Here is a 57671-nt window from a genome sequence, read left to right as displayed (position 1 = left end):
GGAACGCGCATTCCAAGAGAAGTTAGCCGGCCAAGCAATATCACCTCTAAGACAGTCAGGGACGACGTACCGCCCGTGTCTTGGGGCATGTAAGCTATGACTTCTCCACATTCTTTGGGGGAAAGATTAAGTCGATTTTGAAAATTAATTTGCCCTTCAGAGGGGATTAAGCCTGAAACAGCTTTAAGTAAGCTGGATTTTCCTGTGCCGTTTGATCCAAGTAATGCTGTGAATTCGCATGGGTACAGTGAAAATTTTATATCTTCTAAAACTTTCACCGTTCGATAACTTACGGTCATGTTTGAAATTGTAAGCATCACCAGTGACTCTTTTTGTGAGTAAGAATAAGGCCGAATAGAAATGGAACGCCGATAACAGCAGTGACAATACCAATGGGGACGACATAACCGGGGGATATTATTTTTGATACAATTGAGGCTCCAATCATGAGAAGTCCCCCAACAAGACCAGAGAGCGGCATTAAAATACGGTGGTCTTCGCCAACTATCATACGTGCAATGTGTGGTGCAACTAATCCAATGAAGCCGATAGTCCCGACAAAGGCAACTGCACCAGCTGTAAGGAGGGAAACAAGCAGAAAGATTTTAATTCGGAGGCGTTGTACATTTACCCCAATACTTCTAGCGCGTTCGTCGCCCATCCGTAACGCTGTGAGCTGCCAACTGTTTCGGGCAAGTATAACCATCGATAGAATAAGGATGCTGGATGATACTGAAACGGAGAACCAGGAAGCTTTGAGCATGCTTCCAAAAAGCCAAAAAACAATTTCCTGCAGAACTTCTGGAGAAGCCATATATTGAACAAGGGATTGCAGGGATTGAAATAGAAAAAGAGTGGCAATGCCTGCCAATATCATAATTTCGGCGGTTACTCCCCGAACATGTGCGAAACCATATACCAGCCCACAAGCTAGGCCTGCCATGATAAAAGCGGCTAAGGGGACAGTGAAACCAGGTATAAAGGGAAGCTCGAACCCTATTAAAATGGTTACTGCAGCACCAAAACCGGCAGCTGCTGAAAAGCCCAACGTATAAGGAGAGGCGAGAGGATTACCCAGTATTGTTTGCATTTGAACACCGGCGATACCCAGTGATGCGCCAACCACCAATGCCATCAAGGTCATGGGAAGGCGGATGGAGTGTACAATGACGTAAACGGTAGGATCAGCTTGAGATTGTGGGGAAACCAGAGCACTTAAAACGTCAAAAGCATTTAAAAAGGCGGGACCGACAAGAATATCGGTAACTAAAAGAGCGAACAAAGCAAAGATAGCGATTAATAAGCAAAACAAACGTTTGTTAACTAAGCGGGTATAGGTTGTGTCAAAAGAGTTTTGGGTTTGCTGTTCAGATATGTTTGACGACACGGCGGTTCTCCTTATCCAGCTAAATGGAATTGCCAGATCAAATCCCCCCAGAAATCATTATTAAGGCAAGGTTATTGCAATGATTTATCTTCCAGACATTACGGTCTGAATTTTATTTTCCGGGGGGAACAGATTTATTTTTCTAGTTTGATCATGAAGACACCATCAGCTTCGATCGGGAGGTATTTTTCGTAAAACTTACGATGATTTTCTACTGGATCAATATCCAAAAATGCTTCAGGGTGAAGCACCTTGGCGATGTATTGCAAGAAGGTAAAGTCATAGAGAGTACGTGCCCCGCCGTGATAGAGGGCATGGACGTCACCTTTTTTAACACCTTCAAAACCATTCCAACCTGCGCGTTCAACATACGGCTGTAAACGAGATCGTGTGAGTTCTGGTTTAGCATCAAAACCCATAAGAACAGCTTTGTCTCTGCCAACCCAGTCAGAACCTGCAATGAAGATCGCTTGGGGATTTGAGGCAACCACAAACTCAGGATTTAGGGGGCCCCAACTTTCAATTTTCCCGTCGCCGATATTGTTTCCACCAGCAAGGCCGATAACACTTGCCCACATGGTTTTGGAGTATGTATTGCCGTATTCTTGAGGCCCCTTGCTACCAAGCTCAACATAAACCCGCTTAGGATCTCCGCCAGCCTTTTTTACACGATCAAGAACATCTTGAACGGCGGTTGCATATTCGGTCGCAAGTCGCTCTGCACGTTCTTCTTGGCCAATAATTGTACCAAGAATACGGGTAGAGGCTACATGTTTTTCGACAGTTTGTGCATTGTAATCGACAACAACAACAGGAATGCCAGCTTCTTGTAACTTATCAATACTGTTTCCAAGTGAACGATATTGCCAGGCTGCTAAAATCGCAACATCAGGTCTTACAGCAATGGCGGTTTCTACAGAAAAGGTTCCAGAATCAACTTCGCCGACATCAATAAGGGTTTCAAGTTTTGGATCGATTTTTAAATATTTTTTCCACTGTGAATTACGCCATCCTTCCCAAGTCGCTCTAGAAATGGCAACAACATTTTCGTAACCAACTTTCCCACTAATGGCATAAAAATCTTCAAAATAAAATCCAAGGAGTATTCTTTTTGCTCCCTTGGGAACTTCGACGGTGCGCCCTTCGGTATCTGTTATTGTTATCATCTCAGCTTTAGCATGTGCGAGGCCCACGGAAAGCGAAAGGCTCATGGCAAATGCCATAAAACCAGTAATCAATTTACGGTACATATTTATATCCTTTGAACAGCATAAGCTCTGATATTCAGAGTTGATTTATTTATGACATTTTGCTGTTGAAAGGAGGCGCGCGAATATGGGAGAACCGTTGAAGATCTGGAATGGTTGCAGTATCTGAACTGATGTACCATTTGAGCGGCGAAGCCACTTGTTGTCGGTAAAGACTATTGATCTGTGGTGATGTTGGAAGGACTGTTTTTGCAAACCCAACACACCACTTGCATGGTACATCTGTCTCCGACGAGGGATCGTTTGGTGAGCTATCCTGTGTAAGGTTTACCAGCTTCAGCCCAGTTGGTGTACAGATAATAACCTGTGTAATTTGAGAGCTTTGAACCTGGCTGTCTATGTTCAATGCGCTGACGGGGGTAACAATACCTGTCATAAGTAGCTGAGCGATCAACCAGAATAATACCGGCATCAATCTTAGATCACTATATGTACTCAATGGTTTAAACACAGGTTTAGTATTCCATCACCGCCATTTGAATGGCAATCTATATGTTGTTTATAAATCCCGTCAGGAATTGAGGGTGATATTAAGGACATCTTTTTTACTTGCAAGTGCTTATGACTGCTATGACATAATGTCGCAAACTTCCAACTGCGTTTATGGATAATTATTTATCTGTAAAATCAAGCCGCAGATTTTAAGCGGCTTTGGGAAAGGTATTCATTCAACATAACTTTTAGGTCGTCGTATTCAATTTTTAAGTCCGTACTTGAAATCGACAACGGAGTACCGGTCATTTTGTAATTCACTCCTGATATACTTCGCTGTAAAAAGTTACCCTTGTCGATGTAACTTTTGGGATCATTTATGTGGATGAGGATGCACTTGGTGCCCTTTTTTTCATATTCTCCAAATTCTGTGATTTCGGACCAAAGGATAACGTTCGCATTATAATTAATACCTTCATCCGTTATGATAAGACCCGGCTTGTTCGAAAATAATCGCGCAAGAGCTACCAGACCGCAAAGGCCAAAGAACATCATCCCAAAGAACCCTATTCCTTGAAGGACCAAGAGTTCCTGAGCGCTTCTGTCGCTGGAAACTTGCTCGTGTTGCATGAAGATGCCTATAACGACAAAGATCACAGACCCAAGTAACATTAAGAAGAGGCTTATTTTACTGCGCGGAATTTTAATGATTTCAGGTTGTGTCATATCTTCCCCATAATACTCAAAAAAACATAGCAGTTTCCCGCTAGCCATATGTTTTAAATTGCTTTTTACTCACTTGTAAGGGGAAGGATAGTGTCGTGTTTACAGCCTAAATACAATCTGGAATTGAAATATTTTTATAGCCCGTGTGGTCTGGATTACGGTTAAGGCTGATTTTTGAGATGGTAATCTTGTAGGAGTGGCAGTAAATCTTGGTGAGTGATGTTTAAGGCGTGCGCTGAAATTTTTATGGGCGTGCTTTGTGGACTGGGGTTAAGCCAGTTTAACAATCGTATCAAGATCGTGCATTTCTGTGCATAATATTGAGGGTTTTTGACGTCGATCAGTATGATTTTTGACATACGAAGTGATGTTTTCTGGATCGCTGTAATTTCGCACCAGGGTATAAAGCCAAAGTTTACCCCGTTTGAATTTACGATCAGCCCATCATCGTTAATAATTAAGCCGGGAATGGAGGTCAGCAACATCTTAAACCCGACAAATCCGCATCCGATTGCCGAGGTCAAGCAAGCCAGTGCAATGGCAAGAGCAAAGTATTGTTGAGGATTGGTTAGTTCACTCAAAGAACGTTCAAAGAGCTTAAGTCCCAATGTCGTAAAGACAACGGCCCCAACGATTAAGAGTATTGCCGTTACCTTGCTGAAATAAATTACCTTTTCCCCACTTTGGGTCATGTCTAGGCCTTTAACTCTGTGAAATATCGATAAGCTTAATCGAGATAATTTATAAATACTCAAATTTATAAGGAGGGTGCAGTGGGTAGCGAAAAAGGGCAATGTAAAATTACGATTACAAGCTCGCTTTTAGGTAAATAAACAAAATAACTTGACATGATACCAAAAGGTACTATTTTAAATGATACCAAATGGTATTATGTTTAAGGTTCACTATGACATCGTATGTACAAGAATCATTTAAAGCTTTAGCAGATCCAACACGGCGGATGATCCTGACCCACTTAAGTAAAGGAGACATGACCATTGGGGAGGTAACGGATCGTTTTGATATGACCCGTGCTGCGATAAAAAAACACCTAACCATTCTCGAAGAAGGGCAGTTGATAACCGTTCAGACCCAAGGTCGTGAACGGGTTAATCGATTAAAGCCTGAAGGGATGCAAACCGTTTGTGAATGGATCGGGTTCTTCGACCAATTCTGGGATGATCGTCTGGGCGCCTTGAAGGCGGCTGTTGAAGGGGATCAGGCAAACATAGATAAATTACTTAAGGGAAAGAGTTCATCACATGAGTAAATCAACGATCAACAAAACTGTTTTTTTCAATGCAACACGCGAGACTGTTTGGGCTTATTTGACCGAAAAAGACAAACTCGGGATGTGGTTTCACCCTCCAAAAAAGAATTTAACCGAAGGCGAAGCCTATGAGTTGATGCGCACATACGATGATGGACAGAAGAAAAAGGTGTGTTGGGGCACGGTGTTGGAAATGAACCCACATGAAAAAATGGTGTGGACCTTTACCGTAAGCCCGCTCAATGGATCTTTAACAACTGTGACATGGACATTGGAAGAAGTTCTGTGTGGTACAAGACTTACTCTCAAACACGAAGGTATTGAAGCCGCCGCAGGAGAAGCCGCCATGGGCATGCTAACAGCGCTCGATGCCGGGTGGGATGAGCATTTCGATAACTGGAGGAAGGCAATAGCTTAGGGCAGTTTAGCCGATAATGCTTAATGCAAGGATGCCTGCCAAGACGATATAGAGGGTAATTATGGATTTAATAAACCAGAGGGTCCCACCGGAAATTTTATGGGAGACTTTAGGTGAACTTGGCAAGGTAACCTCCTGTAACGGCAAAATAGAAACGCTTAATCAAACGATATAAAAATTTTACTTAGGGATGAACGGTATCGGGCGAGCAACAACAGGATAATAATGGGGTGTTCGTTAAAAATAAGATAATTGTTGTGACAAAAATGGGAACGTTAATAGTTTTTTTATTTCGAGTTATGGCAAATCGCTCCTTTGGTCATGTTTGGAACTGCTTGAATTCAGATCTGTGTGTAATTTGAACATCCCAGATTTTGTTTGTTTCAGCCATGGATGCTGTTTTTGATAAACTGATACCAGAAGCTTTATGTTTTGGGTTCAGAGATCGCTTTTCTTTTGTTGAGGAACTCTATCAAGTTTGCACCAATGTAATAGATAATAAAAATAACCAAACCCCCGAGGATCAATACACCTATAGAACCAATGGCCGCAGGAAGTCCCCAATATCCGGCAATAGCGGCAATGATCAAAAGGCCGAGAATACTGCCACCCCGTTCAAACAAACGAAGTGCGCCCAGGACAGAATTTGACCCCAGGTGTTTAAGTTCATCTTCGGCGAGTTTCATCGTAAGTTCTACCTGAGGACCACGGAGCAGGCCATGGCCAAACCCGGTACTTGCTGCTGCCAATAACATTGTTAACTGCGCGGGGAGAACTGCCGCAACCAAAAGTCCTACTGCGGTGATGAGCGATCCAACAACGGCAATGGAACTTTCCCCGACGTTTCGTTTAGAAAGCCAACCAAGCAGGGTTCCCGATAACATAATCATCAGAAAATATACCATTAGCATACGCCCAATATCAGCCGCAGAAGCATTGAGGGCATCAAGCTGCAAGGAAAAGAGGTAAGATATAAATACCTGATCCATCAGGCTTTGCGGGACGGCAAGCCCCATACACACGGCAAAAAACTTAGGGTTCTTTACGGCAGAGATTATGGATTTAAGTCTGAGTGGTGCTTCATCTTTGGTACCGACGTTTAAACCTGGTGGGATCATACGTGCAAGTAAAATGGCAGAGATAACAACGAGAAAGGCACTAAACAAAAAGGCTATAGAGGTTCCAAAGCGGTCAGCGAGAACACCCCCGAGAGCGGTTCCTGCAAAAATTCCTGCAAAAAGGGCAACCGAGAACTGGCCAAGAGATTTTGTTCGTTCGCCCCGTGGTTCAAAATCAATCACATAGTCCTGACAAGCGAGGACCGCAAAGGCATAGCCAACACCGCCGAGGGAGCGCCAGAAGATAATTTCCAAAACGTTGGTCGCATAAAACATTCCAAAGTTTGACAGGAAAATAAAGACTAAAGCCCCGAGGATCATCTTTTTGTGTCCCCACTTTCCCGTTAAGGACCGTGCAAAGGGAGCAGCACAGAGATAAGCGATGAGATAGCCCGCGATTGGTAAGGAAATCACGATAGATGGATCAATCCAGGTCAGCGGATTTTCAGCCGCGCGTGTGAAAAGCGGGAAAAAAGAAAGCGCAAGTTCATCAGCTGCAGCGAACATAAAAAGAGCTAATCTAAGGTCGTTTTTGTAGGGATAAGTCAGGGTGAAGGGGCCCTTAGTACTTAGGTTGTACTTTTCTGCGAAATTGGCGAGGTCTTGTTTGAGGGAGAATTTATCTTTTGTCCTTTCCAAATAATCTGATAGACGGACGTATCTTTTGTGAAGATCATGAACTCTGTTAGATAAGCGGGTGATCAAAAATTCGGTAAAGTTACCCTTGCGAGGAATAATACCGCTTGAAAAATTACCTTTTGCCTGCATTTGAGACAGTTGTTTCAGTCGGTTGAGAGGCGAGTTGAGTGACATTGTCATAACCAAAATTATGACTTCGTATGCAAATAATAAAACCACCATAATCACAACTGCGAGATCAAGGGCGACCTCTCTGAATTGTTTGGCAATGTAATTTAAATCTGGCCGAATGATAATGTAGCCAACTTCTTCGTTGTTCAGTGAAACAGGATAGAACGGGACTTTTCTCGCCCCTTGAAAGCTTGTTGAGAGCGAATGCTGCCAATCTCCGGCTGTGAAGATAAACTTACCTGTTGCTACGCCAAAGAAGGATATTTCAGGGAAATGCGAAAGAATGTCGTTAAAATAGCTCTGATGTCCAACCATGTCTTCGAGCGGAATTCCCGCAGATACGTCTCGTTGTATGTTTTCTGTCGCAATTTGGGCAATAAGATCTGTACGTTTTGCCATTTCTGGGTCAAATGAACTATTTATGGAGGTATAGGTGATCATACCAAGAGAGAGTGTGGCGACGATAATTATGCCAATAATCCACGGGTAAATTTTGCGTTCGTACAGGGTTCCCAGTCTGATATCCAGTAAGGGACTCATAACAATTTGCGTTGGGAATGAAAGCGTATTCTCCTGGTCCTGAGAACAAGTGGTTTCCCATTCTTTGAGTCGGTTATTAATCTGGTCAAAGTTTTGATCTGCGGTATTGAGATAATCAAATAATTCAAGAAAACGCGGGTGAATATTTTGGTCCGCCGCAGTATCGGGGACTTGATATACATTGGGATTTTGGCTTCGGTTCTCATACCATATTTTCAATAGCTCTCCGGCTTTAATCGCCTCGGAAAGCCGAATGCGGATAACAACAAAACCGATTAAGGAAAATAACACGAGCAAACTAAGAGTAGAAATAGCAACGGTTTCAATGATGTTATTAACTGTCGTATTAAAGCCATTTTTCCTATAAATGGCAACAATGCCTCCGACAGGTTTATTTTTAGTATTTAAGAGGCTGACATAACTGTAAAAGTGAGTATCAGTTTCGGTGTCCCATGTTCCATTTGGGCCCATGTCTTGCTGGGGGATTTCTTCTTTAGAATGGCGTGAGGGGAGGGTTTTATCGGTGCTGTGAACCACAATTCCACGAGCATTAAAAACATGAATTGTTTCTATGTCGGGATCAAGCGCTTTTGCCCGATCAAGAATATTATTGGCATTAGGTATTTCTGATAAAGGCTTTTCAAGGTCGGGAGTTGTTGAAAAGGAAACTTCTACCGATTGGACAACGACGGATAGGCGTTGCCGAACGAGATCAGATAATACTGCATTGTGCTGTAAGACTGATAATATCGCCAACACGGATAACACGATCATCAAGAGCGCTACAAATGCGCACCAATTCCGCCATAATAGGTACAAGATTGAGCCTCCCCGCCTGACTCTTGTTTATATATTTTGTCGAACCGTATCAGGGTCGTACAGCTAAAGATAGAATTTTTTATTTTGCGCTTTAAAGTATTTGAAACTTAGAGCTTGATTGCATCCGGTGTGTTAATAGGCACACTATACCCGAACTCTATTTTGGATCTGGTCCTGAATTCGACAAGGTTATTGTAATGCTTGTTCCCATACCGACTTTACTTTCGAGTGAGAGTTTGCCGCCATGTAAATCAATTAGAGATTTGACGATGGGCAGTCCCAGACCAGACCCTTTATGGTCAGCCTTTAGAGGATCAATAATCTGTCCCCAGGGTTTCATCACTTTATCCAGATCCTTCGGCTCAATACCTACGCCCGTATCTGAAATAATTATCTGAGTATTATCGCGTACAGCAGATACGCTAACTGTTACCTGACCGCCTGGTGGGGTGAACTTAATAGCATTGGACATAACGTTTAAAATAATCTGATCAAAGGCGCGTTGGTCTGCGATAATTGATGGTAAGTTATCTTGTAAATTGATCGTTAGTTTCACCTCTGATTTTTCTGCAAGAGGATCAACGGTTCGAATATTATCCAAAATTGCTTTTTGGGTATCCAGTTGGTCAAAGTTGAGCTCCAGCTTTCCGGCTTCTATTTTAGAGAGATCCAATAAATCATTGATCAACCCAAGAAGGTGCAGGCCGCTGTTAAGAATGTCGGCGCCGTATTCTGCATACACAGCTGCTTTGTTGGGGCCGAGCATCTGATCTTTGATCATGGTTGAAAAACCGATAATTGCATTGAGCGGAGTTCGGAGTTCATGGCTCATCGCGGCAAGGAAATCAGATTTTGATCTATTGGCTAATTCTGCGACTTCCTTGGCTTTGCGGAGTTCTTCCACAGATTGTTTCCGTTTGGTGATATCTGTGACGACATTAATGACTCCGCCGTTAGGGGTTGGCGTTGTGTGGACCTCCAAAACTTTGCCATGAGTCGTTATGCGCTCCCAGCTTTGGGGTTCAACCAATACCGGTAGCTTCTTAAGCCAGGCTTTCGATAATTCTTCAGGGTCTCCAGGTCCAAAGTCTCCACGTTTGGCCTGATACAGGTTTTCCGTTTGGATAGAGTCTCCGATTTTTAACAGGTCATCTGGAAGACCATATAGCTCGGAATATTGGGCATTGAAAAAGACATTGTTCCTGTTCACATCGACATATCTTATTCCGCCGGGTATGTTGTCGAGGACGGCCCTGAGTTGAGCCTCTTTTTCAATCATATGTTCTTCGGCACGTTTTCTCGTCGTAATATCTATATAACTACAGATTTGGCCACCGCCAGGCATGGGATTGCGTCTTGCCTCTATGATGCGACCGTCGGTAAAGCACAATTCGACTGTTTCTTTACGGCCTTCTACAAAGCTGTCCAGACGATTTTGGATGAGGTTATCGACATCAAAATCATTATCAAGGTCTCGGTTAACTAAGCATAGTTCAACATCATATCTTATTATTTCAGCATAATCTTGACCAACACGTCGGAAGCGGTCGGGCAGATTAAAAATTTCAAAGTATCGGTCATTCCAGATCAGCATTTGTCCTTGAGCATCATAGACCACAAGACCGCCTCTTAAGTTTGAGAGCGTAAGTTCTAATAGTTCCGATTTTTCAGATAATTCTTGGGTTCTATTTTTAACCTGAACTTCAAGCTCTTCATAATAACGTTCCTGAATATCCAGCATCTTGTTGAAGGCGGTAGTGACAACCCCGATTTCGTCGTCACTAGACCACTCCACTCTTTGCCCAGCGGGTTTTTCTGATGATTGGCGGATAAGAGCCAACATGCGTTGTAAGGGGGTGCCGACAAATTTGCGATGTACATATATATTTGTAAAAATCAGAACAAAGGCAAAAAGCGTGGCTAAAGATATCACGGTCGCAACCCGGTGATAGGTGGTGGCGAGTAGGTTTTCGTCTGTGAAATTGATGACCAGTGTACCGATAACTCTGGGCTGTTGCTCCATTTCAGGGGTGTAAATTATTTGTTGTTGCGTTGTTAAAGCAGGAGTTCTTTCCTGATTAGTTTTGCCGATTGTTGCGAAGGGGATACCTTCGTCATCATAAACAATAGCACTGACAAAATCCTCATCAATGCTCATTGCACCAAGAATTGAGGCGGTTCGCTCTATGTCAACATTCCATAAGGGCTCTGCAACAATAACGATAAACGTTTTTGTTACTCGCTCTAATTTTTTCTCAAGGCTACCTTTTTCATCGACAAAGAGTGATACTTCAATAGCGGTCACAAAAATGGTCCCCAGAAGTAAAAAAGCAGGAACCGTGATGGTTAACAACTTCATCTGCAGGCGCGACAAGCCGTATCTGGAGATCAACTGTTTCAACATCTATACGGATTACTCACCATTTTTGTAATACCTAATCGTCGTTTTCCAGTTAGTATCCTCTGTCATTTTTAGAGTTATTTGATCGAGAAAATCACGGATGTCTTTACGCTCATTAGTGATTAGGATTTTACGATTGTAGGTACTGTGAGGTGTTGTGGCGATGAATAGGCTATCTGAGAGATCTAGTTCAGAAAAAAAATAATTGGCTGCTGATGTGGGCATAACGGTGACATCGATCAAACCATTTATCAGCTTTTGAATGTTTGAAAGGTGCCTGTCCGAATCAATACGTACTGTGTTTTCTGTCTGAGATATAAAATCATCTATTTCTACGTAATGATGGCCACGCACACCCCCAAATTTGAGGCCAGTAAAGGATTTCGGTCCATCATAATTTATTTTATTGTTCTGGCGGGAGATCACAACATTTTCTCCGGGAATTAAAGTCTTCTCGGTCCAAAGGTATTTTGTTTCCTTCAAATCGTTAAGCCAAATGGGGTCGACCCAAGGTACGACGAAGGTTCTGGCGCTTGTAATTAAGGTATCTACTCGAGGACGAGACATTGTTCTTACTTGAAATTTGTATCGACCATTTGATTTTTCAGTGAGGTAGGTTGCAAGATCGTAAGTCAGACCATGATTTGTACTGGTCACAAACGGCACGTGCGAATGATAGGTAATAAGAGGAATGATTTCAGTCACCTGGGCGAGGGCGTTCGTAAAAATAGCCGAGATGATCACAAGACCTAAATTTATCATAACGGTTACATTTATGATAACAGTTACAAGGATACTTAGTGCTTTCCTCATAATACAACCAGTTAAACTGTTTCCCCAATTAAGACACTGAAATGCCTTTTAGTCCATCGCCTCTCTAGGGCGAGTGGTTTAGGTTATTATATAGCAGAAAGTCCTACTGTCGGGTTAAAACGGTATTTTATTCCTGTTGACGATGGGTTTTTATTCTTTTTTGATGTATCAAAAGCGGATATGCCAAATAGAGGAATTTTTTGTGCCGTTAAAGAACTACTCATTGATCAAAGGAAAAGCTTCTAATCTTGCGATCGATGAGGATGACAGTCCTCATTTGGAAATCAGGATAGAGGCTGCCGGTGTTAGTTATCGTGTCGCGCTTAATGTGCGTTCTAGTGTTCCTCCGAATGACTTGCTCTACCGTAAACAAGATCCCTTCTTTCATCCTCTTTTAGATGAATTTTCGGCCCTTCCGGAAGGAAAATTGAATATAGGCCAAAGCTTTTCAAAGTTGGCTCTTGATTATGTCAGGGGTAATTTTGTGCAACGTGAAGCGATGAAAATTGCACCTTTTCAACGGTTAGGACCAGATAATGATCTGCGGGATTATCTAGAACCAATTATTAGGCAAGGTATGGCCGATCAACGTACCACTTTTTATGCCTTTGGTGAAGCGTGGGGGCCAGAAGAGGGAGAGGTTGATAAGTACTTTGGGTTTGTGCCGGCCAATGGTATTCATGATATTCATATGAACCAAGGATCTCCCGGGCGGTTTAAGGTAACCAATAGTCCTAATCAGGATGGGGCTCTTTTCATCCATTTTGGTGCGGCAGATCGTTGGGCAGCCATCTTTCTGGCTTTTCAAAGTCAGGATTGGCACACGGATATTCATACCGGACATCCTATGAAAACGCGGGTAATTGAACCTCGTAACATTGATCCACTCAAACCCGGTATCGCGATTGTCGCTGCTTTGATTAATCCGGCTGGTGAGGATGATGGCCAAGAAAGCGTGACGCTTTTGAACCGGACCGATGTTGAGCAAAACTTAAAGGGGTGGCGATTAATGGACCGTGATGAACGCATACAACCCTTGCATGGACGGGTCGGGGCCGGCGATACAATTCGAATTCATTTATCAGCAGGGCCAGATAACCCTCATCTTCGTAACAAAGGGGGCGTGATTAAATTGGTTACGCCTGATGGGGTTATCGCCCATGCTATAGGATACAAAAAGCACGAAGCTGCTCGAGAAGGCTGGACAACTATTTTTTGAACAGTTTGCTAACGGGCTTTTAGGTTGGATTTAAATGATCTTTATACCACCAACCCAACGTTTGGTTTGCGTTAAGTGCAAATAATTAAGGTCGCCCTTGAGAACGCTTCTTCCTGTATTTGTAAGTGAAATTTTACGTTCTGGCCAAGGGGTGTCTGGGGCGATTTTCCCATAAGTAATCAAAGGTTTTTTTGCTTTTACAAGTTCATTAAGTATCGACCAGAACATTAGATCGCCAAGAAATGGAAGGGGTTCTCTTTCCCGCATAAGTATAGAGAAAAGCTTTCCACTTTTTATGGTGCCTTTTTCGTAAAGTATTTCGAGTGTAATCTGTTGAGTGAGGCTGAGGCCAGTTTCAGCGTCAGGTAGTTCTTGTAAGTGACGGCTGAGCGCCAGTACCATTGGTGGGATCTCTGGTGTTCCCTTGGCTATTATTGTTTCTAGGTTGGTGGCTGTACCTTGTCGAAGGGCATTCCAGACCGTTTTGCCCAGAGAAATCTGTGCTTTTGAAAGCGGCGCCCGCTGATTTTCCCACAACCAAACCAACATTTCCGGTGCGAGTTGACCAAGTCCGGTGAAATCAGGAACACCGGGAACATGATCAACACAGATTAACTCTATCGGTAATGATGAAGAAAGCCCTGCAATATGGTTTAAAAGATAGGCGAGGATAAGCTGGTCATAACTGTCATGTTCAAACCACAAAACCACTTTGTCGTATGCTGTAAGTGTCTCAAGTTTATCATAGGCCTGCTTTTGCCGGGTTAGAGTTTCCTGAAAGGGTAATCCATAAGTAGTTGCTATGAACTCTGCTCGTTGTGTGTAGAAAGCCACACCCTCTAAATTTGGAAGAGGTCCTTGGCAGAAGGGATCTGAAAACTCATGAAAATCTCCTTTGAAACCCGCAATGTCTAGGCCGTGTTTAATATCAGATCCACAGCGAATATGGAGTGTTTTAACTTCATCGAGCTGAGGAGTAATACCTTCACTGATTTGCTTTTTACGCAAATTAAGACGATCGCAGTGTGCTTTTAATTGAGGCCAAGATGAAAAATTGTTCTCACGGGCGATGACCAGTTGGCAATCGTTGAGCTTTAAGAGTAGAGGAGATGCGATTAAATCAAGAACTTTGGGATGATGTTTTTTCAACCGGGTGATGGCAGAATCTTTGCCCTTGATTAAAGCTTTATGAAGGTCTTTGGCGCGTTTTTTTTGTTGCTCAAAGTTAACCGAGCCATGAAACATGGTTCTTGAAACATATTCTCTGGAAAGTTGGGGACGAGATGGACGCACTGGTGGTGTTGAAGTCATACGATTACCCTCAAAACTTAACCCGTGTCCGCCTGTCAGGTCAGGAAATCGTTGCCGTATATTTATCGAGAACTTGGGCGCAGCCCTTTCCGCGGACGAGGAGGCTTAAGTAGAGCCAAGGAATTTATGCCATGTCGAAAAAGCAGCGTCAACATCATTTCCGATGGATTAGCTAGCTCATGGGTGTGGAGCTGCGCCGCCATATGTCTTTGCTAAATATGATGTAATTTCAATTGGGTCTGTAAAGGTGATCGTTTTATTAATAATCAATACAGGAAGCCATTGATTTTCTTCACCCAGTAATTCAATGATTTGTTCTCGAGGCTTGGTAAAAGGAATGCGGCGAACCTCAATATGTTTGTTCCAATCTGGATTTACAGCCAAAGCGCCCTCTATCAACGCACAGTGGGAACAAAACCAAGAAGTATTGTCGGTGCTTGGAACAGAGTTGTCATCAAAAGGCATTTTGAGCACAAAAAGGATTGGTTTCATGGGGCAGCCAAAAGAATGGAGATGAGGGATTTATGCGTGATCCTACTATACCAACGGATATGTGTCTAAAAAGATTATGTAAAATCTGTGACTGAATATGTGAGTATTCCCCAGGCACGATTAACTGGCAAATCGACGCGTTGGATGGAATTTTTTTATGCCGATGGTCATACCAATTATCGCTATTGTGAAAGCAAAACAGGTAATAGCTGGACTTGTGCAACACGCGTAAAGAGACAGTGGCAAATGAAAGTCAACGAGATTTGTTTCAAATAAAAAACTCTGCCATTTATAATCGTTGTTTCCAAATGTATGCTGAAGATGATGTTTATCTGCTTGTTGCGACAAATTTTAAAGCCTCCGGTTATCTTCGAGCTAAAATCTACAAAACCTTAGATGGTTTTGTGGAAGAAGAACCTTTTAATAAGTAATCAAAATGAGCGACAGGAATGGCAAGTTACGAGGGGCAGGGCTGTCGCTTTTATTTTTGTAATGATAGTTACTCGCTGGAGTATTCTTGAAGGAAAACGAGCATTTGATCTTCGGGCATGGGTTTAGCGTAATAATATCCCTGCAGAATGTGACATCCTTCCTTTTGTAAGAAGATCTCTTGTTCTTTTAATTCGACGCCTTCTGCGATGACTTTCATATTGAAAGCGTTTCCAAGTTGAATGATGGATTTGGTAATTGCGGCATCACGGGCATCGGTTAGTGCACTGGCAATAAAAGATCGGTCAATTTTTAGTTTTTGAGCCGGGATGGATTTAAGCTGTGACATGGATGTGGTTCCCGTACCAAAATCATCAATAGATATATCGACACCCATTTCCTTTAGTTGGCCAAGAGTTTCCAAAGCAATGGCTGGTTCGCTCATAATCGCCGTTTCGGTAACTTCAATTTCCAAATATCTAGGATCAAGGCCTGAGTTATTTAAGTAATCCTTTATGTGTGCGGGAAGCTCGGGGTCTGCGAGTTGAACGGCAGAGATATTGACTGCCATCCTCATTGGGGAAATTCCTGCATCTAACCATTTGCGTTGAGTTCTAATAGCTTGCTCTAGAACCCACTGGCCAATAGGGCCAATAAGTCCTGCTTGCTCGGCGAGAGGAATAAACTGATCTGGCGGTATCCATTCACCATTTCTGTTTTGCCAGCGTAATAGAGCCTCGGTTCCGACAATTTGTCCCGTGAAGGCGTCAATTTGCGGTTGGTAATTCAGGGAAAATTCTTTACGCGAAAGGGCCGCACGAAGGTTCTGTAAGGTTTGGGTACGACGAATTAAATCCTGACCATAGGTTTCATCGTAAGACTTTACCGAATTACGTCCAAATTCTTTTGCCTGGGCCATAGCAATATCAGCGTGGTGTAGAAGGTCTTCGGCCTTATTAGATCGATCACTATCCTTGCTAATGACAGTGCCGATACTCCCGGTAATTCTCAGGTTTAAGTCGTCGAGCTTAAAGGGAGCTTCAAGAACAGATAAAACAAGGTCGGCTAATTTTTTTGCGGCACAAGGGCCTTCATCTATACGACTTAAAACGCCAAAAGTATCACCGCCAACCCTAGATATCTGAATATTATTTAAAGGCCAGTTTGTTGCTCCTTTTTGTAGTCGACGGGCGACTTCCTTTAGGACGTCATCACCTATTTTATGACTGAAGCTGTGATTGATATCTCTGAATTTATCGAGCCCCAGTAAAAGGATCGCAACTCCCTTATCTGTTTTTGACGCTTTGTTGTTGAGAAACGTACCTTCATTCCCATTGGAAACCGGAGCAAGGTTAATTGTCTTTTCAGAGGGGGTAAAATCAAGAAATGAGCCTAACCTCTCGATAAAAGATGCTCTATTGGGAAGGTCGGTCAGGGTGTCGTAATATACTGTGCGCCTGATGTTTGTAAAGAGTTGAAGGTTTTCATGAAGTAAAGATATGCGCGAACAAAAGATTTCGATCAGTTGCCGGTCATGATCGTTCAATGGGTGCCCGAGATCCAGATATATTGCCATTTCATTTTTATTTTGTGAGCGGACATAGAGGCAGACCGATGTGGGCTGGAACTGGTGTTGTTTTTCTTTAAGTGTCTTCCTGACAAGTTGTGCGAGCAGGCTCTCATCAACGGTGTCTAAAGATTCTCCCGTGGTATGCACGAAGCTTCCTACGGCAGCAATGATATTGATTTTACTGTTATGCTTGAAAGCTGGTTTTGGGGTTTCGCTGCAGATAATACCGTTAGCGCTACATTTCAATATGGTGGCAAATTGTGTGAGTACCCCACTGCAAAATAATCTCACCGACGGGCTTTTCATCATATCTTCAGACGCATTGATGATTTTGGTTAAACCGTTACTGTTTTTTTCAAGACGATCAATAAGGCTATAGGTACGAAGAGACGAAATGAGTATGGAAAATAGCTTTTGAGAGGTGATCTCTGTTTTGAAGTAGTATCCATTAATATTATAGTTGTAGATCATATCACGGTCCGGGGCTTGCCCAGATTGACCTGTTCGTAAAACAATCTGTACCTTGTCGTTATTAAACTCATTTCTAATCGTAGAAACAAGCTCTATGCCAACGTCATCATTTTCCATCATGACATTAAGCAGGATTAAAGCTGTGTCGGGATATTTTAGGAGATAGTTTTTGGCTTCTTGTGCTGAATAGGTCGAGTGAAACTTTAATTTTCGCCCTGCAAAAGTGATGTCTGATAACATCATACTGGTAAGGGTGTGAATATCTTCTTCGTCATCAACAATCAAAACTTCCCAAAATTCAGGATCGCCAACAGTTCTGACGTCTTCTGGTTTGTCTGTTGTTTCTATTTCGTCGAGATCGTCTGCAAATAGAAGCTTGTCACTTATATCCTCTTGCATTCAAAATCTTTCGGTTTTGAGGTTTTCCGACTGTTTTAGCTCAAAGACATTTCGTAGGGATATGGATGTTCAAAGGTGCCTACTTTTTCTTTTTCACAGAAGGCTAAACTGATTTCCTTAATCTTAGCTGAGAGATTACTAATGATCAGTTTAATAATTGACGAATAATTATTTGTTTTGCGGTGAACCTGAAATTCAAAAGATCAATACTTTAGATGGTTCACTTGCGATAGGTCGGGTTAGAATATTATTAACCATAGTATTTTGAACGAGTTGGTAATCAATTTTTATTACCGCCTTATTAAATGAAGCTAATGGGATCGTGGGGTGTCTCTTCATAATCTAGTGTTCTGCTACTTGGGAATTTCAACGTAATTGTGGTTCCGAGACCAACCTCACTTTCTATTTCTAATGTTCCGGCAAATAATTTCATGAAACTGGTACAAAGATATAGACCAAGACCCGTGCCTTCGTGGTGTCTGGGGTGCATTTGTTCGGTTTGTTCAAAAGCTTCTAGCGCGCGTTTTAAATCTTTTTCTGACATTCCTATGCCGCTATCGGTTACAGTGAGTGTGATACAATTTTCTTGATTAAGAGCCCCGGTCACATGAATTTTTCCAGGATCGGGAGTGAATTTTATAGCATTCGATATGAGATTGTTGAGTATCTGAATTAGGGCTCTTTTATCCCCACGTAGAGCAGGTAGATCTCTTGACATCTCCATCGTAAGAGTTTGTTTAGCATCTTCGGCCATGACTTGAAGTTGTCGGAAAGATATATTTACCAAGGCTTCTAACTGCAAAGGTTCTTCCGCAAGTTCATATTTTCCGGCTTCTATTTTTGATAAATCAAGAATGTCATTGATCAGGCTTATAAGGAGGGTCCCGCTGTTATGAATATCGCAAGCATACTCATCATACCTTGGGTGTCCAAGGCTCCCAAATGTTTTGCGTCGCATAATATCACTGAATCCTATAATGGCATTTAGAGGCGTTCGAAGATCATGGCTCATATTTGCTAAAAATTCTGATTTTGATCTGTTGGCTCTTTCGGCGGTCTCTTTTGATTGTTCAAGCGCTTTTTCTACGCTTTTCCTTTTTGTTATGTCGGTTGCAGCGCCTCTATGTCCTAAATATTTTCCGGCTTCATCAAACAGAGGCGTACCATTGATCAGCGCGTGGTATGTTTCACCACTGGACCCAATGTACCTGTATTCAAACTCCTTAATTTCATGGTGGTTTTTTATGGCATTACGATAGGGTTGCCACTCCTTATCAGACATGAGGTTTCCAGCGAGTTGCTCTCTGGTTTGGCCTTGTATCTGGGTGAATGTTTTGCCGCGATACCCAAGTTTTCGACTTTCTGATTCCCATATGATGTGCCCTTTTGCATCGGTTTCCCATAACCAGTCAGAAGCAGTAGCCGCAAATTCACGAAAGCGTTCTTCGCTGGTTCTTAGACGGCGTTCTACCTTTTCAAGCTCGTCGACCATGGCATTAAAAGACTGAACAAGGTCTCCTGCTTCTTTTAGGGCAAAGGAGTTAAAGCTTGGGATGCGAGCATTCAAACGGCCTGCAGAAACATCTTCGGCGGCTTTGACGACAGCTTGCATGGGCATGGAGAGATAACGGGCAAGCCACCAACTCATAAAGCCTGCTGCAGCAATGCCAAGTGAGGTTATAATAAAGACGGCAAATTTTACACCGTGGGTACGCTCATCCAATTCCGAAATAGGTTGTGGAATCATAACACCCCATCCAACATCAGGAAGGACGGTATAACCTGCAATCATATCAACTTTCATCGAAGGTGAATAAAATGTTGTAACGCCAGTTTGTTTGGCCATCATTAATTTAACCGGTTTTATAGCCGAAATATCTTTTATTTGTGCTCGCCACGTGGCGTTTGGGTGAGAGAGGACTTGCCCAGCTTGATCAACAATGGCGGCGTGTCCTTGTTTGCCAAAGGCAACCTTGTTTCCAATATTGACGATAAAATTTGTTTCCAGACTTCCAAACGCGATCGAGCCATCTTTTTCTGCTTTAACGAGATAAAGCGTTGGTTTTCCGTCTATGTCATGGAATGCTCTCGAAAAGATAACCCGCCCAGGTTTTTCTTTGGCTTCCATGATTGTTTCTGCAAGTTTGGCTCTGGTTTTTACGGGTAAATGCCCACCGTTAAGTTCATGCCGATTGCCAGGTTGTACTGATGAAATACTAAAAATTTGGCCCGTCTTGTCAGTAATACAAATATGGTTAAAACGGACTATTTTAAGTAGGTCAGGGATATGTGCGGAAGATTGTGTTCCTAACAAGCTCTCTACCGAAACTCTAAAAATCAGCTCTGCGTCAGAAGCATAACGTGATAGGGCGCTGGACACGTTATTCGCGATGATCAGATGTTTGTCTTCAATGGCGGCATATTCGTTATCGATTGTGGATTTTTGAACCCAGGCTGCGAAAAATAAAACGGGAATAGTGGAGATCAGAGTGAAAACAATAAAGAGAACATGATGTAATCCTATTTTTTTTGAGGACGACATCCCCGTATGCTTATTCATGCTGTTTCCCCCTTAATCTTGGCCCGTACTTTTTTTAGGCAGTTTTCTTCGTTGACTTACTCCTGTGTAAAGTATGCTGAGAAAAGATTGCGTGCGTTAAATTTACAACCATAAAGTTGTTAATGTATTAATGAGCAATTTATGGTGGTCTATTTTGTGGAAGATAAGAAATCTTGCGATCTCTTTCAATAATTCGTACGTTTTTTGATAGCTAGGTGCTATGTAGGTTTTAAAGTTGTTTAGCAGGCAACGCGTTGATTGTGCCACGCAATTAGATCTGTTGCAGAAATTGGGCGGCTTATATAATACCCTTGCGCAGAGTTTGCACCTTCGTTTTTTAAAAATTGAAGATGGTCAGCCGTTTCAACACCTTCACCAACGATTGAAAGATTGAGCGCTTTCCCTAATGCAATAACAGCTGTTGCTATGCCCGCATGTTCAGGAGATTCTATGATGTCTGTGATGAAAGATCGATCAATCTTCAATACATCGAAGGGTAATTTTTTCAGATAGGTCAGTGAAGAATATCCTGTTCCAAAGTCATCAAGGGCAAAGGTAAAGCCCATGTCTCTAAATTTTTTCATTTTAACAGCAGTATCTTCTATATCTGCCAACATGGCGCTTTCAGTTAGTTCTAGCTCTAAATTTTCAGGTGATGCATCACATTCGTTAAGAATACATTCTATCTTTTTTACAAAATCTGGAGCGTGGAATTGTTTGGCGCTAATGTTCACCGAAATGCGGGGAATATCCTTGAAATTTGGTAGTTCTTTGCAAGCTGTGCGGAATACAATTTCCCCGAGAGAATGGATGAGACCACTTTGTTCAGCTGACGGGATAAATAAAACGGGCGATATCATACCGTTTTCTGGGTGTATCCATCTAACAAGAGCCTCTGCACCAATCATTTTTCCCGTATTAACACAAACTTGTGGCTGATAGAGAAGTTCGAACTGATTTTCGGAAATTGCCTTGCGTAATTCATTTTCTAAAGCAAGCTTACTTTTGACCGTACTCTCCATTTCATGTTGGAAAAAACGAGCGGTATTCTTACCCGCAGCTTTGGCCTCATACATCGCTGTGTCAGCATGCTTTAAAATAGTGTCTGGAGTTGCCGTATCACTTCCTGCGAAGAGGGTGATACCGATAGATGTTCCAATGTGGAGAGGCTCTTTCCCAACGATTATGGGGTGATTGATGGATTTCATAATCCGTTCCGCAACCCTTTGAGCCCTGATGGCGGTTTCCTCTGAAATTTCAGAGATTTCGGGGAGGAGGATAATGAATTCATCTCCCCCAAGACGGAAAATAGAATCTTCTTCACGGGTTGCTCCGTTCAAGCGTCTGGTAACTTCGATAAGAAGACTGTCTCCAACGGAGTGCCCGAGTGAGTCATTGATGGTTTTAAAGTTATCCAGGTCCAAGAAGAGTAACGCACTGTGGTGTTGGTTTCGTGTAAAACGCGCTAATGTGCTCTTAAGACGATCTAGGAGTAAAGCGCGATTTGGTAAGCTAGTTAAGGCGTCGTGATAGGCGAGGAATTGAATATGTTCCTCGGATTGTTTCTGTTTTATGGAATAGCGGATCGCGCGTTCAAGTGAGTGTGCATCGATGTTCTGTTTAACCAAATAGTCAGTCGCACCAGCTTCCATGGCACGGATATCAATCTCACGATCATTTTGCCCAGTTAAAAGGATTACGGGCACCATTAGTTTGAGATCTTGATTAATTGAACGGACAAAATCAATACCGTTGTCTGCACCCAGCCGATAGTCGACGAGAAATACATCGTAGGCACATTCGTTTGCTCTGTTTAAGGCATCAGGTACATTTGAGGCATGTTCGAAGAAATAGCTTTTGCCGAAAGAATCATCTAGGTAGCCTTTGGTCATAAAAACATCGTCTTCATCATCTTCTACGAGTAAAATTTTAGGATACGCAACCATGAGATTTCCTATGTCAATGATTAGATAGGCGATTAAACAGAAAATCTAATCCGGTAGTTTTACAATATTGACCCAATAGTCTGTGATCGTATTAATCGCCTCGACGAGCCCCTGAAAACTGACTGGTTTGGTGATAAAGGAATTAGCGCCTTCATTATAGGTCGTATAAATATCGGCCTCGGCCTTGGATGTGGTTAATATGAGGACTGGAATACGTTTCAAGAGGGGGTCTGCTTTGATAATTTGTAATGCTTCACGGCCATCCATTCTAGGCATATTTAAATCGAGTAAAATTATGTCGGGCAAAGGATCCGTGTTACCGGAGAATGTTCCTTGACGTCTCAGAAGGTCGATTAAATCTTGTCCATCAAGTGAGAAAGTAATTTTATTTCCTACCCGTGCTTCTGCCATGGCCTCTTGAAATATCAGACGGTCGTCCTCATCGTCCTCTGCCATGTGGATATGAATATCTTCTTTATTTCTGGGCATGTTTATACTCATCTTGTTTATACTCATATAATAGAGTTACGAGAAAAGTTGATCCTTCTCCCGGGATGCTTGTTGCCGTAATGTTTCCGCCGTGTTGCTCGGCTATACGGCGAGCAATCGCCAGACCTATCCCCGTACCGTCATATTCCTGGCGCGAATGTAACCTTTGAAATATTTCGAATATTTTACTGGTATATTCAGATTGAAACCCGATCCCGTTGTCCTTGATTTTAATCTGGCAAAATCTTTGATTTTCCTCGCTTTCAAGATCATTAGCTATAATCTGAATTTCCGGAGCGCGATCCGGATTTCTGTATTTAATGGCATTCCCGATAAGATTTTGGAAAAGCTGTTGCATTTGTAATGGATCGGCGTCGATCGTGGGTAAGATAGACACAGACACAACAGCATTATTTTCTTCTATGGTGATTTCGAGATCACTCAAAACCCCCTGGATAACGTCATTCAAATCTACCTGGATAAAAGGACGAATATGTGTGGCAATTCTTGAGAAATCCAACAGGTCATTAATCAAAGTACTCATTCTTTTTCCGGCATTTTGCATACGGTTGAGATAATCATTGCCGCGATCATCCAACACATCGCCATAACTTTGTCGTAGGCGATCGCCAAAGGCCTGTACTTTGCGAAGAGGTTCTTGCAAGTCATGCGAAGCTACATATGCAAACTTTTCGAGCTCTTTATTTGAACGTTCCAACCCTTCAACGGCTTTTTGGAGCTTCACCGCTTTGAGACGTTTAACCATTAACTCATGGTTGCCTTTTGCTAGTAGAGTTATGTTTTTGATTTCACTATGAAAAGTTTTATGAATGCTAATCAAAAGGCCAATCAGAACACAAAGATAGCTGATTTTTTTTAATACATGTGCCACATCAAATTGATAATCAAACAAATGATTAGAAAAAGACATAAACCATGCTTGACTGATAAAACCGATAATCAGGGAAAGGACGAGCCAATGTTCAAAGCTATCTGTTCTCCACGCTCCTTTGTATAGGTAACCAAGGAGGGTGAAGCCGAAGAAAAGTGCGGGTAGAAACTCTTCAGGCCTATGAAAGAACATATCTGGATAGTAAGCGGCGGGGAGGGGGAAAAAAGCAAAGAATAGAAAGCAAAAAACTGTGGAGAGACTTGTCACCCAATATACTGTTGCGACACTGACGTTTCCCTTTTTCCCGAGACGCTGCTCTCTCATGCCGTATACAAGGCTGAGAAAGAGCATAACGGACAGGAGTTGTCGGGAAGCCACCCAACTCCATGGACCGAGGGAGGGTAAATCTGATGGCATCAAGGGACCGAAATAGGCGGAGGTAACAATGGCATGATAACCGTCGAGAAATGATGTTCCCAGAAAACCGACACCAAGATGTAAGAAGAGATGGTCCTGCTTACTGTAGAAGCGCAGTAAGGAAAGGGTGCCGATCATCAAAGCAAGAAAGGTGGCAATGACTTCCATAACGGTGTGAAGTTCGCGAGATCCTGTCCATAGAGTTTCCCGCGTCAAAAAATAACCAATAATTAGAATTGTTGCTGTGGTTATATAAGCGGTGGCGCGCTTGGATATATAGCGACTTAAGTATATTGGCTGAACTGTTTGCGGTTTTAATTCCAAAGTTGTAACCCTAACAATCTTGCGGCCGAAAAGTATATTGTGGAACTTAGTTCAGTATTCGTTCGAACGGTACAAACGTGGTTATGAGGTTTGTTTCCTGTGCTTTTACTTTGATTTTTGGTTTCCTTAGGTGAAAGCAGGTAAAGTTTTACAAAAATAACAAGTAAATATTGCAATCATAAGGTTATTAAATTCTTAAGTTTAATCTTATGGTGGTATAATTGTTTGTGATTAAATCAGATTAACCGTAACGAGGCCTTGTTCGTATACCTTAAAATGAAGAGATAATATGTGAGCCGCTATAAAAGATATGAGGCGAGTAAGGGGGGCTGTTAATTACCACAAAGGGTTAGCTATGAGGAGGGATCTATGAGGTTTTTCTGTTGCAGGTATGCCAAGAAAATTACTTTTGGTGAGAAGGTATAGAGCTAACAGGGTAATTTTATGAGTTTATCGCTAGAATTAACCACCTTTAAAGGCTTGTGATACTACGCTGGTACTCTTGGAGGTTGATGTAGATTTGGATAATAAAGCGGATACTCGTGAGAACCCTATGCTTCGATATGGCAAAAACTGTCGTCTTATCGCAGTTACTTTCTTTACAATTTGGATTTCATTGAGTGAGACGAGTGTATATGCGCGCGAAGATGAGGTGCTTTTAGGTATGTCAACGGCCCTGAGTGGACCTGCTGAGGAACTCGGGCAAAACATGCGGCTGGGGGTGGAAATAAGACTTGCCAGTGAAAACGCCAAAGGTGGCGTTAAAGGACGGCGTATTCGCTTACTTGCCTGGGATGATGGTTATGAGCCTGAGCAAACGGTTCCTAACATGCGCGACCTTATCGAAATTGAACATGTATTGGCTGTTATTGGCAATGTGGGGACGCCAACCGCGATTTCCGCTCTCCCTATTGCGAGTGAAGAAAAAACTCTGTTATTTGCGCCTTATACAGGGGCCGGGGTTCTACGAAAAATACCTCCTAATCGTTATGTTATTAATTATAGGGCGAGCTACGCAGAAGAAACCTCGGCAATGGTGGATGCGCTCATTAATCATGCAGGATTAATGCCTCAAGAGATTGCATTTTTTACGCAGAGAGATGGATATGGTGACGCGGGATATGTTGGAGGGATAAGTGCCCTAAAGAAATTTGGTCTTAAATCTGAAACAGCGATTATTCATACACGTTATGAGAGGAATACGCTGGTTGTAGAAAATGCTTTGGCAGATATCCTGCTTGCAGATCCAACGCCGCGTGCGGTTATCATGGTTGGTGCCTATGCCCCATCAGCACGTTTTATCAAATTGGCTCGAGGTGCAGGGCTTGAGGCTTTGTTTCTTAATGTCTCTTTTGTTGGGGCTGAACCCATTGCACGTGAATTGGGCACTGAATATGATGGCGTTATTGTTACTCAGGTTGTTCCACACCCAGAAGACACATCTTTGCCCATTGTGGATCGTTATCAACAAGATTTGCTCTTGTATGGTGAGGGTAAAAGGTCTTCGTTTGGTAGCTTAGAAGGCTATCTAGCCGCTGAGATTTTTATTAAAGCTTTGTCGCGCTTGGATAACGCACCGAACCGGGAAAATATTATTGATGCTTTAGAAGGGTTGGGAGAATTCTCAATTGGTACAGGTCATAAACTTCATTTTGACAAGAACGATCATCAAGCCAGTCACCGTGTCTGGCCTACTGTGTTAAGAGATGGCAAGTTCGTTCCCTTTCAATGGGCTGATATCCCACTTTTATTAAAGCGTTAGAGGCATAGATGGAAGCCCATCAAGAAGTTAGGCGTATTCGAAAGATGCTTTGGGCATTGATTGGACTCAGCCTTTTGACATCTCTGGTGGTTAATCTTTCTCTGGGATGGGGGGGGATTAAACAGCGCGACCAGTCCGCTCTTTTGGCTATTGATGAAAAGGTTTTTGCTGAAGAGGTGGCAAAGTTAAATTTATTGATCCGGGTTGGAACCACGGAAATTAGGCTCTTGCTTGATCAGGGTGAAAAAAACAATCCTATAAAAGGGGTCAAAGCCCTTCAAAATTTAGATGTGTCTTTGAAGGCTTTGTTGGAAAATACCCATGAGGACAATAAACATCTGATACGTTCTTTGATTATTCAATCTGATCAACTTTTAAGCCTATTGATAAAAGCAGAAGATTGGCGAGGTCGAAATGATAGGATTGGAACTGATCTTGGCAAAGATATTACCCTGAACAAGGTGCGTCGACAATTAACTGTTATTCACACTCTTATCAACGGGATTGTGGGTAAAGGACGTTTGAAAATGACGTTGGATATCAAGAAGTATCAAGGTGCTGAACCAAGTGAAGTTGTCAATATATCCAAGAGTATAATTGAGCAACACAAAGAACTTTTACGAGAAAATATTGGCACATTATTAACCGAACTGGCCGATATACAGCGTTTGGTAGAGGTCCTGTCGGGAGAACGGAACTACGATCACTTACCAGATATTAAAGATAATAAGTTAAAACCAAGTCTGGGTCGCCTCGCGCGTGGAATGTCCGCACTCAAGCATGGATCCGCACAGGAAGAAGAGGCCTTAAAATCAGAAATTTTGACTTTGAATGCATTGTTGTTTGGGGAAGGTTATTTAATTGATGAACACCATCAAACCATTCATGTAAAGCAAGGAGGATTATATACCCTAATCAAAGATCATCTGGAATTACAGATCCTTAACGGACAAATACGTGAGGAGTTGGAAAAAACTATGGTGATTTTGGATCGGAATTGGATCGAGTTTGTTCAAATCGAGCAAGCCCGACAAAAGGAAGTTGGACTGAAAGCCGGAGAAAGTTTATCCGCAACTTGGATAGCGGTTTCCTTGATCAGTTTAATCGGTGTAATGATTTTCCTGATCTTGATCTGGTTCATATTTAAAGCCGTTTCCAAGCAGGTCGATACTCTTTCTGATCTAAGACAACAAGCAGAAGCATCAAATGAAGCCAAGAGTAATTTTCTCGCCTCCATGAGCCATGAACTCCGCACGCCCTTGAATGCGATAATTGGATTTTCAGATATCATGAAATTGCAGACATTCGGGCCACTGGGCAGTGATAAATACCATGAATATTGTAGCGATATTTCTCAATCTGGGTTGCATTTGCTTGATATTATTAATGATATTCTCGATGTATCTTCTATTGAGGCACGACAAATTCAACTTAATGAGACGCAACTGAATTTCCCAGAGATATTAAATGATGCCATCCAAATGATCCGTTTACAGGCACAAGAAGCAGATGTTGTTATTGAGAATGAGGTCGAAAATAACGGCCCTGCTTTATTTGCGGATATGCGTTTGGTAAAACAGGTTATTGTAAATCTTTTGAGTAATGCCGTTAAATTCACGCCCGCAAAAGGGACCATTCGCATCACAAAACGGTTTGATCATAAGGGGCAGTTTTGTTTGGCGGTTACTGACACTGGTATAGGCATGGATGACGATGGTGTGGAGGTTGCTTTTACACCATTTGGCATGGTTAAAAGCGCTTATGAGAGCAATGCTAAAGGAACGGGATTGGGGCTGCCGCTGGCTAAACGTATGATGGAACTACATGGCGGTACCATCACCATAGAAAGCCAACCCAAACTTGGTACTCGGGTCACCCTCGTGTTCCCGACGGAACGTATTGTTACCTCAGCTGCAACCGATTGAGGATCACTGTTTTTTCAATTGCAAATGTATGTAGTTGAAATGGTTTACTTAAAGCTCAGGTGTTATCTTTGGCCCAATCACAACGGCGAGTTCTTGGGCGGACGTGATGGCTTCATAGAAGGCTATGTTGTTCAGGTTCGTTATGCTTTGTGTGTCTTGCGGTAAAAGTACAACAACAGCTTTCATCTGACGCGTCTTGCAACGTGTTGCAGGTAGAGCAAAGGCCAGAGACAAGCGGTCTAATTCATCAAAAGAGAAGTCATGGCTTTTACTTGAAAAGTCGATGGTGACTTGCCCGCTATCAATGTTGATTAACGTATCAGAGCCAGAAGGTAGGTCGTCGCGATTGATATCCTTGATACAACCGATTTCTCCGGCGATTAAATCGCGCGCCAGATCTGTTTCTCCAAGGATGATCTTGTCGTTGATGCGAAAACGGCTATTAAAGCGATCAACAAACAGGCCGTCCTTGACCGGGTTTATCAGTTGTTGCAAGTGTGGGGCAAGGCGCTGCGAGCTGAGGTCTCCGCCCGCAAGGCTTATAATCTGGATGTCACGGATGGCGTCAAGTTTAAAGCTTTTGGGTAATCGGTTTTTGGCAATTTCGATTAGTTTGCGTTGACTATCCTCAGGATCTTTTGCCTCAACAAAATAGAAATTATTCTTTTCCTCCGGATTTGTGTTCGCTGGTGTAGTTGATAGATCGAGAGCTTGGCTTTGAGCAATACGCAAGCAATTGTGTGCGAGCCTATTGTTTGTTTCCTCAGGAGACAACTCTGTTAGCGTTAAAGGAGTAAGGCCAACGGTATTTATGGTCTCTTTAAGAGTGCGCCCAGTTCCAGGGAGTGCCATACGTCGGAAGTCATCGATCAGGAGCAACCCTGCATTTTCAGGTAATGCATCAAGAGCGGCAAGTAATTGAGGGCGATCTAAAAGTTGTGCCTGATTAATCACCAATAGCTGACAATCCAAGGTTTTACGGGCTGTACGTTTGTAACTATCAGTCTTGGTATTATACTCCAGAAGTTTACTTAGTGACGTTGCTTCTAGATCTGTATTTTTGGCGAATCTCTTTACATCACCGGCCGCAGGGCAAGCCAGAGCCAGTTTAATACCCTTGGCATCTAGGATGCGGAGGAAAGCACGTACGGTTTGTTGTTTGCCCGTATAAGGCGATCCCGTGAGGACGGACAGATGTGAGGATAATAGGTGTTTTACAGCGTGTTGTTGTGCGGGCGAAAGGGAAATGCCTTCGCGTCCTGTGATCCATAAAATCGCTTTATCTGCTTCTATTCCGCCCCATGCTGGTGTTACATCAATCATTGATTTTAGACGCTTGACAATTTTACTCTCCGCCTGCCAAAGCGTCCGCACAATAAGATATTCCTGTGTCTGTCCTTCAACATCTTTACGTTTGAGTTTATGAAGATGTTTACCTTCAATTTCAGTTTCAAGTGCGGTTTCCAATAGATCAAGCGGCAGGCTCAATCTCTTGTTGAGCATAGACAGAAGAGTGTCTTTGTTTTTATAGTCAGCTGTGAGGCTTAAAGCATGAAAAATAGCAGCGCAGGCGCGGGAAATACTTTCGGCTGGAAAATCTAATCGATGTGCCAGTGTGTCTGGTATGTCAAAAGGCAGTCCGCGAACATCCCTGACAATGCAATAGGGATCTTCTTTTAGTTTTGCAATAGTGGCTTCGCCATATGCTTGATAAAGCCTAAAAGCTCGACAGGGATCAACTCCGTTGGTATGGAGAAAGGTGCCAATCTCACGGGTTGCCTTTCGTTCAATTGACCATTCCTGAAGCAGTTTTAGTTTTGCTTTGGGGAGACCTTCAAGCGTATCAAGTTTTTCAGGCGTGTGCTGGATTATGTTTAATGTTTCAGGCCCATAGGCCTCGGCAAGTTGTTTGGCAGCCTTTGCCCCGAGACCATTGATTAATCCACCGCTGAGTTGTTTTTCCAAATTAGCAAGAACGCGTTCGGGACTTGGTCCTTTTCCCCCAAGATGTTCGTCAAGGAATTCACGACAGGCATTAAAATCCGAGGTGTACCCTTTGGGTAGTTTTAACCCCTTACTGGCGGCGATGGATTTTGCAGCGTCTTTCATTTTGTCTGTAGGTTTGCCTTTACCAGCACTTTTGGGCATGGCAACGCCCGTATTGATTTTGGGGGCGGTTGGGCCATTGGTTCTCAATATACTGATGAGGCGTGCGGTGTCGTTACCGATATTATCCCAAACCTGTCGAGCACTCTGTTTGCCTTGTAGCACATCATCCAGGTGCATTTCCCACATGGCGGTCACACCGGGGTCAACCAACTCAGGCGCAGCGGCTTTCAGGGTTTTGTATAGCGTTAATCCTGCATCTGTTGGCACGATATGTTTGCCGCTTTGGGTCAGGAAGTTTTGAAGTTTTAGTCCGGTTATCACAGCCGCGCGTGTCGCTGGTGTTCCAATGCCTTTGGCTTCTTTTAGGCGTTCTTTTAAATCCTTATCGTCAACAAATCGCCAAGAGTTTTGCATGGCATCGATCAACGTTCCTTCATTATACCGTGGGGGGGCCTTTGTTTTTTTTGTATCCGTGACCACAGGCATTAAAGTGGCAAGATCGCCATCTTGTACGGGAGGCAGCTCTCCGACGTGATCGTCCTTTTTTTCCATATCATCGGTATAGACGGCTTTCCACCCTTGTTCTTTTGGAATATTGCCTGTGATCTTGAAGTCGAGAACTCTTGGTTTTTCTTCTGGTAAAGTTACGGGGACTGCCATGGAAATATTGGTGGATTCATAGACGTAATCAGGCATAAGGATGGCAAGGTAGGAGCTTGCGACCAGATCAAACATACGTTTTTCGTCTGGCGTGAGGCGGGGGTAAATAACTTCAATCTTGTCCATAGTGTTTTTGTTGGGGACAATCGCGTGGTGAGATACGCCTTTTAACCCTGCATCGGAGAAGTGCCCGGTTTTCCCTTTCCGAACTTCGGGCTTTGCGAGATCTCGCGCTAATTCTGGACTCTGATATTGTGTCAACTTGCTCAGGCCCTGAATAATTTCCCCAATGTCATCAATTTGGTTTTCGGCCAAATAACGAGATTCAGCACGGGGGTAGGTTTGAATTTTTTTACCTTCCCCGTCGTAAAGTTCCTGAGCAATATTGAGCGTTTTATCTGCGCTCCACCCCCAACGACGGGCGCAAATTTTCTGTAGTTCTGGAAGATCAAGCAGGCGAGGGGGCTTGGTCTTCTTGATCTTTTTCTCAGCCTTTATGGGGCCCGTAAAACCCTCGACGGCTGTACGAATTTGTTCTGCCTTGTCGAGATCGAGAATTTTATCTTTTGGAGCATGGCGTAGATCCAATTGGAGCTTGTCGGCACTGTTTTCCGGACCACTTGGGATATTCCCAGGGGCGTCGATCGTTGCTGTTGCGATAAGGTGATAATAGTCCTGAGGCGTAAAATCCAGAATTTCCAATTCGCGCATGCAGACGATTGCCATTGTCGGCGTTTTGACCCGGCCAATGCCGATGGCGCCGTATTGGCCAGGTTGTTTCAAGGCCACAGTTGCCGCGCGGGTGAGAGAGAGGTTGTACACTTGATCTGCTTGTTGTCGTACGACGGCAGCCTGGCCGAGGTTAAAATATTTTTCGTTGGGTTCCAGATTATCAAAGGCTTGGCGGAGGGTCTTTTCATCTTGTGCCGTAAACATGGCCCGCTCGACGATGCCGTTAAACTGATAATGTCGTAAAATCTCTTCACCAATCAACTGTCCCTCACGGTCACAGTCAGTTGCGAGAATAACCCTTTTGGCTGTTTTTAACGCATCTGCGATAGCCTGTAGCTTACCTTTGGCAGAAGGGGATGCGTCAGGTGACGGACAGGTGGGGTAAAAGTCATCAGGTTTTAACAGGTCAAAGGACCATTTACCCCAACTGCTTTGAACTTTTTGGGGTTCAACAAGACTTAGAAGATGTCCTTCGGCGGGGTAAATACGTCCAAAATTACTGCCGACAGCCGCTTGAACATCTCGTTTTTGAGATGTTTTTTCCGTGATGATAATTGTCGACAATCTTAAACCCTTTACCTGTACTTACTCTGGATTTACTTGCAGTACTTATTTTAAATTTCTTTTAGCGCAAAGATAGCGAAAGGATAAGTCCCCCTGAAAGATTTATTTTAAAAAGACCATGAACTCATTAGAGTTGAGTAAATGCATTCATTGGATTTTTTGCAAGAAAAAGCATCATCGTTTGGGATGTTTTACTAAACCTTTAAATCGGTCTCGTTTTTTTGATTTGGCCTTGGAAAGCTGAAGTCCAAGAAGATGATGATATTTTTGTCCACACCCTTTCAAAGGTTTTAAATCTTAATACTCTGATAAGGAATAGATAATATCTGTGTGATATCTTCAATTAACATAATGAAGTTTCTCTTGTCTGAGTTGAACCAAGGTCTTTATGATTACTGGAAAATATTCTCATTTTTAGAAAGACCTGGTTGATTAAAATAGGGTGATAATTAATTTTTAAGGCGTGGTTGATGTTATGCATAGATAATAAAACTGGTGTTGGTGATGAATAAACGAACGCCGCTGTTTGTTGTTGGCCTTATCGCCATACTCGGCCTATTAGCAGGTTTTTTTCTTCTTCTCTCACAAGAAGAACCTCAACCTTTACCTGATCTTATTCAGCTTTCAACTATTGGCCCTAAAGGCGAAGCGCCTGTGAGTTCAGATGTTCTTTACCTGCTTGATACACAGGTCAACTCTGTTCGTAATATGCGGTTAAAAGCTGCGGTTGTCCTCCACGACACTGAGACAGACTATAGCCGTGTATTAATCAGGGGACTTAGGCAGGAAATGACCAATCTGGGCATAGATCTTGTTTATTTGTCGGATGCCGGGCACGACCCGTATATCGAACGACTACAACTAACTTCTGCTTTGTTAAAACGACCAGACTTGTTGATTGTTTTACCTTTAAAACCTGATGATTTGACCTACCATCTCAAACTGGCAAAAGATCAAAAGGTTGCTGTTGCTATATTGAACAACCTCCCGGAAGGGATGGAACACCCCAAGGATTATGCCGGGGTGGTGACTGATGATCTTTTTCAGATGGGGCGCTACACTGCCGAAATGATAGCGAATAGTTTGGCGGAGGTGGGAGAAATTGCAATTCTCTATCGTGACACACCCTATTATGCGAGCGATCAAAGAGAGAAGGCGCTTGAGACCGTTTTAAAACACCGGTATCCAAATGTTAAGGTTGTTGCCCGAGAAGGCGCAAATTCAACAAAAGAAGCTGAAGCCAAGACACTCAAAATATTGAATGACCATCCCAAAGTGAAGGCGATTTATACACCGGGTGTTTACCTTGCAAAAGGCAGTCTGGCGGGCTTAAAAAAGTTGAATAATAAAACAGTGAAGCTTTTTACTGTAGATTTTGACAAGGAATTGTCGAAAGACATGGTGAGTGGAGGGAATGTTGACGGTTTTGTTGCCAATCACCCCTTTGATATAGGGCTCGCCCTGGTACGTTTAGCCGTTTTATCTAAAATAGGGGAGCCTACGCCTGCGCTTACAACCGTTCGTGCTGAAAAAGTGGATAAACGTAATATCGCAATTCGGTGGCGGGAAATTCAACACGAAGAAGTACCTGAAGATATTGAGGCTGATATTATGAAGTTAGATCCTTAAATGAATCTTTTGCGCCGATATAATAAAACTTTTGTTGTGGCTGTTGCATTTTCTATTTTTCTGGAAGTTTTCGGATATATGGTGATGCAGAATGAGCTGATATACCTTGATGATAAGATCAAAAATGTAAACGAACAGTATCGTAATCTGTCCCGATTGACGAAAACCTTACTCTGGGGGGATGTGGGCAAACCTGTTCAAAAAGATGCATGGATCAAGGCTTGGAAATCGTATGACGAAAGTCTTTTAGAGCTGGGAACGCAACGATATCAACTCTTACTGACAGATGATATAAAAGATCATCGAGATACTATTTTCCTCTTTTGGGCATCTTCACAGAAGAGTTTTAAGCAGGCTGTTGAAAAGATAAATCAAGTCTTTCCTGAGGATACCAAAATACCAACATCTACTGGTATTTTTCCTCTTCTTGATGATGCAAAAAAGCAAGGGGATCGTTCTTCTATTATTTTATTGTCTGAGCTGATTTCAAGTCTGATATCGTTCAACGTTTTTGCCAAAGAAGTTATGCAGATTGATCTCTTAAAACTTGATAAAGAGATCAATGAGTTAATTGAGCGTATTAACTATTATTACTGGTTACAGCTTTCTATTGTTCTTTTTGCCTTTTTTATCAGCTCTATCATTTTGCTGTTTTATCGCAATGATCCGCTCAAGAGCAGGCGTAAGCGTCTACGAAAGGCGAAAAAATCGACTAAAATAAAAAGGAAGCCACCACGTAATTTCAATCGTCAATAACAGGGATTTTCTTAGTTTTTGTCTATGATGAGTTGAGTGCTGTCTTCGCTGGTTTTACAATGTGTTGAGGGGGACTCTCATTTGTTTGAGCGTCTCCCTCATTATTTTTGGGTTGTTCAACTGGATATGGCATGGATGAGCAAAAGCAAAAAAGTATGCTTACAGATATGCAACGGCGCTTTGTGGAAGAATATCTCCTTGATCTCAATGCCACGCAGGCTGCACTCAGAGCGGGATACAGTCCAAATTCTGTCAAACAAACGGCAAGCAGGGTACTTCGCAAGATATCAGTAAAGGACGCGATAAAGCGGGCTCAGGCTGAACGTTCCGAGCGCCTTAAAATTGACGCAGACTATGTCTTACGCGGGGCTGTTGAGCTTTTTGAACGCTGTATGCAACGCAGCACGGTTGCAGATGCTGAGGGCGAATATAAATTCCAACACAGTGGAGCAGGTAAAGCACTGGAACTTATTGGTAAACACGTATCGGTTCAGGCCTTTAAAGAAAAAGTTGAAATGGGCCTTGAGAGAGAGTTGATTGAACGTCTGTCACGCGGACGAAAGCGTCAAAAAGATCAGAACTGATAAGTTCGGACTGAGGCGGTTTATCAAGAATTTTGGTGATGCGCACTCTTACTCACATTTAGTTCAAAATCAGATTTGAGGCGTTAGATGACCCATGTTGTTGACTTGGACATTGCGGAAGACTGCGCGCAATTTTATGCCGATCCTTTGGGATTTGTACTTTGGGCTTTTGACTGGGGGCAGGGAGAACTTAAAGATTTTCCCGGTCCACGGGATTGGCAACGTGATTATCTGGTGAGCCTTGGGAAACAGATTAAAACCCGGGGTTTTGACGGGGTACATCCCGTGGCGCCAATGGACATGGCAACAGCATCAGGTCACGGAATTGGCAAGTCAGCTATGTCGGCCTGGTTGATCCTCTTTATCATGTCGACACGGCCCTTTGCCAAGGGGGTGGTGACATCGAACACCGGGGATCAGTTGCGAACCAAGACCTGGGCCGAGCTTGGAAAATGGCATAAACGTTGTCTGACCGGACATTGGTTTTCCTGTAGTACAAGTAAGGGAAATATGTCTTTGGTTCACAGGCGTCACGCGGAGAGTTGGCGGTGTGATGCCCAAACCTGCCGAGAGGAAAATTCCGAGAGTTTTGCCGGCCTTCATGCCGCAAATTCAACGCCGTTTTATCTGTTCGATGAAGCATCCGCAGTACCGGATAAAATATGGGAAGTCAGCGATGGTGGCTTGACTGATGGGGAACCGATGCGCTTTGTCTTTGGCAATCCAACCCGAAATTCCGGTCGTTTTTTCGAATGCTTTAACCGCCTTCGTCACCGCTGGCAGGTGCAACAGATCGATAGCCGTCAGGTCGAAGGCACCAATGCTCATCTGATGGCGCAGTGGGTTGAAGATTACGGCGAAGACAGCGATTTTGTTCGGGTCCGGGTGCGCGGTGTTTTCCCCCGCGCGGGGTCCACACAGTTTATCTCAAATGAAATCGTCGTCGAAGCCAAAGCACGTACCCTGTCCCCCCAGCCTGAACACCCTCTGGTGATCGGCGTGGATGTGGCGAGGTTCGGTGATGATCAGTCCGTCATCCTTGTGCGCCAAGGCCGTAAGGTTTTGGAGATCAAGAAATACCGGGTTGATACCATGCAGCTCGTCGGACATGTGATCGAAGCAAAGCAAGCATGGAAGCCTGATGGTGTGCTGGTGGACGGTGTCGGCGTTGGCGGTGGTGTTGTGGATCGGCTGCACCAGCTTGGCCATGATGTGATAGATGTAAACGCCGGTTCCCGGGCGCAAGATCAAAAGATCTATCTCAACAAACGTGCCGAGATGTGGGGCAAAATGCGTGACTGGCTCAAGGGCGGTGATATCCCCGACAATGATCAGGAGTTACAAACTGATCTGACAGGCATTGAATACGGGTTTGACGCCAAGAACAGACTTCAACTTGAGCGGAAAGAAGACATGAAAAAGCGCGGGCTACACTCGCCTGACGTGGCGGATGCTCTGGCGCTTACCTTTGCGGAAACAGTGGTGAAGTGGTCAGAGGATGATTATGGAGATATGGACGTGGCTATTTCGGATTATGAGCCGGGGGGGTAGGGTTAATTTATCTTTCCAGTTTTGGTATTAAGATAAACTTTGTTGTATCCATTACAATAAGTGAAATATATTGGTTTTGTACGGTGAGTATATGACTTTACCCAGCCACCATTATCTATGAAGTCTTTTTTTGTGCAGCGGTCTTGTTCTATTAATGATCGCGTGGCTTTTAGGAATGCTTTTTTGTATATCCTATAATCATCGGATTGAGCTATCAGTAACTCATCTCCAGAAGCATCTTTTGCCGGATCTTCTGGGCGGCTTGAAGATAGGTATAATACTGATACCCATTCTGCGAATTTTCCATCAACAATCCCATTTTTCGGGGCGCACTTTGAATCTCCTGAGTCTACTAATTCGCTTCTACCAGAAGTGCAGGAAGCATTGTAGTACTTTGATACCCTAGCCCACCCCCCTTTCACCTCATGTACATGTGCAGCTTCTCTAAAAAACAATCTGCCAACAACACCGCATGATGTTGAGGGGCAAGTTCTTCTATTAAGCTTATCGGAAGTTACCCATTTTTTTTTGATCGTTTGAGCTGTGGCTGGCTTAACTACAGTTAGAGGTAAGCTCAAAATAACTAAGACAGAAAGTATAAATACTATATTACGGTTCATTTTCAGTATTTTTCTGGAATCAATGACAGTGGTAAGACGGTAATAATAGCTATACTAGATTATTTTATTATTTTTTTCCCCATTTAAGTGTGCGAGTTTGCGTCTTAGGGTTGAGGGAGTCAAGGCAAAGAAGGAAGAGGGCGGGGGTTAGTGCAGATGGAATTTTTGAACGCGTGAAGGGCGTTGACGAGGCTTTGGCGCAATCAGAGAAACCAAACTCAACAGTATATCTGTCGGTGTGCATGATACGACAGCCCAAGTTAGCGCTAAAACAACAATACGAACAAACATTATAACCCTCCGTAATCTGCTCTTAAAATGGGAGCGGAAACGCAAAGAGTCAACCATAAGGAGTTTTTGATATGCCAGCAGGACCAAGTGGAAAAGGTAATGCCGACGCAGCTAGTGGCAAGAGTATGGGTGGAGGAAACCGAGGCCGTGACGGTGGGAATACGGGTAATTTTAACGGGTTCAAGCCTTCACCCGGCCCCACAAAAGTTGATATGAGTACCGCAGCATCGGCAGCAGCTGGATTGCATTCACCCGAAGCTCAGGCGGCGGCAAATGAGGCTCATCGTAGAGCGAATAAGCTTGGTGTCTATGCGGGGCTGGGACCTGAGAAAATTGATTTCGACGATATGAGGGCGTTAAGTCAAATTGTATCACCAAAGAAAGTTGATCCGACGGATTTGGAGGCGGTGAAAGCTAGAGAGGCTGTGACTGGTATTCGAAATGCTCAAGCAAGGAGCTTAGCCAAGTCTTATCGAAGTGGGTTATCCTCAACAATGGCAAGTTATGGGGCTAAATTTATCGCTGGTGTAAACTCTGAACTTACAGTGGACGAAATTGGGAATATTGGCTTTCAGGATAGTTACTCCCCCACTGAGCAAGCATTGGAATTAATAAGTAAATCAACCAGCCCATTAGTTAGTGGATTGGTAGGGTCTAGTAGAATTGCAGGTAAACTTGGTTATTCCCCGCATAAATCAGTTTCAGGTTTTCGCACAATCGGTAAGGCGACGGATCAACGCGTAGCCGGAGAAGCAAGGAACAGAGCGAACCGTGAAGGTGATAACGGATCAGTAAATCCCAAGTCACTCTTCGCGCGTGCGGAACAAACGCTTTATCCCCAAGAAGAACAGGAACCATTGTTTGGTGTTGGTATTAGTCAGGGTGCGTCTAAAGTACGTAAAGCGCCGCCATTATCAGCATTGAATGTAAGACGCGCTCTGTTCGGGCGGGTTTAATGATATGACACACGTGAATGGGAATATGGGCTGTGGGGATCCTTACATGCTTGTGGCAGTCAGGTGAAAGTTTACCGTTTCCCGTTCTATTATATATCTCAATGTAACTTTGTATCTAATACGCCGCGCATGTTCCGGTCTCTTGGTTATTAGAAAATGTTCTCTTTTTAGTTGCAGGAAGAGGTTGTACAGAGTAGGGAATTAAACAAATATGAGATTTGAAGTTTTGTCTTTGAATTGTCCGGTTTTATTTTGATATTAGTTTCTGTCTGGGGGAATTTTCGTGAAACAAATTATGGTACTGGTTTTGTTGCTTTTTGTCGTGGGATGTAAAAGTGCGACGACGTCATCGTTGGTTGGTTCAGGGCCAATTACATTAAGCGCTAGCGCACAGAAATCTTATGAAAAATATCTTAAATCAAACCCGCGTGCGTTTGCGGTAACCAACGATGGTAGGACAAGTTGGGGGTGGTATTATTGTCGTGACATTCAGTGTCGCGGAACAAAGCTGCAATCAATGCCAAAAGCAATTAAAGTGTGTCAAAAATATTCAAATGGAAAGCCCTGCAGAATCTATGACATTGGTGGAAAAATTGTATGGGATCAGAATGTTAAACCGGAAAAAGAAATCAAAGTCGATCTTTACGATCCCAAAAAATTTGAAATCTCAGACGGGCAAAAAACGGCATTCGGTCGTTATCTTGATCTGGTGAGTATTAAAGATTCAGATATTAATCTGGCTTTTGCAATTAGTAAAGATGGACATACGGCAAGATCAAGGTCCAAAGAAATTGCGCCCTATAATAAACTCAAGCAAACCGTTCTTGAAATTTGTCGTGCGAAATCTTCCGATGAAGAGTGTGTTTTGTATGCCATTAATGACAAAGTCGTAACTGAGAAGTAGATCTCTACAGACCTTCAAATTAAGGCCCTCCGGGGCCTTTTTTTGTGATCAAAAACGTTTGAATTAACGGGTCGAGGCCTCGACGCGAACAAGGTTACCGGGACTGGTTTAATTTTAGAGATGTTTTGGTTTGATATGTTTGGCTAAGCCTATCCGCTTTCAGATTAGACTGTTCATTTTCGACATTTTATTCTGGATAGGGGCTTTGCATAACCAGCCAGTCAATTTCCATATCTCCTTCCAAATAGTGATGGCGCTCTTTTAAAAAATCCTGAACATGAGGTGTTGTCAAGTGACGCTCCAAATGTTCTCGAGATTGCCAAACTTCGTAGAAAACAAAGAGATTGTTATCATGGCGATCGCGATGGACATGGTATTCTAACGCGCCGGGTTCTTTTCGTGTTGGCGCGACCATATCAATCAGTCGGGTTTGTAATTGATCTGCCATCTCAGGTTTCGCTCTGGCACGACCGACCAGGCTGTATGGCTCTGTCTCTCCTTCTTGCAGGGAAGGCAAAAGGATCTGATTGTCGTTGGACATGTCTTTTTCCTGTAGGTATGATGTTTTTCATATCTATTGGGTATAATATCTATAGGTATGAGTCAAATCTTACCTGAGGCTTTGAATAAAGGAATTTTTAATGCCAGATGATGAGGGACACCCGTCCCTGGAAGAAATGGAGTTGTCGGTGATTTTCAATGCACTTTCTGATCCATTACGTCGCCATGTTATTGGAGAGCTTGCGGTTGCACCACGGGAAACAGAGCGGACCTGTGCTTCCTTTAAGTTACCGGTTTCAAAAGCTACTTTGACGCATCATTTTCGAATATTGCGAGAGGCCGGTTTTATTCGACAAGTCAATCGAGGCAATAGTCGGGCTGCTTGCTTGCGCATGGAGGATATTGATCTGAAGTTCCCGGGTCTTCTTGATTTGATCCGCTCTACTAGCTTTGACGTGCCTAGTCGTTAGGGAGAGCACTGACAAGGAAAAGTCTGTTGCGATCTTTAATAATCGATAGTTTTAGCTGTACTCAAGATATCAATACTCTATTTAATTCTAGTCCTCTTTTTCCAATTCATCCTTGTCAAACCCGCCTTTATCAAACCCTCTGGCAAGGAAAAAAAGACCGGGGAGGGCAAGGTAAGCCGTGAGGAGCAGGAACCAAATTTCATTTAGCTGGTAATAGATATCCGGTTTATCAAAAAAAATCAGATACCCGATCAAGACAGCAAAACTTGTCGCAATAACGGCGCTTAAGGTTGGTGGGATACGTTCACTGATCCAAACAGAGAGACAAACGTGGGGGAAGGTTAAGAGTAAAAAAAGATCGATTAATTTTTGTTTAAATGCCATTTCCAGAACCTTGTTTTACCTTACATTTCAACTTTGAAATGGCGGGAGTACGAATTTGAAAATTATGAACTAAAAAGGAATGCTCTCGCAAGGGAATGCCAATAAATATTTGGTGATCAATCTGAGAATAATAAGAGCATTGTGAGTTTTCTCGACACTTAAAAGCAAAATTCGAGTGCCTATTTCTTATAATACACTCGACCAAAGTGTATAGTTCACTTGATTAATAAAATTGTTGCGCAAGATCCTAATATAGTTAGGATCATGGCTCGACTGATTGATTGTACCAAGCGCCGCAAAGTTAAAATAACCGAGCGGCGTTTTGGGTTTCTGATGATAATTAGTCTTTTTCAGAGATTAACTTATCCTTCTCGCTCGCCCCAATTACTCGAATTCAGTTCTTGATCCATTCAGGTCTGGTACCTGTGGTTTCGTAGCAAAAAAATTTATAAGATACAGATTGTCTAATATTCATCATTTGTTATAATATTGTTATATAACAATAGGTTAACGTATGTATTTGAAATTAATTTTATCTATATTTTTGGCAATTTTATTTTCTTCTTGTGATGGAGAAAATAGCATATTGTCAAAAAATTGGAGTGAAAACAACGCGAACAGGTGTAGTGAAGCAGGTAATTATATCTCTTTTCGCGAACAGGGGATTTTTTATTCAAATAAAGTGGTCGAAGCGATGATCTTCGATCAACCAAGGTATGTTATTAATGATGAGGGCGATTTGCTAATTTATCCCAACCATTCCGAATTACATACCCAATCCCATAGAACAGTTAACAAAAAAATACACTTTAAGCTCGTGCAAAGGGATAATCGTCTTTCTTTCGATAGCTTTTACCTTGGAGAAAATGCGATCACCGATAAGTTGGATGATCAATTGGAAAACGCGGTTAAATTATTGGATTTAGTCAGTTGTGATTAACAGCTAGGCGAATAAGCTTCTTAATATGAAAAGAGTTTTTTGTAACGGCCATAAAGCTCCATTGGCTCCAAAACACATTTTACAGGTATGATTTCGTTACTTCTTCCTGTCGCGGTTATTTTCAGTGCTTCTATCTCTTCCGATGTAATGGTCGCGCCTGTCGCCATTTTATCGAAAGTTATGCGCTGATTATCAGGCAGATAGCTCCATGTGTATTTAGCCATACACAGTGATGCCGCTTCCTCTTCTGCCAAGGTGATAGCAACAATTCTATCGTGTACTTTTTTGAAAAATGCCCGGTGCTGGCGTGCTATCCCGGCCTCGTTTTTCAGAGCTTCATATTTGGTTTTTATATTTTTTTTGGCTTGATCATCTTGTATTTCCCGAAGAAATTTAAGATAAAGCAAAGACAAGCCGGGGCGATCAAACCTAGTGGAAGTGGCTTTCAGCTGATCCAATGTGGTTGGCTCAAACTCCGTAAAAGTTCCGGAAGTTAAAGCGTGTGTCGTTTCTGAATTGTAAGTCAGTTCAGACGCCACATCGAAGAGATCAATTTCCTCAATATGCCTGCCTGTCGAATTTATCGCGGTTGTTGCAGGGGCACTAGGAGATGATTTTGTTGTTGTTTGGCAAGCCGTAAGGCTCAATAACAGTAGCATGAAAAAAGTAACACGCATTTTATACTCGATTTTTGAAATATTAATGTGGAAATCGTGAGTGGTTTAGTGAGTACGGAAGTTATAAAACTTTCAACATTTCGTCATACAGGTCGAGTGATTTTAATAAACAGACACCGGGGCCACCTTTGCTATTGGGAATAAAGCCGGAAGAATTTTTATTGAGGCTCTTAAGATCCTTTGACGTTAGGGAGCTACCAAGGACTAGTTTGTTGAAGACTGTTTTGTGATCGTTGGACAGAATTGTCCATAAATTATTTGCATTACAAGTACAGAGAGTGTCTTTTTCATCCAATGTGATGTTAATCATCCGATCAACCATCTTTTCCATGAATACTTTTTCAGTATTCGAAGTATCAGCGTAATTTTTTACTTCGTTCAAATGATCAATGATTTGAGAGTGTGTAGAAGGTGAGGCTGCTTTTTTCATACAGCCTGAAAAGAAAATTGACTTACCTGGTTTATCAAAACGCCCTGCGGACAATTGCAACATTGATAAAATGTCGGGTGAGTATTTTAAGAAGGTTCCTTTTTTGATCTGATTTTTTATCTGGCTTTCCTGTAATTCTAATTCAACCACGGTTATTGGAGTGATAGTTACCGTTTCACCCATTTCGGCTAGCGCGGGCTGGGTGAAAAGGAAAAGGGTCGATGCAATCAGGTACGGTAAAAAGCGCATTTGAGTATCTCGAGCTATATAATTAGTGTTTGATAAATAAAGTTATTTTTTATGTTAAGGAATCTCAAAAGAGGTTATGGAGCGTCCTTTAATAGAAGGATAATTATCCTAGCAATGAGAAGAATGATGTCAAGGAAAGTTCAGGTATAAGTTGTTGTGATGAGAGCGGTTGAGAGACTGTTGAAATAACTTCTAAGATACTTTTTATCCCTCCTATATCATTGCTAATATCGTTATGAGAAAATTCGCCTTTCTTAAAGCCAAGCTCCACTTATGTGGGGCTTTTTTTATGAGCAATAGAATTAAAAGCATCGCGTTACTTAACAGATAAATTTAATGGAGATTTCGATGGGATACGGTTCTGATCGCCCTGGAGGTTCTAATGAGCAAGAACGCGATGTTGTTGGTCGTGATAGAGAGGGAAGTAGAGGCCCTAGCCGTAGGGGAGGAGCCAGAGGTCAGAAAAGAAACAAATCAACCCAGAATAATGGGGCTTCAGGGTTTCAAAATGATTTGACTGGGCCTGGGCATCAAGGAGGGAACAGTGCGTCTAATGGAGTAAATAGGCGTGGTAATACTTATTCTGGACCAAAGGGCGCGCACGGATTGAATAAAGGAGCGCGACAGGCTGCTGCAAATTCAGTCGGGCTGAGCGGCGACACGTTTGATGGTGCTCTTGGCGAGGAAGATGAGCAGGGCGGGTTGGTTGATGCCTTGAGCAATGGAAAATCTGTTAAAGTGCATGATTTAACACTCAATCCCCGAGGGAAATTTGTAGGATCTAAATCTCCGACGCAAAGTTTTGCGAAAGCGAACCCGCAACTTGGTGGCATACACTCACCTGAGATGCAGGGGGCTTATAACTCTGCGACAAGAGGAGCCGCGGGCATAGGTACTGCCAAAAGTAAGGGATTGAATCAAGTTCAGCTGGATGTCTTGAGGTCTTTAGCAAGTAATCCTACGGCTCAACGTGTTAAAGCAAATGAATTTTTCGCCAAGAATAATCCAGCCCAAGCCTTCTTTTCTACTCTAGGATCACGAGTCTTGGCTGGCGTTAATTCCGTTGGTTCTTATTCTCTGGATGAAGAGGGCTTCGGAACACCCGGGCAATATGGGGGGTACAATCCAGTCGAGGGTGTCTTGGGGTATCTATCAAGAGCCGGTGGTGTTGCGGGTGCTGTTGGCACTGCGGCACAACTTGCAAATTTTGCTGGTTATGACGTAGGGAAATCATATGGTGGCTTTACAACTGGCAAACAGGGCGCAGCATATAGCAGAGATAGCCGTGCGAGGAGGTCTGTTTCAAGAGAGAGCGAACCAAGAACCAGCTTTCAATCTCTTTTTGATCGAGCTTCGAAACAATTATATCCTGACATGTTAACCGAAGAAGATCGATTGACTTTAGGTGTTGGTGTTTCACAGGGTAAGTCAAAAGTACGTAGGGCACCTAATTTGTCTACGTTGAAATCCAGAAGGGCCAATTTTGAGAGGGTTAGATAAATGAGTATATTAACTTCATCGGATTCAGTCGCACAATTTGCTTCTAGAGCGAAAGCTAATCCAACTCGTTTAGATGGAGATTTTTCTTTGAGGGCGGCTAAAAGTAGTTTAAATCGTACCCGGAAAAATCATTTTTTTGAAGGGAGGGATACTTCAATCAAAACCGTTGGTGGTCGCGGTTATCGATCGCCAGCAGAAGTTCTTTATCCTGTAGAAAAACCAGTTCTTTCTCCTTATATCAGTCTTGCACCGTCGCCTGTACGTCGGGTTCGTGGGCTTGCAACACTGGATTTACGCCGGGCGGAATACAATAGTGTATTGTGATTTGTCTATAAATACGAGGGGGGAAACGATCTTTAAAAAGTTCGTTATACTTTGTTTGGATATATTTGAGACGGTATATTCGTTCTTGGATAAATAGGTTTGCTGAGGCGGTTTATTTTTAAATCTCCATAGCGATAAAAGACTAATTTTTGTTACTTTATATTTGAGCAGAATTAAGCCCCTACAACTTATTGTGGGGGCTTTTGTTATTAAAACTCCAACAAGTTTGGAGCAACCTGACTGGAGATCTTATGGAACTTGCTGAGAAGGTGATCAACCGCCAGAGCGCATTGCAGCAAGAGCGGCAGAAGTTTGAGGTGATCTGGAAGGAAACCGCCGAACGGTTAGATCCTTTTGGATCGATCCTCGAGGGAAAAATGGGCGATATGTCGAAGATGTATAGCTCTCGTCCCTTGCAGGATCTGGCACGTTTTGCCGCTGCGATTGAGAGCCTGCTTATCCCGCGAGGCTCTATCTGGCATGGTCTTATGCCAATGGATGATGAGCTTAAAGAAAATGACGAGGTTCAGGCCTGGGCAGAAGCGCGCACAAAAAAGCTGTTTTCTGTTCGTTACATGGCGCAATCGGGCTTTGTCGCCAATACGCAACGGATGTTTCGTTCTCTTGGCTGCTATGGCAATCAGGTTCTCATGACCGAAGAAGTTCTTAGCCGTGGTCCCGGTGGGGAAGATCTTCCCCCGATCAGATATCGTATGATCCCGATAATCGAATGTTTTCTGGCGACAACGGCCTGGGGGCAAGTGGATACGTTCTATCGGGTGTATAAGCTTACCTTGCGACAGATAATTCAAGATTTTGGTGTGGAGAACCTACCTGAATTCTTGAGAATGCGGATGGATCGACCAGATCAGTTGGAAGAAAAGTTTGAGCTGATCCACGCGATTGATCCTGCGCTTGCGAGCGACACGATAACCCAACTTCCTTGGCCGTCGGTGCATGTGCTTAAAGGACATAACCACGTTCTCAGGCAATCCGGTTATTATGAATTTCCGATCCATGCGTCTTCTTTTGTTGAAAGTGACGGACAGGCCTATGGATGGGGGCCGGGCATGATGGCCCTGCCGGATATCAAGCAGCTCAACATCATGAACAAGACAACGATTGCCGCAGCAGAACAGGCCGTATCACCTGCCTTTGCGACGGTACAAAAGCTCAAGCGGCGTTTGAATTTGAGCGCCAATGCGATTAATCCAGATCTGGTAACAGACGACGGGCGCTTAAAGATCCAGCCGATTATCACAGGAGCACGACCAGATATTGGCGAACAGTTGATTGCCAAAAAGCAAATGGATATCTCGGCAAATTTTTATGGGGATCTTTGGCAAATTCTAGTGAACAAGCCGGACATGACCGCTTATGAAGCGGCGTTACGGGCACAGGAAAAGAACGAATTGATCGGTCCCCCGTTTGCCAAGCAAGAAGAAATGCTGGCTTCAATAGTGATGCGGGAAAATGCCATTTTGGAACGCCAAGCTGCGGACGGTATTATTGATTTGCCGCCGAGGCCGGAAGCGCTTCAAGGACGTAAGTTGTCATTAAAATTTAGCAGCCCAATGGCAAAGCTCAGGCGTGCCGCCGAGGATGTGGGGATACAGCGAACATTGGAAACTGCCGCTCAGCAAGCACAGTTTGACCCGACGATTATGGATAACTTTGATCACGATAAGATCATTCGGGCGCGTGCTGATATCAACGGTATGCCGGCTGATCTTATGCGTCCGGCAGAAGAGGTTCAAGCCAGTAGGCAAGCGAAAATTGAAGCTGAACAACAACAAGCTCTTGCTGCGCAACAGGCACAAGAAATTGATACTGCAGGTAAAGCTTTGCCGATAATGGAAGCACTTGGTGCCGCAGGTATTGATCCCAATCAAATAGCAGGTGGCGAAATTCCTGAAGGTAGAGAGGAGCAGTTTAATGCTTAAAGGTTGGTCCTTTTCGTTGAAGAAACAACATGAGTTGATCGATGCTTATGGCCGGCTTTTTGCGACTTCTGACGGACAGTTGGTTCTCGCTGACATACTGGATCAGGCCGGGGCATTTGAGGCGACAGCGCCAGGTGGCCCTTCTGTTTTTAACGATGGCAAGCGCGCCATCGTCTTTGACATTCTCCGCAAGGCTTCTGTCAGCGCTGACCTTCGGGCGGAACTGGCGAAAGCTGCCTATCTATTACAAGAGGAAGATATGCAAGAATGAGTGATACCCTAGTTTCAAACGATATCCCTTCATCAGGAGGGGCAAGTCCCCACTATTCATCAGGATACTCTGATCAGCCCGCATCGCAAGATAGCGGGTCTTTTTATGAGCAATCGCCTGTTGAAGATACCAGAGAAGGCGATAAGGGGTCTGAAACAAATTCTGATATTTATGCGCCTTCTTCAAATGGAGAGCCTGAAGGTTCCGAGAATTTGGAAACGAATAACCGGGAAGGTTCAGTTGATAACCCTGAGGGTTTTATCAAACTTCCGGGTGAAGGTGCGAACGAAGATGAAATCGACGCCTTTTATGAAGCCCTCGGCGTGCCGGATAGCCCTGAGGGGTATGAACTGGTTATTCCCAAAGAGATGGGCGAAGACCAGAGCGGCGGTGAGTGGAAAGAATACACCAGTGCTATTAGCCAGCTCTCGCACGCACTCGGGCTTTCGCCAAGTCAGGCCCAAGCCCTGACCGAGTTGGATCTTCAGGCAAAATCCCAGTCGTATGAAACGATGGAGCGTGAGCAACAACACTATCTGGAACAACAAATAGAGGACACCACTTCCGCGCTGCGTGAAGAGTGGGGTTCAAACATGGATACCAATGTCAGAACGGCCAACCGTGCCCTTAAAGCCTTTGGCGGTTCTGAACTGGAAGGTGTGTTGAGCGAAGCGGGGGTTTTAAATGACCCGGTCGTTTTACGCGCCTTTCATAAAGCTGGCCTCTCCCTGGTAGAGGACAGCAGCCCCGGCGGAGCCGGTGCATCCCGACGCAATAGATCTGCAGCGGAAATTCTCTACCCATCATCTACTAAGGAAGGCTAATCATGGCTACACTTGGAAATACCTTTGTCGATCTGATCGACATCTACAAACAGACTGATCCAAACGGATCTACTGCAACGATTATTGAGCTTCTCAAGCAGCAAAATCCAATTCTGGATGATGCGATTGCAATGGAGTGCAACAAGGGGTCCGAACACCTGCACACCATCCGTACGGGTCTGCCATCTGTCAGTTGGGGGGCGCTTTATCAGGGCATTTCCCAATCAAAAGCAAAGCAACAGCAAGTTACAGATACCACGGGCTATCTTGAAGCGCTGGCCACGATTGATGAACGTGTGCTGCATTTGGCCAAAAATGAAGCCGGGGTTCGCCTCAATGAAGCCATGGCGTTCATGGAATCAATGAACCAGGAAGCAGCTTCTGGTCTTTTCTATCACGACACGGCGACAACCCCTGAAAAGTTCAAGGGCCTTTCCTCGCGCTTTAATACCATTGGTGGCGGCGGTTCAGGTGAACAGGTTATTGATGCGGGCGGTGTTGGTTCTGATAACACATCAATTTGGTTTGTGACCTGGGGTGATCGTCATTGTCATCTACTTTATCCACAAGGCACAAAAGCGGGCCTTCAACGTGACGACATGGGCCGTCAACGTGTGCTGGATGAAAACAGTAACCCTTATTATGTGAAAGAAGAAAAGTTCACATGGCACCTTGGATTGGCTGTTAAGGATTGGCGTTATGTTTCCCGTGTCGCCAACATTGATGTGTCTGAAATGTCCGCTGGCAATGTGAAACTCTATGATTTCATGCGCAAAGCTTATTACAAGCTCCAGTCCCGTATTCGCCGGGGTGATGCGGCGGGTGGTCGTCAGGTTATTTACTGTAACCGTGATGTTTTGGAATCTCTGGATGCCTTGGCCACCAATGCAGGCGCAAGCGATAATTTTGTTCGGTTGAAAGACAGCGAACTCGAAGGTCAGGAAGTGCTGACTTATCGCGGTATTCCAATTCGTGAAACTGATGCGTTGCTCAATTCCGAAGCACGCGTTCTGTCTGCTTAATTGAGAGAGGGATAAAACATGATCCACAGTAAACAACTCACGTTCTCTGACCAGCAGGCGATTACAGGAACTGCTTCGTCAACGAACATTCTGGACCTTGGCACAACGGACACGGTTGTCGGAGCTTCTGTTGCTCTGCCTTCTAACCCCGGTGATGGCACAGCTGTACCCCTTAACGTACAGGTGACAGAGGCTTTCAATAACCTGACATCGCTTAAAATTGCGATTGAGGTTGATGATAATTCCGGGTTCTCGTCTGCACGTGAAGTTCTTTCTCAATCTATTGTGCGGGCAGATCTGGTGGCAGGAAAACAGACGTCGTTCCATATCCTGCCAAAAGGTCTGGATGAGCGTTATATGCGTTTGCGTTATACCGTATCGGGCACCAACCCGAGTGCGGGTAAAATCTCTGCTGCGATTGTAGCCGGGGTACAGAGTTAATGGTGTTAGCGGCAAAAGCTGGTCGCAAGACCGGAACTGTCGGTAAGAAGCCAAAACTCAAAGGCGTGAGCCCTAAAGGGAACTATAAAGCAATGTTTGAAGAAACAGTTCCTCAAGAACCTGAGGTGATTGCCTTGAAGGTTAGAGCAATTGCCCTTGGGTATTACGGTGCTCAACTCCGTGAAGAAGGTGATGCCTTTGAGTTGCGCGACAAGGTGCATTTTTCTTCTAGCTGGATGGAAAAAGCGTAGCTGATCGCTAGCGATTATAATATCGCTAGTCTGAAATAAAAATGGGAGGTTTTGTCCTTGAGACGGCCTCCCATTTTACGTGAATTTTCTTTTATAACTTTGGTCAGGAAGATAGATGAGCAGCAAGGTTGAAATCTGCCGGGATGCTTTGCAGATCCTGGGGGACAAGTCCATTGTCAGTCTGGAAGAAAGCAGCAAGGAAGCGCGGCAGTGTAAAATTGCCTATCCCCAAGCTGTCGAGACTGTCTTGCGTGCTTATCCCTGGAGTTGTGCCATACGGCGGGTCAAGTTGGCGGCTTCTGCCGAAGTTCCTGCGTTTGGCGAATGGAAGCGCTATCGACGTCCAGTTGATGATATTCAGGCCCTTCCCATCACCACGAACGGCGAGATGGATGGCCTTGCCGTCAAATACACACTTGAGGGGCGGTATGTGCTCTGTCATCTGAATGCACCGCTTTATTATCGGTATATCAGTCGGAATGTCGACCCGTCAGATATGCCGCCGGATCTTCGTAGAGCCATTTCGGGGCAGCTTGCGGTTCGTTTGGCAGAGGTCTTAACGGGGTCACAATCCAAACTTAATACGGCACTTGGTCTCTATCGCAACGACCTCACGCAGGCAAAAGCCAGTGATATGATGGAAGATGGGACAAGTGAAATCGCGCCGTCAAGTTGGTTGGAGGCACGAAACTGATGCCACCTCGTACCCTTCAAGCAAGCTTTGTACGTGGGGAAATTACCCCACGGCTCCATGGGCGTGAAGACACCCAGCTTTATCAAACGGGTCTGGCCTTGTGCGAAAACTGGATCGTGCTACCCCATGGTGGCATGACCCGACGTCCGGGAACCCGGTTTGTTACACCAGCAAAATTTCCTGATAAACAATGTCGTTTGATATCATTCGAATATTCAACCGAAGATGCCTATGTCATCGAGGTCGGCGATCTTTACATGCGGTTTTATCGTGATTTCGGGCAAATCGTAAAAGACGATACCCCTTACGAAATTGTGACGACCTATACCGAGGCACAGTTGTTTGAGTTGGTCTTTACCCAAACAGAAAACAGCCTCTGGATTGTGCACAAGGATCATCCGCCAAAAGAGCTAAAGAGAGAAGATCACAATAACTGGACGATAGCGGATATTGTGTTTACGGGAAAACCTGCGGAGTGGAAGGCGGGCAATTATCCAAGGCGCTGTTCTTTTTATCAGCAGCGGTCCATTTTTGCGTCGCCCCCGGATCAGCCGCAAACCATTTGGACATCAAAGACATCTGACGAAAAAAACTTCACGCTTGGCACCAATGCGGATGATGCCTTTAAGGCGACCATCAAAGCCGGGCAGGTCAATCACATTCAGTGGATGGTTGAAGGGCGCGCTTTGATGATGGGAACATCAGGTGCAACACGTACGCTCAGTGGATCAAGCGCCAATGAGGCGTTGACAGTAACCTCGGTGATCAACCGCCGTCATACCACAGAAGGTTCCGCTGCTATTCCCCCGATCCAAAAGGGGGAGGTCGCCCTGTTTTTAAGTCGTAACCGTAAACGGCTGCACGAATTTGTTTTCTCCTTTGAGCGCGATAGCTTTATTGCGCCAGACCAGACCTTCCTTTCCCAGCACATTACGGGAACGGGGATCAAGGATATGGACATGGTCAACGATCCGGACTCAATTATCTGGATGGTGCGCGATGACGGTCAACTGATCGGGGTAACCTACGAAAAATCACAGGAAGTCGTTGCCTTTCATCGTCACAAACTTGGTGGATCTACGGATGATCATGCTTGGGGAGAAGTTGAAACAGTTGCTGTAACCTATGAGGCCAAACGCGAGGTTTTATGGTTGGTGGTCAAACGTAAGGTGAACGGTAGTATCGTTCGGCATGTTGAGTTTATGGAAGCTGTATTCGATGACGGCGATGATAAAAAGGATGCTTTTTTTGTCGATTGCGGGGGCACCTATGACGGTGTGGCAGCGGGGATGATCAACGGCTTTAACCATCTAATCGGCGAAGAAGTTGATATGCTGCACGATGGGAAGGTTTCTCCACGTACAACGGTTGCAAGTGATGGCACGGTTACATTGTTGAATAACCGTACAGGGGAAAAAATTACTGCCGGATTGCCCTATCAATCAGTGGTTCAGCCGTTGTCTCCTATTGTCGCGCTACAAAATGGTACGGGCCGGGGCAAGAAAAAACGCGTGGTTTCCATGGGCGTTGACGTCATGAACACCGGGACCATCGAAGCCGGGGATAGTTTGAGCGACACACAAAGCCATATATTCCGCGATGGATCGACACCGTTCGGACAATCACCGGATCTCTATACCGGATATCTGGAAATCGACCCGGAAAATGGCTTTGACGACAAAGCACAAATATACATCCGGGCGCAACAGCCCCTACCAGCCACAATCAGATCACTGATTACAGAAGTTCAGTCAGAAGGATAAAATATGAGTTTTCTGGAACATAGATTTACGGAAAATGAGACAACAGGGAGAAAACGAGTAAATCCCAAAAGCGATTATCCGCAAGAGGAAACGCGTTGTACAATGGAAGATATGGTACACTTCCTCTGCCTACATCGGAGCCTGTAAATAAAGAGCAATATTATAGATTTTTGAACTATGATCCAGATAATGGTTCTGGGGATGTGGGTAATTTCCTCTCCTATGGAGATCCAAGGGATATTATCAAAGTGGCTGAAGAAACCGCCAGACGGCTATTGCCCAAGGGTAAAGGGTATGATGATGCTCAGGATGCTGTACGCCATGCATTAGGTAGCTACCTCTTGGCGAAAAGGTATGGTGTTAAGGGAGCAAAAGAAATAACAGACGGACACGAAAGGATGTCTTTTCCTTTGGGATACGTTGGGTTAGATGATGATAATGACCAAAGCGAACTTCAAGATCTCATAACAACCGGGTTGGCCGCGATGCGGCAATGAACAAGAAGAATAAAAATCTGAACCCAGTAGATGTGATTATGAAAATTTATCTCGAAGGTAAACTTCAGTATTCTCCTTTTGTTTTAAGACGGAAGTAACCTGCAAGAAATACTGGGCCGAGTGTTGATACGCATCCGATCAACAGAAAATGGTAAAACAGGTGATGGATCGAGTTTGTGAAATGCTCCGCAGTCGCATTACCATAAAGCAGACGGATAGTTTCAATCAAGTCTGGTGGGTAGCTGCCAGATAGGAGCCAGAGTGTAAAAATACTCCCGGTAAGAAGCCAGATAATTATGGCAAACCAAAGAGATGACCTGATGAGTTTGGAGTTTTTTGTGATTCTGCAAATCTGTTGTTTGGCGCGTTTTAAAAAAGCATCCGTTACAGGTTTGTGTTTCAGGTAGAAGGGCCCCAGCAGCGTGATTGTCAGGGAGGTAAAGAGAAAGATGAAAAAACCGAGAGTCAGAAAAATATCTCTATATTGACTGTAAGCCTGTAATTCTGGTGGCCTGACATCCCTTCCCGCACGCAAGATATCGGCAGGAGTTAAGAATATAAAAGCCAAAAGAAGGCAAAGGGCAAACAGGAGAGCGAATGACCAAGAAGCCACCCTGTAGACCCAGATGTGTGTTTCATGAAATTGTGAAAGCTTTCTGAGCATCCAGGACATGTTAGATCTTTCGGTCTGTAGCCGAAGCCAGATTATCCCCTGTTGTTGGACAGTACAATGGTTTTGTTTGGGTATTCTCTGGAGCTTATCTTGTACATATAATAACAAGAAAACAGATAGCTTACAAAATTTAATTCTGCCTAGGTTATCTGGAAATCAATCCTGAAAATGTTTTGATGAAATGGCACAGATCAATATGCGGGTCCAATAATCGTTACTAGTTATAATAAGAGCACGGATCGCAGTAGTAGAATCAAAAGGATAAGTTTATGGGATTTTTCAAGAATTTATTTAAAGGCGTTGGTAAGGTTTTAGGAGCTGCTGCTCCTGCACTCGGATTAATTGGAGGGCTGGGAGCAACTGGACTAACAGCTGCTTCGGCATTGGGAATGGGTGGTTCGCTCTTTAAAGGGTTTGCTGAGCAAAAACGCGCCAAGAAACAGGCAAAACTGGCGCGACGTCAGGCTGCTCTGGATGCGAGGGTTAGCCAAAGAAATACGCAAAGGCTTGCAGGACAACAACGCGCCAATTTTGCCGCGGCAGGTTTGAAAATTGAGGGCAGCCCGGCGTTGCTTATTGAAGAGACGGAAAATCTTGGTGCCGAAGAAGTAAGCAATATTCTCTATGCTGGAGATCAACAGGCAAAGGCCTATAAACGCGCAGGTCGTAATTCAGCAATAGGCGGGTTTCTTAATGCCGGAACGAGTTATTTGAACGGGCTTAAGTGAATAGCTTAATCGTTGAGATAATTAATATGAGTAAATTATGCAAAATTAAAAGTGTACTGGTAGTAGAAAATCTTGTTAAGAATGAGGTATGAGGAAACTTTTTAGATCCTTTTTCTCTTAATAAGCTTCCTACGAAATGAGAGATTAGATGTTCGCGAATGGTATAAAAAATATCGTAAATCAATTTGAGTTCAAAAGAGTATAAAAAGCCCTTTTTATGGCACTATTTGTTATCTGGATTTTTATGCTTGCTTCTCAAATTATTGAAGAAATTTATGATGCTTTCTTTTCAACGTCATCTGGATATTCAAGAGGAAATTACACGATTTGGGAAGGGGTGCTTGATGTATTTATAAAGTATACTCTTTATTTTTTATTATTTCTTTTACCTAAATCATTACCAGTCTTAGTCGCGTGTCTTATCTTGAATTTCTTTGGAAATGAGCGGTTTCCTGTGCTCTTGTTAGTTTTTCTGATTGGGTTTGTCTGGTCAGATATTCAAAGTCTATTCCAATATATGTCTCCAAGAGAAGGATCATCGAGTTTTGGGTATAGTACTCGTGATTGTGACGTTATTATAAATAATGTTCGTACAGATTGCGGATATGAAATATGGACTAAAGAGTTTTTGATCAACCTGTTTAAAGGTGGGATTACCGCAGTGCTTTATTCTAAATTTTATTCAAGAAAAAGAACTGACAATGTCGGACAGGTGGCGACTTAATGATGACGGTACGGCTACATTTGTAACCGATAATAACGGCGAAATAATAATTGATCAGGATAATTTTTTTGATACTGCCTTTGATGATATCATTGATATTCAAAAAGGGCATGAAGATTATCATGAGTATAGCTTTTTAAATGATCTTGGAATACCTATTACTGACGTAGATATTGGGACATTACAGGCTGCACTTGCCTCTTTTGCCATAGCATTTGGTCCTAAATACCTAAAATTTGCAGGCCCCGGATTTGTGAGACACTCGTCTGCTAATCCGAATGTTGTAACTAATTATACGACAAATCTTCACTTTCTTGATCCAGGCGTAGTCCAGCGGTCAATTGTTATGAAGGAAGGAAAATATCACATACTTACGGTGGGAATTGGCACAGGGTATTTCAAAGAACACAATTTGAAATATGTAAAAGATGTTTGGGGGTACGCAGATCGAAATTTAAAAGATTGGGTTGAGAACCATAAGGATACGGATAGTTTTCAATTGGTACCTGTTCACCGAAAAGTAATTGGTGATAGACAAGACACACAAGCCCTGAGTGATCGGTTGCAAAATTTACCTGAGGCAAAAATTGAAAACCTAAAAGCTTCTGACGAAAGTAAAAACAAAAGTATTGGAGAGAGTTACTGGGGGGAGCCTGAAGAAATTGTTTCTAGTGAGGTAGATATACAAAAAAGAATATCAGAAGACACTCAACAGAAGAGGCAGTTGCTAAATAGTGACGATATTGATAAAAAGACGTACCCTCCAGGTTTTTTGAATGACTATGCACGCAATGCTTTGTTACATCCTCAAGTTCTTCGATAAATTTGTTCGTGGTCGCTGAAAATTAAGTCTGGTTTAAAGCCTAAAAAAATACGCCCTCATAAATAAAAGATTATCAAAGGCTCATGCAAAATTGCAGGGCCTATTTTTATGTCCTGAGCTTTGCTGCTCGCTCTTTCAAGGTCGCCAAAATACCAAATATTCCGGATAGTCGTGCGCTATTAAGCGCAGGTTTTATTTGCCTGACGAAAGACAGTCGTTGTTTCTCATGGGCTTTCCTCATGCGCCAAAGCGTTATTAGATTTGGATGGATTTACTTTATAATTCTTATGGTAGAAATTTAGTGTATATTTTAGACTATGAAGAGTGAAGTTGAGTTTAATAATTCTATTCGAAAATTTTCAAAACATATAGAGTAGATGATTAGAGGCTTGAGACACTCAAGATAACGCTCCGTTCTGTCAAATGGATAAATGATGATTTTAAAATTTTGTAATCTTTCGACGATCTCAACTTTTTTATTGATGTTATCGGTCTATTTACATTCTGTCGTACATGCTGAAAATACCGGATCAACAGATGCCATTGTTTATTCCATATCAGGAAAAGTTTTAAACGTTTCGCAACTGGTAACTCTGATTTCCAAAGAAGAGCTGGAAGTAACTGATAGTAGCCTAGACAATGTTATTGATATCTCTAATGAACATATAGATCGATATCCATGGAATTTTAGCAGATTTAAAAATTCGTGTGCGTTTACTTCAGATAACTTTTTATATGAATCCTATGGCCCTTTTCTGGATATTGATGAGGCGTTCCGAAAAAAACATTTACGCTTTGAAATGCAATTGTGTATTCGGAAAATATTTCGCTATTCCGAAACAGTAATGCTCTACTCTACCCAACAAAATGTTGTAGAAGAAGAAGTTATTTCTCGTGCAATATCATGTGGTTATGATAATTCTGATGTATTTGAGCAGTTTGCACGGGTTGTCATGTATTTAGGGTTCAATCATCTGCAAAACATTGATTATTTCATTTGCGGTAAGAGCAAGACAGGTCTTTTGACAAACATAGAAAGTATCCTGGGAATTCAAGTCAGCCATTATTTTTATTATATAGAGGTTTTTGGTTCTCGTGATCTGGCAGATAAGTATTTGGTTTATGAACAGAAAATAATGAATAACCGTATTCGGGAAGAAGAGGAATATCTAAAAACACCTGAAGGTCAGGCGTTTGCAAAAGATCTGGAATGGTTTGATGAATATTTAGGGTTTCGTGAAGAGTTAAGGCAGCGATGGCGTGCTTCAGAGCGGCTTGCAAAAGAGCGGTTTGAGGAAGACTTGATTGAAGATCAAAAAAAGAAAAAAATGAGAGATGAATAACCATGGCAGATTTTAAATATACGCCGCCTGCTTCTGAAAAATTAAAAGAATTACCAGAACTTAAGTTTCTTAAGAAGTGGTATCCTTATAGTAAGGTGAAAGAGCGTGGTGAGGAAGTCGTTGTTCCTCCTGATGTGAAATCTCTTTACCCTGTAACTCCAGATGCATATTTCAAAGAATATACCCGGTATGATAAAGCAAAATATGATCATCATAAGCTAAGTCCAACAAGCGAAGCTGCAATTAGGCTATCTCCAACAAAAAAGAGAGTATCTATTGCGGATACTGCCCATTATATTGATTTCTCAGATATTTATGTAGACAGAAACGGAAGCTATTACAGAGCACATCAAGAGAGAGTGTTTTTAGGGCAAAATGAATCAATGGGGAGCCTTGTTAGCCCTGGTCGCACATTATATCCATCTAATGATGAATATAATAAAAACAGTGTGCCTGGAGGTACCTATTCTGTGCCTATTTCTGAATTTACAAAGTTCACAAGGGTTAGCAAAGAAGAAGTTGAAAAGATTAAGAGAGAAGAAGCAAGAGCGCTGTCCAATGGTTTTAAGAAGTCAGACACGTTTCTTTTTATTGCCCCGGATAATAAAAAGATTAGTCCCCAACAAAAAAATATT

The 57671-nt window shown here is 43.2% G+C and carries 54 protein-coding genes (2 of these 54 running past the window's edge); 30 read left to right on the top strand and 24 right to left on the bottom strand.

Features of this window, described 5'->3' with window-relative positions:
• The 6 genes from ACFSKO_RS08030 to ACFSKO_RS08005 form a co-directional block, all read right to left on the bottom strand.
• On the bottom strand, positions 1–317 hold the 5' end (the start) of the coding sequence (locus tag ACFSKO_RS08030; RefSeq protein WP_380250274.1) for an ABC transporter ATP-binding protein. It extends 445 nt beyond the left edge of the window; only the first 317 of its 762 coding nucleotides appear in the window; it begins with the start codon at positions 315–317; the stop codon falls past the left edge of the window.
• Positions 317–1387 carry a FecCD family ABC transporter permease gene (locus tag ACFSKO_RS08025; protein WP_380250272.1) on the bottom strand — a complete coding sequence of 357 codons (1071 nt, stop codon included), beginning with the start codon at positions 1385–1387 and terminating at the stop codon, positions 317–319. Before ACFSKO_RS08025 ends, ACFSKO_RS08030 begins: the two co-directional genes overlap by 1 nt.
• A gap of 134 nt (positions 1388–1521) precedes the next feature.
• A complete protein-coding gene (locus tag ACFSKO_RS08020) occupies positions 1522–2637 on the bottom strand; it encodes an ABC transporter substrate-binding protein (RefSeq protein WP_380250270.1) in 1116 nt (371 codons plus the stop codon).
• Between the two features lie 49 nt (positions 2638–2686).
• On the bottom strand, positions 2687–3067 hold the full coding sequence (locus tag ACFSKO_RS08015) for a hypothetical protein (RefSeq protein ID WP_380250268.1): 381 nt from the start codon (positions 3065–3067) through the stop codon (positions 2687–2689).
• Between the two features lie 215 nt (positions 3068–3282).
• Positions 3283–3813 carry an STM3941 family protein gene (locus ACFSKO_RS08010; protein WP_380250266.1) on the bottom strand — a complete coding sequence of 177 codons (531 nt, stop codon included), beginning with the start codon at positions 3811–3813 and terminating at the stop codon, positions 3283–3285.
• Between the two features lie 161 nt (positions 3814–3974).
• Positions 3975–4505, bottom strand: a complete 531-nt coding sequence (locus tag ACFSKO_RS08005) for an STM3941 family protein (RefSeq protein ID WP_380250264.1) — start codon at positions 4503–4505, stop codon at positions 3975–3977.
• A 215-nt stretch (positions 4506–4720) separates the two neighbouring features.
• Between ACFSKO_RS08005 and ACFSKO_RS08000 the strand changes: the two genes are divergently transcribed.
• Both ACFSKO_RS08000 and ACFSKO_RS07995 read left to right on the top strand, forming a co-directional pair.
• Positions 4721–5083 carry an ArsR/SmtB family transcription factor gene (locus ACFSKO_RS08000; protein WP_380250262.1) on the top strand — a complete coding sequence of 121 codons (363 nt, stop codon included), beginning with the start codon at positions 4721–4723 and terminating at the stop codon, positions 5081–5083.
• Complete coding sequence (locus tag ACFSKO_RS07995) at positions 5076–5501, top strand: SRPBCC family protein (protein ID WP_380250260.1); 426 nt, start codon at positions 5076–5078, stop codon at positions 5499–5501. Before ACFSKO_RS08000 ends, ACFSKO_RS07995 begins: the two co-directional genes overlap by 8 nt.
• 425 nt (positions 5502–5926) lie before the next feature.
• On the opposite strand, the gene ACFSKO_RS07990 is transcribed toward ACFSKO_RS07995, so the two are convergent.
• The 3 genes from ACFSKO_RS07990 to ACFSKO_RS07980 all read right to left on the bottom strand — a co-directional run bounded on the left by ACFSKO_RS07990 (position 5927) and on the right by ACFSKO_RS07980 (position 12002).
• Positions 5927–8743, bottom strand: a complete 2817-nt coding sequence (locus ACFSKO_RS07990) for an MFS transporter (RefSeq protein WP_380250258.1) — start codon at positions 8741–8743, stop codon at positions 5927–5929.
• 202 nt (positions 8744–8945) lie between these two features.
• The gene (locus ACFSKO_RS07985; RefSeq protein ID WP_380250256.1) at positions 8946–11192 is read right to left on the bottom strand and encodes a PAS-domain containing protein; all 2247 of its coding nucleotides are present in this window, start codon (positions 11190–11192) and stop codon (positions 8946–8948) included.
• A gap of 9 nt (positions 11193–11201) precedes the next feature.
• On the bottom strand, positions 11202–12002 hold the full coding sequence (locus tag ACFSKO_RS07980) for a hypothetical protein (protein WP_380250254.1): 801 nt from the start codon (positions 12000–12002) through the stop codon (positions 11202–11204).
• Between the two features lie 202 nt (positions 12003–12204).
• Between ACFSKO_RS07980 and ACFSKO_RS07975 the strand changes: the two genes are divergently transcribed.
• On the top strand, positions 12205–13221 hold the full coding sequence (locus ACFSKO_RS07975; protein WP_380250252.1) for a DUF2278 family protein: 1017 nt from the start codon (positions 12205–12207) through the stop codon (positions 13219–13221).
• Positions 13222–13251: 30 nt separating this feature from the next.
• Here ACFSKO_RS07975 and ACFSKO_RS07970 read toward each other — a convergent pair whose 3' ends face one another.
• Both ACFSKO_RS07970 and ACFSKO_RS07965 read right to left on the bottom strand, forming a co-directional pair.
• Positions 13252–14532: a DUF1835 domain-containing protein gene (locus ACFSKO_RS07970; protein ID WP_380250250.1), complete on the bottom strand. Its 1281-nt coding sequence runs from the start codon at positions 14530–14532 to the stop codon at positions 13252–13254.
• 177 nt (positions 14533–14709) lie between these two features.
• Positions 14710–15024 carry a DUF3088 family protein gene (locus ACFSKO_RS07965; RefSeq protein WP_380250248.1) on the bottom strand — a complete coding sequence of 105 codons (315 nt, stop codon included), beginning with the start codon at positions 15022–15024 and terminating at the stop codon, positions 14710–14712.
• Between the two features lie 239 nt (positions 15025–15263).
• Here ACFSKO_RS07965 and ACFSKO_RS07960 point away from each other — a divergent pair, with 239 nt between their 5' ends.
• A complete protein-coding gene (locus tag ACFSKO_RS07960) occupies positions 15264–15455 on the top strand; it encodes a hypothetical protein (protein WP_380250246.1) in 192 nt (63 codons plus the stop codon).
• Between the two features lie 68 nt (positions 15456–15523).
• On the opposite strand, the gene ACFSKO_RS07955 is transcribed toward ACFSKO_RS07960, so the two are convergent.
• From ACFSKO_RS07955 to ACFSKO_RS07935, 5 genes are all read right to left on the bottom strand, one after another.
• Positions 15524–17893, bottom strand: a complete 2370-nt coding sequence (locus ACFSKO_RS07955) for a bifunctional diguanylate cyclase/phosphodiesterase (protein WP_380250244.1) — start codon at positions 17891–17893, stop codon at positions 15524–15526.
• A 301-nt stretch (positions 17894–18194) separates the two neighbouring features.
• Positions 18195–20453: an ATP-binding protein gene (locus ACFSKO_RS07950; protein ID WP_380250242.1), complete on the bottom strand. Its 2259-nt coding sequence runs from the start codon at positions 20451–20453 to the stop codon at positions 18195–18197.
• 239 nt (positions 20454–20692) lie between these two features.
• Positions 20693–22399, bottom strand: a complete 1707-nt coding sequence (locus ACFSKO_RS07945) for a two-component system response regulator (RefSeq protein WP_380250240.1) — start codon at positions 22397–22399, stop codon at positions 20693–20695.
• Positions 22400–22444: 45 nt separating this feature from the next.
• Positions 22445–22888: a response regulator gene (locus tag ACFSKO_RS07940; protein ID WP_380250238.1), complete on the bottom strand. Its 444-nt coding sequence runs from the start codon at positions 22886–22888 to the stop codon at positions 22445–22447.
• Positions 22875–24521, bottom strand: a complete 1647-nt coding sequence (locus ACFSKO_RS07935; protein ID WP_380250236.1) for an ATP-binding protein — start codon at positions 24519–24521, stop codon at positions 22875–22877. Before ACFSKO_RS07935 ends, ACFSKO_RS07940 begins: the two co-directional genes overlap by 14 nt.
• A gap of 520 nt (positions 24522–25041) precedes the next feature.
• Here ACFSKO_RS07935 and ACFSKO_RS07930 point away from each other — a divergent pair.
• Both ACFSKO_RS07930 and ACFSKO_RS07925 read left to right on the top strand, forming a co-directional pair.
• Positions 25042–26283, top strand: a complete 1242-nt coding sequence (locus ACFSKO_RS07930; protein WP_380250234.1) for an ABC transporter substrate-binding protein — start codon at positions 25042–25044, stop codon at positions 26281–26283.
• An 8-nt stretch (positions 26284–26291) separates the two neighbouring features.
• Entirely contained in the window at positions 26292–28208 is a 1917-nt protein-coding gene (locus ACFSKO_RS07925; protein WP_380250232.1) for a sensor histidine kinase, read from the top strand.
• A 48-nt stretch (positions 28209–28256) separates the two neighbouring features.
• On the opposite strand, the gene ACFSKO_RS07920 is transcribed toward ACFSKO_RS07925, so the two are convergent.
• Positions 28257–32273: a DNA topoisomerase gene (locus tag ACFSKO_RS07920; protein ID WP_380250230.1), complete on the bottom strand. Its 4017-nt coding sequence runs from the start codon at positions 32271–32273 to the stop codon at positions 28257–28259.
• Positions 32274–32777: 504 nt separating this feature from the next.
• Between ACFSKO_RS07920 and ACFSKO_RS07915 the strand changes: the two genes are divergently transcribed.
• From ACFSKO_RS07915 to ACFSKO_RS07900, 4 genes are all read left to right on the top strand, one after another.
• Positions 32778–33902, top strand: coding sequence for a substrate-binding domain-containing protein (locus ACFSKO_RS07915; RefSeq protein ID WP_380250228.1), 1125 nt, complete (start codon positions 32778–32780; stop codon positions 33900–33902).
• Entirely contained in the window at positions 33903–34658 is a 756-nt protein-coding gene (locus ACFSKO_RS07910) for a hypothetical protein (RefSeq protein WP_380250226.1), read from the top strand.
• A 131-nt stretch (positions 34659–34789) separates the two neighbouring features.
• A complete protein-coding gene (locus ACFSKO_RS07905; protein ID WP_380250224.1) occupies positions 34790–35242 on the top strand; it encodes a terminase small subunit in 453 nt (150 codons plus the stop codon).
• 87 nt (positions 35243–35329) lie between these two features.
• Positions 35330–36793 (top strand): terminase, encoded by a 1464-nt coding sequence (locus ACFSKO_RS07900; protein WP_380250222.1) that lies wholly within the window; start codon positions 35330–35332, stop codon positions 36791–36793.
• Positions 36794–36795: 2 nt separating this feature from the next.
• Here the strand turns inward: ACFSKO_RS07900 and ACFSKO_RS07895 are convergent, their stop codons facing one another.
• The gene (locus ACFSKO_RS07895) at positions 36796–37413 is read right to left on the bottom strand and encodes a hypothetical protein (protein ID WP_380250220.1); all 618 of its coding nucleotides are present in this window, start codon (positions 37411–37413) and stop codon (positions 36796–36798) included.
• A gap of 147 nt (positions 37414–37560) precedes the next feature.
• Positions 37561–37704, bottom strand: coding sequence for a hypothetical protein (locus ACFSKO_RS07890; protein ID WP_380250218.1), 144 nt, complete (start codon positions 37702–37704; stop codon positions 37561–37563).
• 71 nt (positions 37705–37775) lie between these two features.
• On the opposite strand from ACFSKO_RS07890, the gene ACFSKO_RS07885 reads away from it, so the two are divergent.
• Positions 37776–38660: a hypothetical protein gene (locus ACFSKO_RS07885; RefSeq protein WP_380250216.1), complete on the top strand. Its 885-nt coding sequence runs from the start codon at positions 37776–37778 to the stop codon at positions 38658–38660.
• Positions 38661–38943: 283 nt separating this feature from the next.
• Entirely contained in the window at positions 38944–39564 is a 621-nt protein-coding gene (locus ACFSKO_RS07880; protein ID WP_380250214.1) for a hypothetical protein, read from the top strand.
• A gap of 187 nt (positions 39565–39751) precedes the next feature.
• Here the strand turns inward: ACFSKO_RS07880 and ACFSKO_RS07875 are convergent, their stop codons facing one another.
• Entirely contained in the window at positions 39752–40105 is a 354-nt protein-coding gene (locus ACFSKO_RS07875; protein WP_380250212.1) for a putative quinol monooxygenase, read from the bottom strand.
• 100 nt (positions 40106–40205) lie between these two features.
• Between ACFSKO_RS07875 and ACFSKO_RS07870 the strand changes: the two genes are divergently transcribed.
• Positions 40206–40535, top strand: a complete 330-nt coding sequence (locus tag ACFSKO_RS07870; RefSeq protein WP_380250210.1) for an ArsR/SmtB family transcription factor — start codon at positions 40206–40208, stop codon at positions 40533–40535.
• 87 nt (positions 40536–40622) lie between these two features.
• Here ACFSKO_RS07870 and ACFSKO_RS07865 read toward each other — a convergent pair whose 3' ends face one another.
• Positions 40623–40919 carry a hypothetical protein gene (locus ACFSKO_RS07865; protein WP_380250208.1) on the bottom strand — a complete coding sequence of 99 codons (297 nt, stop codon included), beginning with the start codon at positions 40917–40919 and terminating at the stop codon, positions 40623–40625.
• A 514-nt stretch (positions 40920–41433) separates the two neighbouring features.
• Here ACFSKO_RS07865 and ACFSKO_RS07860 point away from each other — a divergent pair.
• Entirely contained in the window at positions 41434–41859 is a 426-nt protein-coding gene (locus tag ACFSKO_RS07860; protein WP_380250206.1) for a hypothetical protein, read from the top strand.
• Positions 41860–41879: 20 nt separating this feature from the next.
• Here ACFSKO_RS07860 and ACFSKO_RS07855 read toward each other — a convergent pair whose 3' ends face one another.
• Both ACFSKO_RS07855 and ACFSKO_RS07850 read right to left on the bottom strand, forming a co-directional pair.
• On the bottom strand, positions 41880–42536 hold the full coding sequence (locus ACFSKO_RS07855; protein WP_380250204.1) for a hypothetical protein: 657 nt from the start codon (positions 42534–42536) through the stop codon (positions 41880–41882).
• A 61-nt stretch (positions 42537–42597) separates the two neighbouring features.
• Positions 42598–43215, bottom strand: coding sequence for a hypothetical protein (locus ACFSKO_RS07850; protein WP_380250202.1), 618 nt, complete (start codon positions 43213–43215; stop codon positions 42598–42600).
• 348 nt (positions 43216–43563) lie between these two features.
• Here ACFSKO_RS07850 and ACFSKO_RS07845 point away from each other — a divergent pair, with 348 nt between their 5' ends.
• From ACFSKO_RS07845 to ACFSKO_RS07795, 11 genes are all read left to right on the top strand, one after another.
• Complete coding sequence (locus ACFSKO_RS07845) at positions 43564–44715, top strand: hypothetical protein (protein ID WP_380250200.1); 1152 nt, start codon at positions 43564–43566, stop codon at positions 44713–44715.
• A complete protein-coding gene (locus ACFSKO_RS07840; protein WP_380250198.1) occupies positions 44716–45039 on the top strand; it encodes a hypothetical protein in 324 nt (107 codons plus the stop codon). It abuts the gene before it with no gap.
• A 251-nt stretch (positions 45040–45290) separates the two neighbouring features.
• Complete coding sequence (locus tag ACFSKO_RS07835) at positions 45291–46982, top strand: portal protein (protein ID WP_380250196.1); 1692 nt, start codon at positions 45291–45293, stop codon at positions 46980–46982.
• Positions 46975–47253, top strand: coding sequence for a Bbp19 family protein (locus ACFSKO_RS07830; protein WP_380250194.1), 279 nt, complete (start codon positions 46975–46977; stop codon positions 47251–47253). The genes ACFSKO_RS07835 and ACFSKO_RS07830 overlap by 8 nt, the downstream gene beginning before the upstream one ends.
• Complete coding sequence (locus tag ACFSKO_RS07825; protein WP_380250192.1) at positions 47250–48077, top strand: hypothetical protein; 828 nt, start codon at positions 47250–47252, stop codon at positions 48075–48077. Before ACFSKO_RS07830 ends, ACFSKO_RS07825 begins: the two co-directional genes overlap by 4 nt.
• A gap of 2 nt (positions 48078–48079) precedes the next feature.
• Entirely contained in the window at positions 48080–49099 is a 1020-nt protein-coding gene (locus ACFSKO_RS07820) for a major capsid protein (RefSeq protein WP_380250190.1), read from the top strand.
• Positions 49100–49117: 18 nt separating this feature from the next.
• The gene (locus ACFSKO_RS07815) at positions 49118–49540 is read left to right on the top strand and encodes a Bbp16 family capsid cement protein (RefSeq protein ID WP_380250188.1); all 423 of its coding nucleotides are present in this window, start codon (positions 49118–49120) and stop codon (positions 49538–49540) included.
• Positions 49540–49791, top strand: a complete 252-nt coding sequence (locus ACFSKO_RS07810; protein ID WP_380250186.1) for a hypothetical protein — start codon at positions 49540–49542, stop codon at positions 49789–49791. The genes ACFSKO_RS07815 and ACFSKO_RS07810 overlap by 1 nt, the downstream gene beginning before the upstream one ends.
• A gap of 115 nt (positions 49792–49906) precedes the next feature.
• Positions 49907–50485 (top strand): phage connector family protein, encoded by a 579-nt coding sequence (locus tag ACFSKO_RS07805; RefSeq protein ID WP_380250184.1) that lies wholly within the window; start codon positions 49907–49909, stop codon positions 50483–50485.
• Entirely contained in the window at positions 50485–52248 is a 1764-nt protein-coding gene (locus tag ACFSKO_RS07800; RefSeq protein ID WP_380250182.1) for a phage tail protein, read from the top strand. The genes ACFSKO_RS07805 and ACFSKO_RS07800 overlap by 1 nt, the downstream gene beginning before the upstream one ends.
• Before the next feature lie 95 nt (positions 52249–52343).
• Entirely contained in the window at positions 52344–52745 is a 402-nt protein-coding gene (locus ACFSKO_RS07795; protein WP_380250180.1) for a DUF6973 domain-containing protein, read from the top strand.
• Positions 52746–52809: 64 nt separating this feature from the next.
• On the opposite strand, the gene ACFSKO_RS07790 is transcribed toward ACFSKO_RS07795, so the two are convergent.
• Positions 52810–53418, bottom strand: a complete 609-nt coding sequence (locus ACFSKO_RS07790) for a hypothetical protein (protein WP_380250178.1) — start codon at positions 53416–53418, stop codon at positions 52810–52812.
• Positions 53419–53687: 269 nt separating this feature from the next.
• Between ACFSKO_RS07790 and ACFSKO_RS07785 the strand changes: the two genes are divergently transcribed.
• The 5 genes from ACFSKO_RS07785 to ACFSKO_RS07765 form a co-directional block, all read left to right on the top strand.
• Positions 53688–54146 (top strand): hypothetical protein, encoded by a 459-nt coding sequence (locus ACFSKO_RS07785; protein WP_380250176.1) that lies wholly within the window; start codon positions 53688–53690, stop codon positions 54144–54146.
• Between the two features lie 217 nt (positions 54147–54363).
• Entirely contained in the window at positions 54364–54870 is a 507-nt protein-coding gene (locus ACFSKO_RS07780) for a hypothetical protein (RefSeq protein WP_380250174.1), read from the top strand.
• A complete protein-coding gene (locus ACFSKO_RS07775; protein WP_380250172.1) occupies positions 54848–55693 on the top strand; it encodes a hypothetical protein in 846 nt (281 codons plus the stop codon). The genes ACFSKO_RS07780 and ACFSKO_RS07775 overlap by 23 nt, the downstream gene beginning before the upstream one ends.
• 431 nt (positions 55694–56124) lie before the next feature.
• On the top strand, positions 56125–57036 hold the full coding sequence (locus ACFSKO_RS07770; RefSeq protein WP_380250170.1) for a hypothetical protein: 912 nt from the start codon (positions 56125–56127) through the stop codon (positions 57034–57036).
• Positions 57037–57038: 2 nt separating this feature from the next.
• Positions 57039–57671, top strand: the 5' portion of a protein-coding gene (locus ACFSKO_RS07765; protein WP_380250168.1) for a hypothetical protein. Its footprint extends 303 nt past the window's final position; only the first 633 of its 936 coding nucleotides appear in the window; the start codon lies at positions 57039–57041; its stop codon lies off the right edge, out of view.

It is taken from the genome of Kiloniella antarctica, assembly GCF_042682825.1.
Taxonomy (GTDB): domain Bacteria; phylum Pseudomonadota; class Alphaproteobacteria; order Kiloniellales; family Kiloniellaceae; genus Kiloniella; species Kiloniella antarctica.
Note: the sequence above shows the minus strand (reverse complement) of the source record. Positions and strands in the feature narration are given on the sequence as shown.

Bases quoted from the DNA above. Each gene is read 5' to 3' on its own strand.
- ACFSKO_RS08020 (WP_380250270.1), bottom strand. From the start codon at position 2,637: ATGTACCGTAAATTGATTACTGGTTTTATGGCATTTGCCATGAGCCTT.
- ACFSKO_RS08015 (WP_380250268.1), bottom strand. From the start codon at position 3,067: ATGCCGGTATTATTCTGGTTGATCGCTCAGCTACTTATGACAGGTATT.
- ACFSKO_RS08010 (WP_380250266.1), bottom strand. From the start codon at position 3,813: ATGACACAACCTGAAATCATTAAAATTCCGCGCAGTAAAATAAGCCTC.
- ACFSKO_RS08005 (WP_380250264.1), bottom strand. From the start codon at position 4,505: ATGACCCAAAGTGGGGAAAAGGTAATTTATTTCAGCAAGGTAACGGCA.
- ACFSKO_RS08000 (WP_380250262.1), top strand. From the start codon at position 4,721: ATGACATCGTATGTACAAGAATCATTTAAAGCTTTAGCAGATCCAACA.
- ACFSKO_RS07995 (WP_380250260.1), top strand. From the start codon at position 5,076: ATGAGTAAATCAACGATCAACAAAACTGTTTTTTTCAATGCAACACGC.
- ACFSKO_RS07990 (WP_380250258.1), bottom strand. From the start codon at position 8,743: ATGATCGTGTTATCCGTGTTGGCGATATTATCAGTCTTACAGCACAAT.
- ACFSKO_RS07985 (WP_380250256.1), bottom strand. From the start codon at position 11,192: ATGTTGAAACAGTTGATCTCCAGATACGGCTTGTCGCGCCTGCAGATG.
- ACFSKO_RS07980 (WP_380250254.1), bottom strand. From the start codon at position 12,002: ATGAGGAAAGCACTAAGTATCCTTGTAACTGTTATCATAAATGTAACC.
- ACFSKO_RS07970 (WP_380250250.1), bottom strand. From the start codon at position 14,532: ATGACTTCAACACCACCAGTGCGTCCATCTCGTCCCCAACTTTCCAGA.
- ACFSKO_RS07965 (WP_380250248.1), bottom strand. From the start codon at position 15,024: ATGAAACCAATCCTTTTTGTGCTCAAAATGCCTTTTGATGACAACTCT.
- ACFSKO_RS07955 (WP_380250244.1), bottom strand. From the start codon at position 17,893: ATGCAAGAGGATATAAGTGACAAGCTTCTATTTGCAGACGATCTCGAC.
- ACFSKO_RS07950 (WP_380250242.1), bottom strand. From the start codon at position 20,453: ATGAATAAGCATACGGGGATGTCGTCCTCAAAAAAAATAGGATTACAT.
- ACFSKO_RS07945 (WP_380250240.1), bottom strand. From the start codon at position 22,399: ATGGTTGCGTATCCTAAAATTTTACTCGTAGAAGATGATGAAGACGAT.
- ACFSKO_RS07940 (WP_380250238.1), bottom strand. From the start codon at position 22,888: ATGCCCAGAAATAAAGAAGATATTCATATCCACATGGCAGAGGACGAT.
- ACFSKO_RS07925 (WP_380250232.1), top strand. From the start codon at position 26,292: ATGGAAGCCCATCAAGAAGTTAGGCGTATTCGAAAGATGCTTTGGGCA.
- ACFSKO_RS07915 (WP_380250228.1), top strand. From the start codon at position 32,778: ATGAATAAACGAACGCCGCTGTTTGTTGTTGGCCTTATCGCCATACTC.
- ACFSKO_RS07910 (WP_380250226.1), top strand. From the start codon at position 33,903: ATGAATCTTTTGCGCCGATATAATAAAACTTTTGTTGTGGCTGTTGCA.
- ACFSKO_RS07905 (WP_380250224.1), top strand. From the start codon at position 34,790: ATGGATGAGCAAAAGCAAAAAAGTATGCTTACAGATATGCAACGGCGC.
- ACFSKO_RS07900 (WP_380250222.1), top strand. From the start codon at position 35,330: ATGACCCATGTTGTTGACTTGGACATTGCGGAAGACTGCGCGCAATTT.
- ACFSKO_RS07895 (WP_380250220.1), bottom strand. From the start codon at position 37,413: ATGAACCGTAATATAGTATTTATACTTTCTGTCTTAGTTATTTTGAGC.
- ACFSKO_RS07890 (WP_380250218.1), bottom strand. From the start codon at position 37,704: ATGTTTGTTCGTATTGTTGTTTTAGCGCTAACTTGGGCTGTCGTATCA.
- ACFSKO_RS07885 (WP_380250216.1), top strand. From the start codon at position 37,776: ATGCCAGCAGGACCAAGTGGAAAAGGTAATGCCGACGCAGCTAGTGGC.
- ACFSKO_RS07875 (WP_380250212.1), bottom strand. From the start codon at position 40,105: ATGTCCAACGACAATCAGATCCTTTTGCCTTCCCTGCAAGAAGGAGAG.
- ACFSKO_RS07870 (WP_380250210.1), top strand. From the start codon at position 40,206: ATGCCAGATGATGAGGGACACCCGTCCCTGGAAGAAATGGAGTTGTCG.
- ACFSKO_RS07865 (WP_380250208.1), bottom strand. From the start codon at position 40,919: ATGGCATTTAAACAAAAATTAATCGATCTTTTTTTACTCTTAACCTTC.
- ACFSKO_RS07860 (WP_380250206.1), top strand. From the start codon at position 41,434: ATGTATTTGAAATTAATTTTATCTATATTTTTGGCAATTTTATTTTCT.
- ACFSKO_RS07855 (WP_380250204.1), bottom strand. From the start codon at position 42,536: ATGCGTGTTACTTTTTTCATGCTACTGTTATTGAGCCTTACGGCTTGC.
- ACFSKO_RS07850 (WP_380250202.1), bottom strand. From the start codon at position 43,215: ATGCGCTTTTTACCGTACCTGATTGCATCGACCCTTTTCCTTTTCACC.
- ACFSKO_RS07845 (WP_380250200.1), top strand. From the start codon at position 43,564: ATGGGATACGGTTCTGATCGCCCTGGAGGTTCTAATGAGCAAGAACGC.
- ACFSKO_RS07840 (WP_380250198.1), top strand. From the start codon at position 44,716: ATGAGTATATTAACTTCATCGGATTCAGTCGCACAATTTGCTTCTAGA.
- ACFSKO_RS07835 (WP_380250196.1), top strand. From the start codon at position 45,291: ATGGAACTTGCTGAGAAGGTGATCAACCGCCAGAGCGCATTGCAGCAA.
- ACFSKO_RS07830 (WP_380250194.1), top strand. From the start codon at position 46,975: ATGCTTAAAGGTTGGTCCTTTTCGTTGAAGAAACAACATGAGTTGATC.
- ACFSKO_RS07825 (WP_380250192.1), top strand. From the start codon at position 47,250: ATGAGTGATACCCTAGTTTCAAACGATATCCCTTCATCAGGAGGGGCA.
- ACFSKO_RS07820 (WP_380250190.1), top strand. From the start codon at position 48,080: ATGGCTACACTTGGAAATACCTTTGTCGATCTGATCGACATCTACAAA.
- ACFSKO_RS07815 (WP_380250188.1), top strand. From the start codon at position 49,118: ATGATCCACAGTAAACAACTCACGTTCTCTGACCAGCAGGCGATTACA.
- ACFSKO_RS07810 (WP_380250186.1), top strand. From the start codon at position 49,540: ATGGTGTTAGCGGCAAAAGCTGGTCGCAAGACCGGAACTGTCGGTAAG.
- ACFSKO_RS07805 (WP_380250184.1), top strand. From the start codon at position 49,907: ATGAGCAGCAAGGTTGAAATCTGCCGGGATGCTTTGCAGATCCTGGGG.
- ACFSKO_RS07800 (WP_380250182.1), top strand. From the start codon at position 50,485: ATGCCACCTCGTACCCTTCAAGCAAGCTTTGTACGTGGGGAAATTACC.
- ACFSKO_RS07790 (WP_380250178.1), bottom strand. From the start codon at position 53,418: ATGTCCTGGATGCTCAGAAAGCTTTCACAATTTCATGAAACACACATC.
- ACFSKO_RS07785 (WP_380250176.1), top strand. From the start codon at position 53,688: ATGGGATTTTTCAAGAATTTATTTAAAGGCGTTGGTAAGGTTTTAGGA.
- ACFSKO_RS07780 (WP_380250174.1), top strand. From the start codon at position 54,364: ATGGCACTATTTGTTATCTGGATTTTTATGCTTGCTTCTCAAATTATT.
- ACFSKO_RS07775 (WP_380250172.1), top strand. From the start codon at position 54,848: ATGTCGGACAGGTGGCGACTTAATGATGACGGTACGGCTACATTTGTA.
- ACFSKO_RS07770 (WP_380250170.1), top strand. From the start codon at position 56,125: ATGATGATTTTAAAATTTTGTAATCTTTCGACGATCTCAACTTTTTTA.